This window comes from Paenibacillus sp. J31R34, from assembly GCF_059383715.1.
Genome location: NZ_JBXENU010000001.1, coordinates 57,672 through 115,342, shown reverse-complemented (window position 1 = coordinate 115,342; position 57,671 = coordinate 57,672). Strand labels below are relative to the sequence as shown.

Sequence of the window (57,671 nt, the reverse complement as noted above, 5' to 3'; positions counted from 1 at the left end):
GCCCCATCTTGTGCTTGGGATTGCGCTCCGCCTTCTCGATCTCCTGCGGGGCCACATAGGCTTGCACTTCGCGGTAGACCTCGTCGAAACTGCGCTTGAAGTAACGCTCTTGCAAAATGCGGCGGGTCTTCTCATCGATCTCCTCCAGCGAGTTGAACTGGCGGTAGAGATCGTACAGCTTGTTTGCACGGGCCGGGAAAAAGACGCCTTTTTTCAAAACCTGCACGCGAGCGCCGATCTCAAACATGTCGCCCGCGGGCGCATAGGCCGTGTCCTGCACGTTCATCTCCTGCAGCAGATCCTTCACCGACTCGGACGTCTGCGCTTCCACCGTGCATTGGTTAATCGAGCCGGTCACGAGATAATCCGCCCCGAGCACGAGCGCCGCCACCGCCGCTTCCGGGGTTCCGATGCCGCCGGCCGCTCCGATGCGAATCTTCTTCTTGTATCCGTATTTGGCCATCATCTCATTGCGCAGGCGAACGATCGACGGAAGCAGCACGGAAGAGACACCCTGATCGGTATGTCCGCCGGAATCGGCCTCGACGGTGATGTCATCCGCCATCGGAACTTCGCGGAGCAGATTTGCTTCCTCGCGCGTGATCCGCTGTTCCAGCAACAGCTTGTCGACGATGCGCTCCGGTGCCGGGCTCAGAAACGCCTCAGCAACTTCCGGGCGCGAGACTTTGGCGAGGATGCGGTTTTCGACAATCACGCCGCCTTCTGCCGAGCGTTTCAGCCCTTTCGCTCGGTAGCGGACCAATGCGGAGTTCACCGCCATGTAGGCGCTTGCCTCCAGGTTCCGCACGCCGGTGCGTAGGAAGAGATCGACCGTCATCTCCTCCATCGATGGGCTGCCTTGGTTATGCAGCAGGTTCATGCCATACGCCTCACCGCGCGTCAACACCTGCTGAATCGTGCGGATCGCCTGTTCGATCTGCTCCAGCTTCATGCCGCCGGTCCCGTAAAAACCCAGCATACCCGCCTTGCCGACCTGAATGACCAGGCGCTCAGAAGCCACGCCGCGATACATCGAGCCCGTGACATAGGCGTACTTCAAGTTATAATCCTTCTTGAACTCCTCATCGCCCAGCGATTCTGCCGTGCTCGCCCTTCTCGACACACGCACGACCGGCTCGCTCACAGCTTCCCTCACCGGCACGACCTCCACCGGAGCGGGAGCAAGCGCCTCAACAGCGACTGCCACCTCCGCGACCGCGACCGACGCTTTCGTCACCTCAGTTACAGGCACAGTCACAGACGTCGCCAAAGCCACCGGCACCGCCTCCTCCACGTCATCCGCTTCCGGCTCGATCACGAGCGGTTCCGCTTTGCGGCGGATCGTGGTGACGAGCTTGGTCAGGACATTGCCCGGCCCGACCTCTTCGATCTCTATCTCGCCAAGGCCCATCAGATAGCGCACGCTGTCCGTCCACTTGACCGGAGACACGATCTGCTGCACCAAATTATCCTTCACCTGCCGTTGCTTGTACGGACGCGCATAAATGTTCGAGATGACCGGAATCTCCAGTTTTGAAAATTCAAACGATTCCAGATACGCTTCAAAACTCCGCTTGCTCTCCGCCATATACCGGGAATGGAAAGCCCCGCTCACATTGAGCGGAATGTACATGCGCACGCCCGCTTCCTCAAAAAACGGCTGCGCGCGCAGGATGTCCATCTTTGAGCCAGCGATGACGATCTGGCCCGGCGAATTGTAGTTGGCGATGTCGATCCCATCCAACCCGTTCTCCATCAGCACCCGGTCGATCTGCTCCATCGTAAACCCAATCACCGCCGCCATGCCCCCACCGCTCGCAAAGCTCATCAGTTCGCCACGCTTCTTGACTATCCGCAGACCGGTAGCAAAATCAAAAGCCCCTGCTGCAAACAGCGCATTGTACTCACCCAAGCTGTGCCCGGCCACATAATCCGGCTTGCATCCCGTCTCCAGCACCTTCTTTAGAAAACTCAGTGCGCTGACCACATACAGAGCCGGCTGCGTGTACTGCGTCTGGCCCAGCTGATTGTCCGGGTCCTCCAAGCACAGCCTTTTGATTGAATAGCCCAAGATCTCATCCGCTTGTGCCATCAGATCTGCAAACTCGTCAAACAGCGTACCACCCATGCCTTTGTGCTGAGAACCTTGTCCAGGAAACACGTATGCTTTCATAGGTTGTCCTCCCTTTCTGATGCGCGATGAAATGAGTTGCTCCAGTTGCTCGCAAACCTTGTTGAAGTTCTTGAGATCCTGCTGATACGGCGTGAGGACCGCATAGCTTTGCGAGAGCGAATCCTGTTTAAAATTCCGCTTGGCCAGATTAGCCAGCGTTCCCGAAGGACCCAAGTCCACGTACAGGCAATCGTCTCCCCGCTCCAGCGCCTGCATCGCTTCGGAAAAGCGAATCGGCTGTCGCGCCACCTCCCAGAAATACTCGCTCCTCAGCGCTGTCTCCCGCCGCCCGGTCACCCCGGAATAAAATCGTACCCGAGGCTGGCGATACGTTAGCCCGCGCAGCCGCGCCACATAGGAAGCGGCAGCCGGATCAATCCATGAGGAATGGTATGCAAAGGAGGCCGGCAGAATCTGATAGGTGATGCCTTTCTCCCGCAGCGCCTCCCCGATGCTCGGCAGCATCGCCGCCGGGCCGGCCACCACAAAATGCGCTTCCGAATTGATCGACGCCATCTCCGTGTTCTGACGCAAGAGCAGCATCCTGTCATAGAGGCTCGGCTCCTGCAGAATCCCGATCATCCCGCCGGGGAGACACGTAGCCTCAAATGCCTTGGCCTGCTCCACCACCAGCTTTAGCGTGACCTCCACATCGAGCACACCTGCCACAGCCGCCGCCGCGAACTCGCCCATGCTGCTGCCAAGGACCGCATCTGGCTTGACCCCGCGGGCCATCACCGCCTGCGCCAGCGCATATTCCACCATGAAGATCGCGGGGTGGGTCAGCAGCGTCCGTTCAAACGGCTCGTCTCGGCGCTTGTCCTCCGCATACAGACGCGCCAGCACCGACTCCCCGACGAGCGGCGTCACCATCTCGTCCAACTTGTTCATCCACTTGCGAAACTCAGATACCTCCTCATAGAGCCCTCGACCCATCTGGTAAAACTGAGAACCCTGCCCGGAGAAAAGAAACACTATCGGCTTGCCCATCCATGTCCCTCCTGAACGCGACTCGTCTGCCTTGATTTATTTAAAATTGAACAATTGCCCCTGATTCTTGCGCATCCGAAACCGGACAAAATGCTCTATTTGCTCAATCTGAAAATAGATGTTGTGCTCCAGCACATCCCGAAACGCCATGCCCGGCTCCTTGCCATAAGAATGACCCGGATACACACGCACATGAGGGGGAGTGGACTTGCGAATCCTCTGAAAACTGTCATGCATCTGCTCCGGGGAACCTCCGGCCCCATCGCAGACGCCGCAGCCTTCAATAAACACCGTATCCCCCGTGATCAGATCGTCTGCGAGCCGAAAACAAGCCCCGCCGGCCGTGTGCCCTGGCGTCAGCATGCAACTGATCGGCGTCTCTCCCAGCCAGATCGTCTCCCCTTCCTCAAACGGATGCAGATTCCGACATGCGAACCCGTAGGCATCGATCTCCTTGACCGACATGTACGCCCGCGCCGCCGGGTAGAGCTGGAGCAGCGGCTCCACCTTGTTGACATGATCGTGATGCGAATGTGTCAGCAGGATGCAAGCCAACTCCGCCTCCAATGAGTGAAGCATCCCGTCGAGCAACTCCAAGTCCCAAGCCGGGTCCACCACAGCCGCCTGCCGGGTGGCTTTGTCTACGAGTATGTACGCATAATTTTTCATGAACAAAAACTCAACCTTCAATGGGTACAGCTCATAGCTCCGCTTCATCCTTCCTCCCCTCTCTTCAAATCCTAAAAAGCAAGCACAAAAAAGTAGAGGAACGATCTCCTCTACTTTTTTGTGCTTGCTTTGGCTATTTTGTATAACTTCTTCCACCTTGCACAACAGATCCTGCACGGCCTCCAAGTTCAAACGGCAGTCCTTGGGATAGGCGATCGCAAAGACGCGCTCCCCCACGCCCCAGCCCGCAACTCGGAAGCGCAGAAAATGAGAGTAAGCCGCCAGCATGGCTTGCCGAGCCGGTCGGATCTGCTCGACATCCAACCCCATCGGCAGCACAAGCTCCGCCCCCAACTCGTCACAATGAGAGATGCTAACCTGCAGATTGAGAGCAGCAGGGTGTACGATCAGCGGCTGGTGAAGAATCCCCCGATCGATCCAGACGTTCTTCCTGCACAGAGGCCGCCGCCGATTGCGCACAGCAAACGCTCAACCAAGCACTGTACGGCTCACGTCAAGTCCCTGCACGAAGCTCTCCGGAGGACACACTTCCCCCATGCTTCTTCCTCTCAATGCGATTCAATATGATACCCTAAGTTCCTTCAACGTGCCTAAACATCGATTAAATTAGCTTAGGGATTTTCTTAGATTCAACCAAATATCCGATCAACGAACTTACGAATTGAACAACATAACCCATTACACGAATACAGCTTAATACTACCCTCATTCAACTTTGTTCGTCAAGGATTACTTACCAGAAACCTATTTATTCTATCCCCAGGTCTTGGTATGGTATGGTATGGTATGGTAAAATAAGACATGGTATAATGTTGTAAAATATACTATTTTTTGCTTGGATATTTATTCAACATAATACACAAGTTGGGGGATGTCTATTTTGAATTGGTACGTACTATTCGTAGAAACCGGTCAAGAAGAAGTGGTGCAAAAGTTCCTGAACCTGTACTTTGATGAAACTTCCCTCCACTCTGTCGTACCGAAACGCAGAGTCCCCGAGAAGAAGGCAGGCGCTGTCAAGCACGTGCTGAAGAAAATATTCCCCGGCTACGTGTTGATCAAGACCCGCATGACCGATGAAGTTTTTCACACCTTGAAAAAAGTCCCCAAGTGCTACAAACTGCTCAGCCAAGGCACGCTCTACTCCAAAGATGAAGGAACCTATTACTCCAAAATTGACGAACGCGAGATGTCGCTGATCTTGCAGCTGATCGGAGACGGAGAGATCGTTGGCTATTCGGGCATCTACATAGAAAATTCACGTGTCTCCGTAACCTCCGGCCCGCTGCAGGGCATGGAAGGCATCATCACCAAAATAGACCGTCGCAAAAAGCGGGCGAAGATCCACCTCAACTTCATGGGTGCCGAGAAGCTCATCGACGTAGGTGTGGAGATCCTCTCCCCATGCATCCCGCAGCTACAAAAGGTCACGTAAAAAACATCCCCGTTCCGTTTAGGAACTAGGATGTTCAGGCTGTCGAGAAAGTCTCGACAGCCCTCTTTATAAGTATTTAATTTAATACGACACCGCGTTACTATGGTGTAATAATGATAACTTATACGAACGGAAGGTATCGCCCTATGCTGCGTTCTAATCGAGATAAACAACAAAATTACGAGTTCGTATCCATTGAAGGCTTAGTGCCTGCTGTAAGTGCAAACGAATCTCGCCTATCGCTGGTTTTTAGGTCTGGGATTAACCGAATATGGTCGGCGGTCGTGTACTGGTTTCCGATTCGACCCATGTCGTTTAGATCCCCAAAACAAAGAGAAACCCGAGGCGTCTTGGAACAAGACGTAGGGTTTCTCGACAATCTCAAAGATCAAACCGCCCTATAAGGCGATTTGATCTTTGATGGACTGCAATATTTTTTTCTCCAGACGCGACACCTGTACTTGTGAAATGCCTAAACGACTCGCTACTTCTGACTGCGTCTTATCCCGGTAATAACGTAAATATACGATGAGCCGCTCCCGCTCGCTGAGGCCTTCAATGGCCTCGGTCAGCGCAAGCTTGTCGAACCAGCGCTCCTGGGAATCATCAGCAATTTGATCCATCAGCGTAATGGGATCGCCGTCATTTTCAAATACCGTCTCATGAATCGAAGTTGGCGGCTTATTCGCTTCCTGCGCAAATACGACATCCTCCGGCGTAATACCCAGTCGTTCTGCCACTTCGCTAATGGTCGGCAGCCTTCCCAGCACCTTGGACAGCTCGTCTTTCATTTTGCGCACCTTATTGGCCGTTTCCTTGAGCGAGCGGCTAACCTTAAGCGTACCGTCATCGCGCAAAAACCGCTGAATTTCACCGATAATCATCGGCACGGCATAGGTAGAAAATTTCACATCATAGGAAAGGTCGAATTTGTCAACCGACTTGAGCAGGCCGATACAGCCGATCTGAAACAGATCATCTGGCTCATAGCCGCGGTTGATGAAACGTTGAACGACTGACCATACCAAACGAATATTGCATCCTACAAGCGTGTCCCTTGCCAACGTGTCGCCAGACTGGCTTAATGCAATAAGCCGCTTTACTTCCGCATCATCCAAATACGGCTGAGCCGTTTGTTTCAACCCGGAATCCATGAGGTTCAACCCCTATGCGCTAGTTGTATAGCGCTTTTTTCGATTCAATTCGTTTCAGCATGCTGACGCGCGTACCGCCGCCAAGCTCGCTGACAACCTCGAATCGGTCCATAAAATTTTCCATAATCGTAAAGCCCATGCCCGAGCGCTCAAGCTCCGGCTTGGAAGTGTAAAGCGGCTGGCGAGCCAAGTCCAAATCTTCAATACCGCGTCCATGGTCAATAACCGTCAAGGAAACCGCGTCTCCTTCAATATAACCCTCTATCGTCACTTTGCCGGCTGCGTCGCTATCATAGCCGTGAATAATCGCATTGGTTACCGCTTCCGAGATTGCTGTCTTTAAATCATTCAGCTCCCCCAGGGTCGGATCGAGCTGGGAGACGAAGGCTGACACCGCTACGCGGGCAAAAGCCTCGTTCTCTGAGCGGGCGCTGAAGGTTAACGTCATTTCATTGCGTCCATTCACGATACCACCTCCAGACTTGAAATCGCCATCCGTTCATTATCATGAATCTCCAAAATTTTGAACAAGCCCGACATTTCAAACAGCCGGTGAACGCTTGGACTAACGGCGCATACAACCATTTTCCCGCCTCTTGCCTTAACCTGCTTATACCTGCCCAGAATGACGCCAAGCCCCGAGCTGTCCATGAATTGCAAATCCTTCAAGCTGAGAATGATGTGGTCGCTGCTTCCGCGTAAAATCGCATCCTCCATCTTGACCTTTACGACGTCGGCTGTATGATGATCCAGCTCTCCGCGCAGACGTACAATAAGCACATTGCGATAATGCTCCAGTTCAGCTTGCAAATTCATAATTGCTGTTCATCTCCTTTAAGCTGTGCATTTGGATAGAACTAGCATTTCTCCAGCGGGACACACGTTTCCTGCACGGCGACAAAACTAGAAGCAGAGCCCTAAGAGGTGACAAAATATTCAGCCTAAGCTCGCTATTTTCCGGCAAAACCTTGCTCCGATAACCCGATTTAAGCGAACAATCCGCCAAACGAGCGCTTCAGCATTTTCCACCAGCCAGCCCGTTCAATCGTCTGCGGCGCATCAACTGGGAATTCCTTAAGCAGTTTATCTCCCTGATACACGAGCAGCTGGCCGATCGGCGCACCAATTGCAATAGGAGCTTTAAGCGAGCCGTCGATTTTCAGCTCGTAGCGGATATCGCTTGTGTTTGCCCCTTTTTTGAGCAGTATGCTGTAAGCATGGGGAGCGACCAGCTCAAGCTCGGACACAACGCCCTTCTCTACATGCACCTTGCCCATGGCATCGCCCTCTTTAAAAATCGGATGCGTCGTATATTGGGCAAACGCATAATCAAACATTTGCGACACTTCCGTGTTGCGCGTCTTCGTATTCGGCTCACCCATCACGACCGCAATGACGCGAAGCCCATCCCGTCTTGCCGTTGCCGACAAACAAAACTTGGCTTCATTCGTAAATCCGGTTTTCAGGCCGTCTGCCCCGCTATAGAACCGTACAAGCTTATTCGTGTTGACGAGCCAGAATGGCTTCTCTGACGTTTTGCGCAAATAATCCTGATACATGCCGGTATACTTCGTAATATCCGTATGCCCCAGCAGTTCACGGGACATAACCGCAATGTCATGGGCCGACGAATAATGATCCTTTGAAGGCAAGCCATTGCAATTGGCAAAATGGGTTTCCTTCAGCCCGAGCTGCTTCGCCTTCTCGTTCATCATTGCCACGAATTGCTCCTCAGTGCCTCCGAGCTTTTCTGCCATCGCAACAGAGGCGTCATTGCCGGAAGCCAGAGCGATTCCTTTAATCATGTCATCCACGCTCATTTCCTCTCCAGGCTCCAGAAAAATTTGTGAGCCGCCCATGGAGGAAGCATATTCGCTCGTCTGTACCTTGTCGGTCAGCTTGAGCTTGCCGTCAGCCAGTGCTTCCATAATAAGCAGCATGGTCATAATTTTAGTGATGCTTGCCGGAGGCAGCTGATCGTGGCTGTTTTTCTCATAAATAATCGTTCCGCTGTCCGCGTCCATAAGAATGGCAGACCGGGCTGATGGCGCCAGATGAGGCTCCACGCTTCCGGTCTGCTCCGCTGCTGGCAGCGATGGGAAGGGCGGTATCTCCGCTGCTTCTTCGGCGAATACAGCAGTTGGCAAAGAGACAGCGAGCGCAAAGATGCATAAGCAAAGTTTATTCCGTAATTTTTTCAAGAACAGATTCCCTCCTATGAAGCTGCGGCAGCCCGGATTTCGCAAAAAGGTTCGGTTCACGGGAAGTCGCCGCAATTCGGCTATATTTAAATATAAGAATTTATAAGTTTCACACTTATAAATGGGCTTATATTCCACCTGCGAAACGGCAGCTTTGCCGCCAAAGGACGGCTTCAACCGTTTACGCTTGTCTTCCACAGTGTCGCCTGTTTTTATGTAAATTATTCCAAAGTTCCTATATTCACAAAAAAAACCGCCCTCACAGAAGCTTTCGCTTCCGCAAGCACGGTTTTTGAATTTTTTTCACGTTATCACTTGCTTAATAAATCTAATTACCCCTTTGTAATTTGTAATGCGACTCTCGCCCTCGCTCAAGCATCATATGACCGTTCTTATCATACGTTTCATGCCATTTGCTCTGTTTATTTATGGCTGGAAACGGTCCGTCGCTCTTCCTGCGCACGCACGATTAAAACGTCTAGCGATTGGCTTAGCCGCAGTACCTCCCGGTTCAGAAAAGTTTGCTTGATGAGCGCCGTTTCAACCATTTTATCGCGCAACTTCTCCATCTCCAAGAGCAATTGGTTGTCCATTTCACTCCACTCCATTTTTCTATAATTACGGACATTATACGACGATGGCGTTTTAAAATACTGTCACAATGAGTCGAGCCAAATATTACAATTGTGTTACAAATACGCGGACAAAATAACACGACTATTTTACTTTTTTTATCTATTTTAGCAATAATCTGTTCTTCAAATGAGTGGGACCAAACCTTTTACGAGGTCTAAAAACTCAGATTTCACGCGCTCTGCCGTCTCCATAACCTCTTCGTGATTAAGCGGTTGATCCAGAATGCCCGCAGCCATATTCGTAATACAAGAAATGCCAAGAACTTCAATCCCCGCATGTCTTGCGGTAATCACTTCCGCAACGGTCGACATTCCGACAGCATCTGCCCCCAAAACGCGCAGCATGCGAATTTCCGCTGGTGTTTCATACGTTGGTCCGAGCAGTCCGGCATATACCCCTTCAGCCAGTGCAAGCCCTTGGCTTGCCGCAAGTTCACGGGCAATACCGCGCAGACGCTTGCTGTAAGCCTCCGACATATCAGGAAAACGAACACCCAGCTCGTTATCATTAGGGCCAATTAGCGGGTTTTTGCCTGTCATGTTCAGGTGGTCGGAAATCAGCATCAGATTGCCGGATTCAAAAGCAAGGTTGACACCGCCAGCTGCATTGGTCACAAGCAGCGTCGATACGCCAAGCGCCTTCATTACGCGCACCGGAAATGCCGTCAGCTCAGGGCCGTAGCCCTCATACATATGGAAGCGGCCCCGCATCAATAGCACTGGCCGGCCTGACAGGGTACCGATAAGCAGCTCGCCTGCATGACCTTCCACTGTGGACACTGGGAAATGGGGAATATCGTTGTACGCAATCGTCACTGGATTTTCCAAATGATCGCCGAGAACGCCAAGTCCAGAACCCATAATAAGGCCGACCTCTGGCAACAAGTTCGTACGTCCGGCAATGTAAGCTGCCGCTTCTTTAATTTGTGCTGCTGTAATTACGCTCATAGTGATATCCTCCAAGTCGTTAGTTCGTTCATTAATTCGCATATTAGTTCGTGCGTACATTTAATTAAGCTTCAAGCAAGTCGAGAAAGCTTGTGCCGTTTGGCGGAGCTTGTACATTAAAGTTGTCAGCAATCGTCGCTCCCAAATCCGAGAAGGTTGCTCTTGTTTCGAGCTGCCTTGGCTGCTTGAAAGCCGGGCTGTAAAGCAGCAGCGGCACATACTCCCGCGTGTGGTCCGTACCCGGATGAACGGGATCATTGCCGTGATCAGCAGTAATGACTAGCAAATCGCGCGGGCCAATGGTTTGGACAAGCTCAGGCAAGGCGCGGTCAAACTCTTCGAGTGCAGCGGCGTAGCCTTCTGGATCTCTGCGATGCCCGTACAAGGAATCGAAATCAACGAGATTCGTAAACAGCAATCCCTTGAACGGCTCCTTCAAAGCAGCAATCGTACGGGCGATGCCATCGGCGTTGCTCTTCGTCGGCGTAGAAGCATTAATGCCCTCACCGTCAAAAATATCATTGATTTTACCGATGGAGATCGTGTCGAGTCCCCCATCCTGAAGCGCATTTAGCACCGTAGGCTCTGGCGGCTTGACTGCATAATCATGGCGGTTAGGCGTCCGCTTGAACGCACCTGGCTCCCCTTCATACGGTCTTGCAATGACCCGGCCTACTGTATAACGCTCATCCATCGTCAGCTCGCGCGCAATTTCGCAAGCACGGTACAGCTCGTCTAGCGGGATGATGCCTTCATGCGCTGCAATTTGAAAAACGCTGTCAGCAGAAGTGTAGACGATCCATGCCCCCGTCTCCATTTGCTCAGCGCCCAGCTCGTCCAAAATTTCCGTACCGCTTGCCGGCTTATTGCCAATGACCTTGCGCCCAGTGCGCTCCTCGAATAAAGTGATCAGCTCATCCGGAAAGCCATCCGGAAACGTCTGAAATGGAACCGTCAGCTTCAGCCCCATCAGCTCCCAATGCCCGGTCATCGTATCCTTGCCGACCGATACCTCCTGCATTTTTCCATAATAGGCGCCAGAAGGGCCGTCTGCGGGCTTCCAATCACCCAGTGGCGCAATACGGTCAAGACCAAGCTGGCGCAAATTCGGCAGGCTTGTCCCCTTCACTCTTTCCACGATATGACCAAGCGTGTGCGACCCGAGGTCACCGAACGCCTCTGCATCCGGCTGTTCGCCAATTCCAACGCTGTCAAGCACAATAACGGCAATACGATCAAATTTACTCATGTAGTCCCAACCCTTCTAATGTTAGATCTGGTGAAAAACAATAGGCTTATGTGAAAGGTTTGACTTTCCACCAGCATTCGGTGCGCATCCGCTCTGCCTGACCTAGTCTTAAGCAACCGGCGATCTCGCTATCTTTCAAGCGCGTGGATGCGCGCTGTTGTATACGTCTTTCATTTTCACCTTTGTCAGCTTGGAGTATTTCTGGGTTGTAGCAACGTCGGCGTGGCCAAGCAAAGCTTGTACGGTACGCACATCTGCGCCGTTTTCCAGCAAATGAGCGGCAAACGAATGGCGCAGCGTATGCGGCGTTATATCTGCTTCAATGCCCGCCTCTTTTGCATACTTTTTGACCGTTTTCCAGAAGCCCTGCCGCGTCATCCGAGTTCCCAAATGATTTAAAAACAGCGCATCCTCCTGCTTGCCGTGCCGCAGCAGCCCAATTCGCCCATGATCCAAATAGTCCTTCAGCGCCTCGGCAGCTTTTCTCCCAAATGGAACGATGCGCTCCTTGCGGTTGCTGCCTACACACTGGATAAAACCGAGCTGCTGATTGACACTTGACACATCGAGTGAAATGAGCTCCGACACGCGCATGCCTGTCGCATACAGCAGCTCCAGCATCGCCTTATCCCGCTTCCCTGCTGTCGTTACGCATTGCGGCGTGTCCAGCAGCAGACTTGTATGCTCCATCGATAAAATTTGCGGCGGCTTCGTTTCCTGCTTCGGCGATTCAATATAGATGGAAGGGTCGCGATCGATGAAACCTTCAACGAGCAAGTAATGAAAGAAGGCGCGTATCGACACGATGTGCCGCGATAAAGTGGACGGCTTGCGCCCTTCCTCCTTCAACTGCAGCAAATAATGCGCCAAATGATGCTTTTGAATGGCCGCTGCTTCCTCGATTTTCTGGCTTTCCATATAATCCAGCAGATACAGCAAATCCCGCCCGTACGACTCCAATGTATTTTTCGACAAGGAGCGTTCTACGCTTAAAAAACGAATAAAAGAGTCCACCAAAGATTTCATCCTGTTTCCTTTCATGCTTCCAGCCTCTGCACGCGATTCATGCGTACTTCGGTATTTCCACACCCAGGATCATAAATCCTGCTTGGCAAGCTTTTTATCCCGCCCCGCTATTCGCCGTACCAATAGAAAAAACGCAGCCTATCCGCTATATTACCATTTTCCCACTCATATGTACTATGCCAAATAGCCTTTACAGCCTCGCCCTGCGGAACTTCATAAGGATTGCTTGGCGACACGACATCAACGAGCCAATCATAGCCGCCAGTTGCAACTACGAACAAGCCGATGAATAGCAGCATAAATACGAAGCGGCTGAACCATTTGCGTGCAGACAATACCATTTGCCCCTCGCCCCTCTCTAGACATGCAGGCAGGTTTGTCCCGCCCACTTTACCATATGATGAGAGAGGGGCTTATATGCGGAAGGAAAGGGTCTAGTGCGCCGATTTGCGGCGGTGTTTATGCCCATTCAAAAGCAGCCAGGTATCCTTAACCATCTTAGCATCATTTGCTTACGACAGCAGTGTTTGGATCGGTGTAAATGGCAAGTCCAGTGCAGCAGCAACCTGCTCATAAGTTAATTTGCCGCTATGCGTATTGACGCCTTTCTGCAGAGGCTCGCTCAGCTTTATTGCCGCCAGCCCATCATTTGCGAGCAGCAGCGCATATGGCATCGTAACATTCGTCAGCGCAAAGGTCGAGGTGCGTGGTACAGCACCTGGAATATTCGCTACCGCATAATGGATGACGCCATGCTTGATGTAAATCGGATCCTTATGCGTAGTAGCTCGGTCAACCGTAGCTATGGAGCCGCCTTGGTCTACGGCGACATCGACGATGACTGCGCCTTTTTTCATCGTTTTGACCATATCCTCCGTCACCAGATGAGGCGCTTTGGCCCCCGGGATCAGTACGGCACCAATGAGCAGGTCCGCCTTCGCCACCGCCTCGGAAATATGATACGTACTCGACATCACGGTCTGAATACGACCGCCAAATACATCATCGAGGTAGCGCATTCGATCAAGACTCCGCTCAAGCAGCACGACGGTTGCTCCCATGCCGAGCGCAACCTTCGCAGCATTCGTTCCGACGATGCCGCCCCCGATAATGACGACCTCGGCTGGTGCTACCCCAGGTACACCGCCTAGCAGAACGCCACGTCCCCCGTTAAACGCCTCTAAAAACTGTGCGCCAACTTGTACGGCCATTCGCCCTGCAACCTCGCTCATCGGCGTCAGCAGCGGCAGGCTCCCATTCTGAAGCTGAATCGTTTCATAGGCAATGGCTGTTACCTCGCTGTCCATTAAAGCTTTCGCCAGCTCCGGCGCAGCTGCAAGATGCAAATAAGTGAACAAAAGCTGCCCTTTGCGGAAATAACCGTATTCCTCTGAGAGAGGTTCCTTTACTTTCATAATCATTTCTGCGCGTTCCCATACTCGAGCAGCCGAGTCTACAATTACGGCACCCTCGCTTGCATAGTCGCCGTCCTGAAAGCCGCTGCCATCTCCTGCCCCTGTCTGTACAAGCACTTGATGTCCGGCCGCCTTAAGCATGGTGACGCCTGCTGGCGTCAATGCCACCCGGTATTCACTCGTTTTTATTTCTTTGGGAACGCCAATGATCATGAAAAAACCTCCTAAAGAAAATATTGGGGATATAGCCATATTGTACGTCAACTGATTGTCCTAAGCGATACATTTTCCAACTGCTGCAAAAAATATGTACATGGGGACGAATACCCAGTCCACACCTGCCCCTCCTCCATACACTACACAAGTAGTCTCATGTCTGCCTATAACATGAAGGAGGAGCCCATCATGCCTCGATTGGATAACCTGATCGCTTCCTGTTCTGCCTATAAACCATCTAAACATACAGAACGCCAGCTCATCAGCTTTACTACGCACAGCTCTTATAAACGCTGCTTGCGCCTGCTTGAATCGCGCGGCATTCATCCATTCAAAACGATGCCCGGCTGCAAAATGATTGGCTTTCTGCTGGATCGGCGCAGCTCGTGGAAAAATATTGTTCGGCATCCTGATGTCAAGGTGATGGAGCGGGATGTGAAGATCCGCAAGCATGATACCACTCCCCGTATGACAACCCGTACTATAAAACCAAATCTTCCCATTATAAAAACGACCCTAGACGCGAATAAGGTGCCTTGGAATATTAAAAGAGTACAGGCGCCGCTTGCTTGGAAGCGCACACTCGGCAGGCCTGTCAAGCTTGCCATTATTGATACCGGCATTGCCAAGCATCCCGATCTGCGCATAGCAGGCGGTGTCAATACGATGGGGGGCATAAGCTATTACGATGATAATGGTCATGGTACGCATGTTGCTGGCATTGCCGCAGGCAGAGGCTTAACAGGCTTGTACGGCGTAGCTCCCAATGTAAAGCTGTATGCCGTAAAGGCACTCGACCGTTACGGTTCTGGCTACGTGTCGGATATTGTAGATGCCATTGAATGGTGCATCCGCAACAAAATGAACGTTATTAATATGAGCTTTGGCATCGTCAGCGGCCAGCATAGTGATTTGCTGCGCCAGGCGATCAAGCGGGCAGCGAAGCAGGGAATCGTCATTTCAGCCTCAGCCGGCAACGAGGGGCCAAATACGACGACGATCGACGAGCCAGCTTCCTTTCCAGAGACGATCGCAGTCGCTGCTACCAATCGGCTGAATCAAATTGCCGATTACAGCAATCGAGGAATGGGCATTGATGTTGCCGCGCCGGGAACAGAAATTCTCTCAACTTGGCTGAATGGCAAATATGCCATCATGTCAGGAACGAGCATGTCCTCTCCCCATGTGGCTGGCGGTGCTGCTTTATTGCTCTCTGTAAGGCCAAAGCTAAGCTCCGCCCGCGTAACAACTGTTTTCCGAAAATGGTCCGTACCTCTGAAGGGTTATTTGCCCATTGCTCAGGGCTCCGGCTTGCTGCGGCTCGGACGCATTGGCAATCTAAAAACCTGATGCAGTGGGTATCCGCTATATAGCCCAAACCGTCTAGCCATACGAAACGCCAAAACGGCTTCGCCGTCCAGAAGCACTGGGCAGCAAAGCCGTTTATGATTCATCTTTTTTCGCATTCGCATTCTTCTCATTGCATTTACGACAAATGCCCTGGAAGTCCAAACGATGGTCGAGAACCGAAAAACCAAATTCCTCTTCCAATCGCTCCTCAAGTGGCAGCAGCCAATCGTCCTTGATCTCATCCATCGATCCGCATTGCACACAAATAAGATGATGATGATGATGCTTGCTGCTGTCCGTTCTCAGATCGTATCTGGCAACCCCGTCGCCAAAATTAAGCTTCTCCACTACATGCATTTCGCTTAATAACTCAAGTGTCCGATACACGGTTGCAAGGCCAATTTCGGGTGCCTTGTCCTTCACAAGCATGAACACATCTTCAGCGCTCAAGTGATCTTCCTCATTCTCAAGCAATACACGTACTGTTGCTTCACGCTGCGGGGTTAATTTGTAGCCCTGCGACTGCAACTGTTGTTTAATCTTATCAATCCGGGCTTCCATGATTTCCCCCCTACCACACATGTCTGCGCCAACATCAGAAAACGTTTGCTTTCATTATAGATTCAAACCCTTGTGAAAGTCAAACATTTTGGCATAGAATGGGCATCAGATTGCCGCGGCAGAAGCGTCTAAAATCGGTGCTGCCCAGCTCATTAATAGTGGAGAGACGTAAGCTTCAAGCAAAGCGGCACCAATTAAAACCATCAGCATCATCAACGCTGTCGTCGTAAAGCTGAGCATTTGCGGGGCAAGCGTGCCATTTTGCCGCAGCAACCTATTTTTCACCACATAAATCGAAAAAGAAAGCGCAGAAGCACTCGCCATCAAAATGGCCGGCACAATAATTAAATTAGGCGGCGCAATCGAGACGAGCGAAAACAGCACGCCCTTCCATGAATATTGCGTAATAAGCGTTCCGAGCGCAAAGCCGACGAGCACGCCTTTTAGAAAATCCATGGCTAGCACCAGCGGTATTCCGACAACGGTAATTCCAAGAAACCACAGCACCAGCAGCCATTTTCCATGAAAAAAAACGCGCTCCCAAAACATAGCCTCGCTACCCGCTGCCGTCCCGCCATGCATGAGCTGCACATATTGGCCCATGTCCGTTGCCAAGTCCTGCTGCTGCTCAAAGGTCAGTGCATTCACCATCAACGCGCCAAAAATAACGCCCACGACAAACAGCACGCCCACAAATACATACAGCGTCAGCTGGCTCCCTGCGGGCCCCTTCCCCATTCGCGAACGCATAGCCTTCCCCCTCTTGTCCCATGTGCTAAAGTGTATGTTCCTTCAAGCACACCTATGACGGAAGAGAAGGCGCTGATATCGTTCTCCTTTCTAAACAGGCAGTTTGCCCGTTAGCAAATACAGCTTCCATACATAGACAGCCATAATTGTCTTGGCATCACTAATGCGACCTTCGGAGATGAAGGCTTCCGCTTCCGCAAGCGTAATCGCCATCACTTCCAGAAACTCATCCTCATCCTTCTGCTGCTTGCCGGAAACGATCTGATCCGTGAAATAAACGTACAGCTTCTCATCCGCAAAACCCGGCGACGTATAAAAAGCGCTCACAAGCTGCAGCGTATCCGCTTTGTAGCCTGTCTCCTCCTCCAGCTCGCGCTTCGCCGCCTCAAGTGGATCTTCACCAGCATCCAGCTTGCCAGCCGGAAGCTCGATCTGGAATTTCTCAAGAGGCTTGCGGTACTGCTCCACGACGAGCAGCTTGCCATTTAATAGAGCGATAACGGCCGCAGCGCCCGGATGCTTGACGATTTCCCTTGTCGCCGTACTGCCATCCGGCAAGGCGACCGTGTCTACCTGCAGCGAAATGATTTTGCCAGAGAAAATCGGTTCGGTGTGGGTAGTTTCTTCTTTCCAGCGATTAATTTCCTGATTCATGAATGAATATTCCCCTTTGCGTGTAAGAATATGGTAACATGCATAACTTGTCCGATATCCGCATACCTATCCTTATCCAAATATTTTTAATAGGGAAGGAGCATAGGTAACGATGAAAACCTATACAAGCGTCAGCCATCTTCGCCTTGTCGGCAAAGCATGGGAGATTCGCCATCAACTGCGCATGATGTCCTGCAAGGCTGCGAGCGGAGCTTCTGAGCCATTAGCAAGCTTTTTAAAAGAACGCCAATAGCCAGCAGCTTGCCCTCTTGACTAAATGGAAAACAAGCGATACGCCCGGGAAAATGCTCTTTTCCTGACCTATCGCTTGTTTGGTTTCTCTGCTGTTCTGCTATTATGTCGCAGTCCCTATTAAGCTTTTGCAGCCTGCTTCATAATCTCAACGACCAATTCCGTCGTTTTAACTAGATCGGCTACTTTAATTTGCTCCTGCGTCGTATGGATATGCTCATAGCCAACTGCCAAGTTTACCGTCGGCACGCCTAGTCCGTTGAATACATTGGCATCGCTGCCCCCGCCAGAGTGGAAGGTTTTTGGCGTCAAGCCAATCGCTTTAATCGCCGTTTGTGCAAGCTGCACGACAGCATCGCTCTCATCGTACGAATACGACGGGTATATGACCTCGCTGTTGAAAACGCCCTTGGCGCCAAACTCCGCTGCCGCACTTTCTACTGCCTCGCGCATAGCGCCAAGCTGGGCATCCAGCTTATGCTGAACAATACTGCGTGCTTCCGCATTCAGCTTCACATAGTCCACTACGATATTCGTAGCGCCGCCGCCTTCAAAAGAGCCAATATTCGCTGTCGTTTCCTTGTCGATGCGGCCGAGCGGCATTCTTGAAATCGCTTTTCCCGCCACTTGGATCGCACTGATGCCCGCCTCTGGATTAACGCCAGCATGAGCCGACTTGCCATGAAACTCAATCGTTACTCTCGCTTGTGTTGGAGCAGCAACCGCAATTTCGCCTACCGAGCCGTTGGAATCGAGCGCGTAGCCGAATTTCGCCTTCAGCTTGGACGCATCCAGCGCGCGAGCTCCGAGCAGTCCCGATTCCTCGCCTACTGTTATCACAAATTGAATGGGGCCATGAGGAATCGATTGCTCCTTCAGCACGCGAATCGCTTCAAACATGGCCGCAAGACCCGCTTTGTCATCCGCTCCAAGAATCGTAGTACCATCGCTGCGTATGTACCCATCGGCATCCAGTTGCGGCTTAATGCCTTTACCAGGCGTTACTGTATCCATATGGGAGGTGAAAAAGATAGTCGGAGCGTTTTCCACACCGGCTGCCTCAAGAAAGGCAAATAGATTATTCGCGCCATGACCTGTTTTGGCTGCCGCATCATCCTCTTCCAGCGATAGTCCCAGCTCCCCGAATTTCTTTTTTAACTCCACGCTTATGAGCTGCTCATGCTTCGTTTCACTATCAATTTTCACCAATTGTACAAATTCATCTACTAACCGTTGCTCATTAATCATTAACGTTTCCTCCGTTCGTCATTTTCGACTATAATAGGGCTTATAGAAATGTTTAGAAAGGAGATCTGCCTTGTGAATCCTTCCAAGTATGTTCGAATTGTTGCCATCGTTGTTATTGCCGCCATGCTGTTATCCAGCTTGGTAGCCGGCATCGGGATGCTGTTCTCTTATTAGAGCAGCATCCGGCGCAAAACCAAATACATCGCAGAAATGCGGCAGCAGTTGCTGCGCCGCTTCGCTTACCGACAGCTCGCGGCCCGTCAGCGCATTAAATGAAGTGACCCCGAACTGTTCAATGCCGCACGGCACGATGCCGCTAAAGCCACTCTCCGCTATGCCCGCTTCTATATTCAGCGCAAATCCATGACTCGTCACAAATCCGCCGCGCCTCCGCGCCCGATTAAATTTCACACCGATAGCCGCAATTTTCTCATCCCCTACCCACACTCCGGTGTATTCGGGCTTTCTGCCTGATTCGATACCATAATCCTTCAGCCAATTGATGATGACCTGCTCGACGTTGCGCAAATAAGCATGCAGATCGAGACCCACCGCATCGAGATATAGCAGCGGATAGCCGACAAGCTGCCCAGGCCCATGATAGGTAATATCCCCACCACGGTCAATTTCAAATACAGAAATGCCCCGCTCCGCAAGCTCCGCCTCACCAAGCAGCAAATGCTCGGGATGACGGTCTGAGCCAAGCGTGTAGGTCGGCGGATGTTGAAGAAGGAGAAGCGTCTCTGGACGCTCCTCCTGGTCAACCTGCTTTACCATCGATTTTTGCAGCTCCCACGCCTCCGCATAGCCAAGCATGGAAATATAACGGGCTTCTAGCGGTTTCTTCCCATTAGATACATGAGTAGAGTCAGTCATAGCGGCGTCCCTCATTTCTAATACAATTTCGTATCGTTGTTGAAGCTCTCCAAGTTTTCCTTTACCTTCTGCATAAATCGGCCGCAAATAATACCGTCCAAAATACGGTGATCCAGCGACAAACAGAGGTTTGCCATCGATCGAATGGCGAGCATGTCATTAATGACAACCGGACGCTTCACGATCGATTCAAACGTCATAATGGCCGCTTGAGGGTAGTTAATAATCGGATGCGTAATAATCGAGCCGAAGGAGCCCGTATTGTTGACGGTAAACGTACCGCCCTGCATGTCAGCAAGCGTTAGGCGCCCTTCGCGTCCACGACGAGCAAGGTCGTCGATTTCTTTCGCCAGACCGGCGATCGTTTTGTGATCGGCGTTTTTGATGACGGGGGTTGCAACCGATTCCTCGGTACCTACCGCAAGCGAAATGTTAATGTCGCGCTTCACGATGATTTTATCGACCGCCCACATGGCGTTCATAATTGGGAACTCCTTGATTGCATTAACGACTGCTTTCAACACGAAAGCAAGATAAGTCAAATTAATGCCCTCACGCTTCATAAATTCATCCTTCACCTTGTTGCGCAGCACGACGAGATTCGTGACATCAACCTCAATCATCATCCAGCCATGCGGAATTTCGGTGACGCTCTGTTTCATATTACGTGCAATTGCGCCGCGAATCGGCGTAACCTCAATATAGTCTTCACCCCGCCCAGGCACCCCGGAAACTGGGGAATCATATTGCTGAATCGTTGGCAAGCGCGGTGTTTCTGTCAAATGCAAGCCAGACGAACGAACCTGCTCATTAATCGGCTCTCGCCCGGCTTGCGGATTTCCTTTATTAGCGGAATTGCCTTCCGCTCCGCCCGACTGGGCGAAGGTGAGCACGTCTTTACGGGTAATACGCCCGCCCAGACCAGTACCTGGAACATCGCTCAAACGAATATTATGCTCGGCTGCCAGCTTCTGAACAGCTGGAGAGAAGCGATTGCGCATCGACATATCACCTTCCGCCTCCTGTGCACCGCTTTGCGAGGCTGTGGATGATCCCGCGCCTTGCCCTGCTGCGCTATAACCCGATGGGGCCCCGCCAGCAGCCTGCGTTTCTACTGCGCCTTCCGTTTCGATTAGGCAAACAGGCGTCCCAACAGGAACGGTTTCCCCGTTGCCAACCAAAATTTTAACCATCGTACCCGATACCGTAGAAGGCAGCTCCGCGCTTACCTTGTCCGTAATAAGCTCACAAATAGGCTCATACATGTCAATGTGGTCACCAGGCTGCTTAAGCCACTTATCGATTGTTGCCGATACGAGCGATTCCGCCAGCTGCGGAATAACAATCTCCGTCACCGATTTCATCAATTATCCATCTCCCTAAAGGCTTGTGCTACGTGGACTGGCTTTCGTCCAAATTAACGCATTGCGGCGAAATGTCTCCTTCGGGCAAGCTTTAATACAAAGCCAAATTGCGCATAGCCTCTTTCACTTTTTCTTTATTCAGCAGGAAAAACTTCTCGCCAGGCGGATTAATAGGCATCGCCGGAACGTCCGGGCCGCACAAACGCATAATAGGAGCGTCCAGCTCATACAGCAGCTGTTCTGCAATAATCGCCGATACTTCGGCGCCTACGCCGCCCGTCTTGTTATCCTCGTGAATAATTAAAACCTTGCCCGTCTTGCGAACCGACTCCAAAATAGCCTCTTGATCAAGCGGCTGCAGCGTACGCAAATCTAGAATATGAGTGCTGATGCCTTCTTGGGCTAGCTCCTGCGCTGCCTGTTCAACGAACAGAAGCGGCATGCTGTAGCTGATGACGGTAATATCATCGCCTTCACGCAATACATTCGCTTTGCCAATCGGCACAATATAATCGTCGTCCGGTACTTCGCCCGTAATCAGCTTGTAGCATTTTTTGTTTTCAAAAAAGAGAACCGGGTCCGGGTCGCGCACAGCCGCTTTAAGCAGCCCTTTGGCATCGTATGCCCGATACGGTGCTACAATTTTCAAGCCAGGCGTTCCGAAAAACACCGACTCCGGACACTGGGAGTGATACAGCCCGCCAAATACCCCGCCGCCAATTGGGGCGCGAATGACAATCGGACAGCTCCAGTCATTGTTGGAGCGGTAACGAATTTTAGCCGCTTCGCTAATAATTTGATTCGTTGCCGGAAACATAAAGTCCGAATATTGCATTTCTGCAATGGGCTTCATTCCGTACATGGCCGCACCAATAGCTACACCAGCAATAGCCGATTCCGCAAGGGGCGTATCCATGACGCGCTGCTCTCCGAACTGGTCAATCAAACCTTTTGTCGTTGTAAAAACGCCGCCCTTGACGCCAACGTCCTCGCCAAGCACGAACACGTCTTCATCACGCTCAAGCTCTTCCTTCATGCCAAGTCTGATCGCTTCAATATATTCGATAACTGCCACTAGATGTCCCCTCCTTGCCCAGCATCTCCTGCATACACATGGTCAAGCACCGATTCCGGCGATGGGAATGCCGCTTTGTCGCCGTATTCAGTCGCTTCGTCGATTTGCTTCTTAATGCCAGCAAGCAGTTCGGCATCCTTCTCCTCCGTGAGGAGTCCACAGTCCATCAAATACTGCCTGTATTTCGGAAGTCCATCCTTCGCACGGTTCTCATCGACCTCTTCCTTTGTCCGATAAGCCAGATCATTATCCGACGTCGAATGCGGAGACAAGCGATAAACCATCGCCTCAATAAGCGTTGGCCCCTCGCCAGCAATCGCACGCTCACGCGCTTCCTTTACAGTGCGGAACACTTCCAGCGCATCATTGCCGTCAATTTGCACGCCTGTGAAGCCATAGCCAAGCGCCCGATCCGCAACGCGGCCTGCAAGCTGCTTGTGAACGGGAACAGAAATCGCATATTGATTATTTTCACACATAAAAATGACCGGAAGCTTATGAACGCCAGCAAAATTGCAGCCTTCATGGAAATCGCCCTGATTGCTTGAGCCTTCTCCAAAGGTTACAAAGCTTATCAGCTTCTGCTTCTTCATCTTCGCAGCGAGTGCAATGCCTACTGCATGCGGAACCTGGGTCGTTACAGGACTTGAGCCTGTGACAATACGCAGTCTTTTGCTGCCAAAATGCCCAGGCATCTGCCTGCCGCCGCTATTCGGATCTTCCGCTTTCGCAAATACAGACAGCATCAGCTCTTTCACCGTCATTCCGACGGACAACACAAAACCGTAATCCCGATAATAAGGCAAGTAATAATCGACTGAGCGATCAAGAGCAAATGCCGCAGCAACCTGTGCGACCTCTTGACCCACACCCGATACGTGGAAGTTGATTTTCCCTGCCCGCTGCAGCAGCAAATTGCGCTCATCAAACTTGCGCGCCAGCTGCATCATGGCATACATTTCGACAGCTTGCTCATCCGACAAGCCAACTGCGGCATGACGGGATTGCTGCTCAATTGAACCGGATTTCCCCATGAGAATTCGGCCTCCTTTAAAAATGCAAGAGTGTTTAAGCTACGCGCTTATACTCGGCTTATACTTCACTGCGAAACGTGCTTTTGCCGCCTAAGTACGAGGGCTACCGTTTGCGCCTAACCAAAATTAAAACCAGGTACTAATACTTGATATTACCCATTATAACCTCTTTTTGCGGAAAAAGAAAACCCATGCTTTAAGCAAGCATGGGCAGCTGCTACATCGCAGTCGCCTTTCCGTCTATCGCCAGCATGGCCTCGCCGAGCGCTTCGGACAGCGTCGGATGCGGATGAATCAATTGCCCGACTTCCCAAGGCGTTGCATTGAGGAAACCAGCAAGCGCAGCTTCCGAAATAAGATCGGTCGCATGCGGACCTATCATATGAACACCCAAAATATCGCCGGTCGCCCGGTCGGCTATCACTTTCACGAAGCCGTCCGCATCTCCAAGTACGAGCGCTTTAGCAATCGCTTGAAATGGGACTTTACTCGTCTTAATGTCATGGCCTTTCGTTCTCGCGCCATCCTCCGTCAATCCGTATGAGGCAATTTCCGGACGCGAGTATACGCAGCGGGTTATGAGATGCGGCTCTATCGCCGTATGCCCTTGGCCGCCAATATGCTCCACCGCCGCAATTCCTTCATGTGCTGCTGCATGCGCAAGCTGAACTCCGCCGATGCAATCGCCGATTGCATAAATATGCGGCTCACTCGTCTGGCCAAATTCATTGATTTGAATAAAACCGTCCTTCGTGCGAATATCGGTATTTTCAAGCCCAATTGCTTCCACATTTGCTTGACGGCCAACGGCCAGCAGCAGCTTGCTTGCACTTAGCAGCACATCGCCATCCGCAGTTGCAGCAGGTATGGAAACTTCACCATCTCCCACGCTTAGCTCAGCCGTGTTCAATTGCATACTTGTTAGTATACGAACGCCGCGGCGCTTAAGCAGCCGCGTAAGCTCAGCCGACACCTCAGCATCCTCGCCAGGAAGCAGCCTCGCTCCCGCTTCAACAAGCGTCACCTGTACGCCAAAGTCCTGCAGCATCGATGCCCATTCCACACCGATTACGCCGCCGCCTACGATCAGAATCGATACCGGAAGCTCTTCTAAAACAAGCGCATCATCGCTTGTGAGAATATACTCGCCATCTGGCGTTAAGCCAGGCAAAGAACGAGGTCTAGAGCCTGTTGCAATAATCAGGTTTTTGGAAACGACCTGCTCCATTTCTCCATCGGCAAGCTCGACAGCGAGCGATCCGCTGCGAGGCGAGAAAATCGATGGCCCAATGACGCGCCCTCTGCCTTTTATGACTTGAATGTTATGCTTTTTCATCAAATATTGCAGCCCTTTATGAAGCTGTTCCACCGTCTGTTCCTTACGGCTCTGCACTTTATCAAATTGCAGCGAGATCGCTCCTTCAGCTACTGCAATGCCATAGGCATCTGACTCCAGCAAAGTGGCGTATACTTCCGCGCTTCTAAGCAGCGATTTGCTAGGAATACAACCTTTATGCAGGCATGTTCCGCCAAGGTTGTCCGCTTCGACAATCGCTACGCTTTTCCCCATTTGGGCCGCGCGAATTGCCGCCGTATACCCTCCTGGGCCGCCGCCCAGCACAGCTACATCTACTTCTACCGCCATCTATTTTAACCTCCACCTGTATTCCATATGTATGCTATATTTATGAGCGTCGTTTGTTTGCATCATTATTATTGTAACCTTTTTAGCAGCGGTTTTCATCGTAAACTTTTCTGAAATAGACACTTTTCGCTGAAAAGGGTATCATATTAGCACAAGCCCATCTCACTATCATTAAGGAGTTACTCAATTATGAAGCTAGTTACAGCAAGGCTGATTGCTATTTTGCTGCTTGTCATTCCAGGCATACTTGCCTGTATCGGATTTTTAAAAATGAAAAATGCCGTCTACAACTACTTTGTCTCCTTCGGCTATGATGACATGCAGCCTAACTTTGAATGGCTGCCCTTCCTGCTGGGCCTGCTGCTGTTTGCCATTGGTGTCGGCTTTATCGGAGGCTGGACTTTTTTCCGCGACCGCAAGCGCAATTATGTCGCTCCTCGTTTCCGTCCGAAGCGTCCCAAGCCGCCAAAGCCAACCGCTTAGTCACTTATTCGCTCACATGATCGCTGCCTTGCATCAAGCTCCTGCCGAAATGCCACACTTCATTTAAGTGGCTCGTGGGGGCTTTTTCTTTTTTTAGAGTATCGGGATCTTCCATGCCACAATATGTAAACTCGAATGAAAAAAGCATCTGGATTGTAAAAATCTATAATAATTTTTCTTTTTGCTGAAACGTATATTATTTTTGTTTCCATTATTTCCGATATAACCATTAGGCAATCATCATAATGAATAAAAGGGGGAGCTTGCCATTTCTGCTATATCATCTGCCTCATCAGCAGTACGCTCAACGTCTGCTGCTGCTTCGAGGGAAGGCGCCGTATCCGCTTCGCCACGCGAAAAAGAAATTCAGGCGCTCATGAAGCAAAAAACTAGATTAAACGAAGAAATGCAATCCGTCAAAACGAATGAAAAGCTCGACACAAAGACAAAAATGGAACGTGTCAAAGCATTAACTGCTTCTATTTCTCAAATAGACGCCCAAATCTCACAGATTCGCTCAGAAGAAATTCAGGAAAAGACCAAGATCGGTGCCTCAAAGGACGATCAGCCTAAACAAAACAACTCGGACAATCCCGAGAAAAATTTGGACAAGGCTGTTAAAAACAGCATGACCTATGATAATCTCGGCAAGCTCGCCGGCGTTCGGGAGAAGTTGCAAGGCTCCAACGTCACCATGGAAAGCGGCATCCGGTTCGATCGTATGGTCATTGAATCAAACCCTTACACTGACGCTGGGAAATACGCAATGCTGGAAAATGCCGAGCAAACCGTCTTCAAGCTGAAGCGTGAAATGATGGCGAAAACAACCAGCCAAATTCATGCGGTCGATCAAAAAATGGGCGAGCTTGTCAATGACATCAACACTACGGATGACAGCTCTTCAGAAAGTGATGAGAAAGCCGCTCGCGGCAAAGTACTCACAGGTGAAGTCGCAAATAGTGACAAGGTAAGAGAACGCAACAACAGGCAGACAGAGGAAGAGCCTGAGGCTTCTGTTCAGAAACCGAACGTACAGTCAGCGGCAGCAGCGCAATCCATTGACATTCGGATATAACAATGTAGACGCAACTAAATTCCATGATATTAATGGATCATTCCGCTTCTTTATTGGTTCACTGTAACCAATAAAGAAGCGTTTTTTTGGATAGGATCATTTCCCCCTCGATTTGTAACGCTTTGCGTTTCTCCATTGGATAGCGCCGTGCATTCACGGAATACAAAATGCTTACATCCCAAACATTTATTTGTATCCAGATGGAGCAAGGCATAGCCAACTGCTACACCAGTATGATTAAAGAAGTGATGAGTACCCATGCGCTCATATAAACCTGTTTTTTTCATCATCTGCAGTGGCTGTGGTTGGGCTCCTGACAGCAGCACGATTCCCCCGGATTTCTGGAATGCCTTGACTAACGTAGTCAAATTGGCTGCTCCTGTCGTATCCATAAAAGGCACCTTCCCAAGGCGCAGCAGCAAAATTTCAGACCTCTGTTTAGCCGTATCCTTCATAACCTGTTCAAACTTATTCATCGCCCCAAAAAACAGAGGCCCGTCAATCGTATATATACTAATCTGAGGACAATCATGTCCCTCGTATACCATATTTGCTCTGACTTTTTCATGTTTATGATTTGGATCTGGCAGCACCTTCTCGACCGTTAAAGATTGGCTCATCCGTTTCACAAATAAAAGCAGTGCCATTAATAATCCAACTTCTACTGCCGTTGTTAGATTCGTAAATACCGTAAGAATAAAAGTGATGACAAGTAAAAGGGAATCACTCGTTTTCGTCTTTAAAACATGGATAAATGCGCTTCGTTCACTCATATTCCATGCAACTACCATTAAGATGGGAGCCATGCTGGCAAGTGGGATATGGGACGCATAAGGCGCAAACAGTATAAGCACCAGCAGGACGACGATGCTGTGAATGATGCCGGAAATGGGCGAGGCTGCTCCGCTCTTAATATTAGCAGCTGTGCGTGCAATCGCTCCCGTTGCCGGTATTCCACCAAACAGCGGAGTGATCATATTGGAGATCCCCTGTCCAATAAGCTCGCGGTTGCTGTTGTGGCGATTGCCAGTCATGCCGTCAGCTACAACAGCGGACAGCAGCGATTCAATCCCACCCAACATGGCAATAATAAAAGCAGGCTTAAGCAAATTCACTATCCGCTCCCAAGTCATGTCGGGTATGCGAAAGTCAGGCAGTGTGCTCGGAATCGTTCCATAAGCAGAACCAATAGTTGCAACCTCTCCGTTAAAAAATAAAGCTGCGACGACGCTCGATACAACGAGCCCCAGCAATGCCCCAGGCAGCTTAGGCACAAATTTCGGTGCCAGCAGAATAATCACCAAACAAATACCAGCCGTCAGCAGACTGTAGCTATTTAAACTCGAAGCATGAAACCCAATCTCTTTCATATTAGACAAAAAATCTTCATGCCTTTCGATCCCTTTCAAACCTAAAAAGTTAGCGATTTGCCCACTGAAGATGATGACGGCAATTCCTGCGGTAAACCCAATTGTAACAGGCCGAGGTATAAATGCAATCAACGAGCCCAGCTTAAAAAGACCCATCACAACAAGCATAAATCCCGCCAGGAAACCAGCAAGCAATAAATTTTCATAGCCATATTGCAGTACAATAGCGAAAAGAATAGGAATAAAAGCACCCGTAGGGCCACCAATCTGAAATTTTGAACCTCCGAAAGTCGAGATAAGAATGCCCGCTATTATGGTCGTATAGAGGCCATATTCAGGCCTGACGCCTGAAGCAATAGCAAACGCCATTCCGAGTGGAATGGCGATAATACCGACAATGAGGCCCGAAACCATATCCTTGCGAAGCGCAGATAATTGATATCCATCAAATCTCCCTCTTCCCTTCATTCGCCATAACCTTCTTTTCTTCATATATTTGATTATTTGAATATAAGGAAAAGATACTCCTACGCTTCCTTTATGTCAAACACAATATTCAGTCGAGTTTTCGAATAAGTCCTTATAAAAAGCAAAAAAACAAGGTTTTCCTAAATCTTGCTCACGGATTCCCTTGTTTTTTCAATTATGGCTCTTTACGTATATCTTCCAGTAGGGTAATGGCATCAACGAGATGATTGTCAAAAATCTGTTTCGTTACCGACAATAAGTCCTTAATTAATGGATCACGCAAGGAATAAATGACGGAGGTGCCTTCTTTCACACTGTGGACAACGTTTTTATTGCGTAAAACAGCCAACTGCTGCGATACGGCTGAACCTTCCGATCCTAAAATGCTTTGCAGCTCGTTTACGTTCTTCTCCCCTTCGCTTAACACTTCAAGAATGCGAATCCGCATGGGATGGGCCAATGCCTTATAAAAATCGGCTTTAAACTGTTGAATGTGCTGATTCATAAACGTTAAACTTCCCCTTACTATTAAACTTTTGAATATATGAATATCATAGCACACATCCGGAAATGATTGAAAACGATCCGTACGCTTGTTGATTAATTTCTTAACGGGTATAATACTCCTTATATTCATACTTTTGAATATTTGATTTTAAATTCATTCACAAGAAAGGTAAGGATGCGAATGCCCGGATTTACAATTGATCATCCATCAAGAGAAAATTCGCTAATCCTTGATGAAAAACCGCATGAAATTAGCAAGCAAGTGGTCATTGACCTTGGAATGGCCTCTCTGCAATCTATAGGATCAGAGCATATTTGCAAAGTTTGCATTTCAAATAGCGGTTCGTGCTGCAGTGGCTGCCGCCATCTTTCAGATCGGGTTGGCTGCCAGAGTCGCAATACAAGCTGTACCGCATGGTTATGCGGGTTTATTAAATACGTCCTTTATGAAACGGGATATTTGCAGCAATGGAACGATTTTTGGGAGCAAGTGCCTGGACAGGACTTCCGCGTAGATTTCACGCCAGATTCGTTTTACATCCAAAAATCTTTAAATATTCCAAACATGCGGAGCTTAAGCGAAGCACTTGCTGCTGATTTGCAGGAACTGGCCCAAACGCATATCGCGATCGGTTTTATTTTAACACTTAGAGAGAAGCTGGATAAAAATATAGATCAATTCATGTTTTATCATGATGATACTGGAAAACAAGCCCGTATTAAAAAACGGATCCAATTTTTATCACTACCGTTTGAACGCTTCCATCTCGCATTAGACGATTTTATGAATAAGATAGATTATCATGCTAAGTGAAAAAAATCCAACTTTGAAAGTGACAAGCACGCGGAATGCTCATTATACTAGTTAAGCAAATTGAATTTCACTTAGAAGGGAGCAGCTCATGCAGGGTTCTACTAATACTTGTTTGTTGCAGGGCAACCTGCGTTCTATTCGAACCTGCATGGGCTTTTTCCCGCTATTAAACTCTGTAACAATAATTATTCAATTTGTGAATCAACCCCAATCATAATCCATTACTTTATTAAACTTTCCCGATTTACTATCTCTTTCATAGGCAGAAAATGGTTCGTCATCTACAAATGCTAAAAAAGAATCGTCAATATTAAGCGCCGCTCCAAGAGATACAACTTGGTAATTTTCCAGATTTCCATTGTATCCTTCAGGCTCATAGCCGCTAAAAAAGATCCACCCTAAATGATTCTCTTCATTCGGTTCATCTTTCAACATGAGATTGAAGCTTCTCTTTTCTAGAGCATCTCGGGTCATTACGATTTTTGTATCCATATAATAATGCCATTTGCTCGCTTCTGGGTCTTCCAGCTTCGTATCGCATATATGCTCATAAGTAAATTGAATTTCTTGCCCATAGCTCAGTTCAGTTATGTAAGATGGTATATTTCTGAGCAAGCCCTTGAAGTTGTCCTCATTTCGCTCCACAATTTCAACCCACATTCTTTCGCCAATAAATTGCTCGTGCTCCTCATCGGACAAAAAGATCAACTTCACAAATTCCCCAACCTGCAGCAGCTTTAACATTTGAGGGCTAGGCAAATAAAAAGTGTAAGGTGCTTCTTTGTTACGATCATATATGCTGTCCAGCGTCCAAGTCATGAATACCCTCCTTTGGTTCATTCGTAGTATTTAGCAGCCATTAGAATGGAAGCGAAAAGCTGCCAGGATGCATCTGCCGGTGCTTCTTTGTTTTGATTTTGATAAAACCCATCCATATCCTGCATCCAGCTTTCAATTGCATCAAAATAATCGGTTAATGCTCTATTCTCCCACTCTTCCGGTTTATGAGCGAGATTGTCTCTGAGTAAAGAAACAAATTGGATAAAATCCTCTTTTGTCTTTATATGATCTATCAAATCGTTTGGCCTCACCATTACAGCACAACCTCTCGCAGGCACAATTGTCCTAAATGTCCGCAATGTCATTATAACAATGGATGAATTGTACGACCACTAGCAAGATGGTTTTGAAAAATATAATACCGTTTGTTATTGGAATTTTAAAATCCAATAACAAATGGTATTGGCATGCTCAATTCGCAGCTTATCTGCCACCCTCGCAATGAGCTCGCTATTTGGTGCGTTCTATAAATTGTTATATTGCGGAAGCTCAAAATTCGTTAACCCTTCGTATAACGCTTTCTGTACCGAATACTTACGTGCTAGCTTATACGGTATCGAGTAATCCCCGAACATGCTCTCCAACACTATGTCATAATTGATGCGTTCCGCTTCTTCTCTTCTCCACGAAATGGACACACCCTCATTTTCTCCGCCAGCCACATCGTTGATGAGCACGTTTACGGTTATCTCGTATACTTCCGGATTCTCAAACAGAATCTTAGAGTACGCGACTAACGATCCACCTGCTTTCTTGACAAAATCTTTTTCATCCGCAAATATTCCCGGATTAACCGTAATCGCTAGGTATTCACCTTTATCATCGAAACTAGACACGAATTTACGGAAAGTCTCGTCCTCTACTGGAATAGCAAATGCAGCTCCTACGTTGCTCTTTAGTGCCTGTTTGACATTTCCCTCTGACACTTCAGCGGTCGCCCAATCAAATGGAGCAGCGGATGGACCCGCGCTTGGTGACGGCTCCGGAGGCTCCTCTGCTGACGGACTAGAAGACGGAAACATGTCTGATGCCTGCATAGAACTGGTACTCCCTTCTACCGGAACGTCTTTTTCGCTTGAGCATCCTGTTGTTAACATCGTAATTATAGTGAACCCTAGAAGAGCGATATTTACCTTTTTGATTGCTTAAACCCCCTACGACTTTCTTTTTAGCTAATACGTGTGTCGTAGATATATGTAACGAAATATGAAAAGAAAACGGCCACATTACGGGATAAATCCCGTAAGTGACCGCTGTTAGCGTCAGTATCTATTTATCGTGGAATCTACGTCTACGTTAACTATTCGGAACTGTGTGAGTTTATCGCAATCTTAACGAGATTGTTTATTGGAATAATCAAGCGGTACCGGCCGGAAATTCACCGATTCAGCAACCGATTGAGAGGCGAAAACCCAGCAACAACGTAGGTTTAAGACACCTTATGCTCAATCCGCAGTTTATCAGCAACCATCGCGATAAATTCCGAGTTCGTCGGCTTGGATTTGCTGATATTGATCGTGTAGCCAAACAAGTGCGAAATGCTGTCGATGTTGCCGCGCGTCCAAGCGACTTCGATAGCATGGCGAATCGCTCGTTCGACGCGGGATGGTGTCGTTTTGAATTTTTCGGCGATTGCTGGATATAACGTTTTTGTAATCGCACCCAAAATTTCGATATTGTTATACACCATTGTGATCGCTTCGCGTAAATACTGGTAGCCTTTAATATGAGCAGGCACACCGATTTCATGAATGATGCTTGTAATATTGGCATCCAGATTTTTGCCTTTAGCAAGCGGCACGACATTCGATTTCACTGTTGATGAATTCGAATTGTAAGAAGAAGATGCCGAGTATGAAGAATTTCCAAACAGCTGGCGAATCCGGTTAGCCAATATATCCATATCAAAAGGCTTGAGAATATAATAAGAAGCACCCAATTGAACTGCTTTTTGTGTGATATTTTCTTGACCGAAAGCGGTCAACATAATGATTTTAGGCATTGGAGAAATGTTCATTTCCCGCAAGCGCTCCAAAACGCCAAGTCCGTCCAAATGAGGCATAATAATATCAAGAATGAGTACATCCGGCATTTTTCGGGATTCTTCCAAGTGCCTCAGCACTTCTTCACCGTTATACGCTACGCCGCTCACATTCATATCACTTTGATCGGATATGTATTCCGATAACAAATTTGTAAATTCTCTGTTGTCATCTGCCAATAATACATCAATTTTTTGCAAGATATTATCCTCCCTCAAATGATAATCCAATTTTCACTCTTGAACCTTCCCCTAGTTGTCTTGTGTAACATTTTCGACACGTCGATATAAATTCCTTCTGTCGAAAATTATTTTTCTTTATTTTTTTTCGCAATACCGTTATACTGATTATTTATTTACAATTAGCGCTTCGTTTCGCTGAGTTTCGACAAAAGAAGGCCTTCCACAAAAATAAAACAACCGCCTGCAGCTTATAAGCTCCCTGCCGCTGGCGGTTGTTTTTATGCTGCTGTTTGACTGCCCTGCTGCAATGTAGATTTCAATAACACCCCTGCATCTTGAAGCATCCATTCAATAAAACATCCATAACCCGATGTGGGATCATTTACAAAAACATGGGTCACCGCACCAACCAGCTTGCCATTTTGAATAATTGGGCTGCCTGACATACCCTGTACTATGCCGCCCGTTTTATCAAGCAAACGCTTGTCCGTTATTTTGATAACCATTCCTTTAGTTGCCGGACTGTTCTGCTTCATAACATGGGAAATTTCAATATCAAATTTCTCAACCTTTTGCCCGTTTACTACGGTATAAATTTGAGCAGGACCTTCAGCTACCTCCTCAGCAAAAGCAACCGGCACAGCACTGCTGTTGTAGCTATGGGTAGGGTTTTCATTCATTTTTCCGAAAATGCCAAATGGTGTATTTCGTTCCACGTTGCCCAGCACTTTACTTTCCTTCACAAAATGGGCCCTTTTTTCGCCCGGTTCGCCATTTTGGCTTTTGTTAATCGACGTTACACTGGATTGAAGAATTTGACCATCGCCAACTTCAATAGCTGTTTGCGTGTCCATATCAGTAATGACATGTCCAAGTGCTCCGTAAACGCCCTGATCAGGAGCATAAAACGTCAGTGTGCCTACACCAGCAGCAGAGTCGCGTATATAAAGCCCTAGCCGCCACGTTCGATCCTCAGCATCATAAGAAGGATTCAAAACGGTTTTGCTTAATTGCCCGCTACGCTTATATACAATATCAAGCGCTTTCTTGTTGTTGCCGGCCTGACCAACGAGCTCTGCTACTTTCCTCACTTCGGTAACCTTTTGCCCATTGATCTTGACAATCAAATCCCCAAGACGCAATCCTGCAAGCTCACCTGGAGACTGTTTACTGCCATTCTGACTAGTCACTTGATGATGACCGACGACTAAAATCCCCGCTGACTTCACCTTAACCCCAATGGTTTGACCACCAGGAATGACCTTTAAATCAGGCACAACATTGACTTTCACCGTCTTGAAAGGAATTTTACCGAATAATTTCACTTTCATCCTCGTCTCGCCGCTTTGCTGCGAATGCAAGGATAGCGGTTCGTTCAAATTGACTGATAAAGACCGGGTCGATGAGCCATTCACTTGAAGCATACGCGGGTCCACCGTAACTTGAGCATGAACAGGAACTCCATATTGTAATCGTTTCGATTGGCCTGTGAACAAACGCAGTTCATTCGGAATTGAGGCTAAGTGCTGAAACGGTGTGGAGAAGCCTACCATGCAAATCAAAATCACGAGAACCAGACCGAACCATCTCTTCCTCTTGCTGGAGTTCAATGATTTCACGCTCCCTGTAATTCCATCGCATGACGATAAAGGTTTAATCGCCATTGGCGTACCTTTAACTTACCCCGCCCCCACCGTTTTATGACCACAAAAAACTTCCCTGAATGCCCTCCATTAGGCTCCTTTCTGTCGCAATGCCAAATCAAGCATTTCTTGTGCATGATGTCTCGTTTTCTCGGTGACTTCGACACCACCCAGCATACGCGCCAGCTCCTCTATCCGGGTACTGCTCATAATTTCTTTAATGGAGGTCGCTGTACGCTGATTAACAACTTGCTTGCGGATCTCATAATGGTGATCGGCCATACAAGCTACTTGCGGTAAATGCGTAATAGAGAAAATTTGGCAGCGACGCGATAGTTGGGAAAGCTTCTCTGCAATTGATTGTGCCGCACGTCCGCTTACACCGGTATCTACTTCGTCAAAAATGAGTACTGGTATTTGATCATGCTCAGCAAATATCGCTTTCAGGGCAAGCATAACGCGCGACATCTCGCCGCCTGAAGCAATTTTATTCAATGGTTTAAGCGGCTCTCCAGGGTTGGGAGCCAGCATAAACACTGCTTCGTCACAGCCATTGCTATTAAGCACTACAGCTGATTCCTTTTGATCATGCTGCTTGATTCTATCCATCTGAACAGAAAAAATCGTATTAGGCATTTGTAATTGACGCAGCTCACGTTCAATGGACTCCGCCAAACGTGTTGAAGCATGATTGCGCAGCTTCGACAGCTCCTCAGCAAGTTCAAGTGCCGATTTATACAGCGTTGCTTCGCTAGTACGCAGCTTTTCTAAATAGTCATCGCGGTTTTCGATCTTGTCGCGCTCCACGACGATGCTTTTATAATAAACGAGTATATCCTCAATGCTCTCGCCATATTTGCGTTTCAAACCATGAATGAGGTCTAGACGATCTTCGATAGTCGCAAGCTGCTCCGGATCTGATTCAATGGTATCTCTGTAATCTCTAAGTTGAAAAGCAGCATCCTCAGCTTGATAATAAGCCGATTGGAGCTGTTCAAGCAACGGCCCGACAATATTAGGATCATACGTCTGAATATCCGATAGCTTAATAATCGCTTTATTCAAAGCATCCAAGCCAGCATCGCCATACAATAAAGAATAAGCTTCTGTTACATTATCCATCCGTTTGCTGGCGTATTGCAGCTTGCGTTTCTCTTCTGCCAAGCTTTCGTCTTCTCCAACTTTCAGCTGGGCATTGGAAATTTCTTCGATTTGAAAACGGTACAAGTCCAGCATTTGCACATTATGGCGTGCTGAATCTTCAAGCTCTCGCAGCGCCGCTCTTGCCTGCTGCAGCTCTTTATATACCGCTTTATAAGTCTGCTTGCGCTCAATCAATAAATCACCTGCGAACATGTCAAGCCACTCCAGATGCCTCTCTGTACGCAGCAAAGATTGATGCTCATGCTGACCATGAATATTAACTAAGCATTCTCCAATTTCACGAAGCATCGTCATGGTGACCAGCTGTCCATTCACTCGGCTGCTGCTTTTGCCTTGGGAGGTGAGTTCACGACGAATGACGAGCATCTCGTCATGTGATGCCTCTACTCCTAGTCTCTCCAGCACATGCCATACAGGATGCATCCGCGGCAAATCAAACATCGCATCCATTTCCGCCTTCTGACAGCCATACCTGACCATATCTGCGGAGCCCCGTCCTCCAACAATTAAGCTAAGTGCGTCAATAATGATGGATTTACCCGCTCCCGTCTCCCCCGTCAAAACATGAAAGCCATGGTGGAACGAAACCGTCACCTGCTCAACTACAGCTAAATTTCGAATGGACAGCTCTCGCAACATAAACTGATGCCTCCTAAAATTGGTGTGTTAGTTCAATAGCTCCAGCAGCCTCTCTACAACTTCATTGCTCTGAGCTTTCGTGCGGCAAATAATCAAAATCGTATCGTCTCCGCAAATGGTTCCCATTACTTCCTGCCACTCCATATTGTCCAGCAGCGCGCAAATCGTATTGGCTGTGCCCGGCAAACACTTCATTACGACCAAATTGTCTGTGAAATCGATGTTTACGAAGTGATCGAGCAGTGCCCGCTTGAGCTTATGAATCGGATTGATCCGTTGTTTCTCCTGCGGCAACGAATATCTGTATCTGCCATCCTCTGCTGGAACCTTAATGAGCATAAGCTCCTTAATATCACGTGATACTGTAGCTTGCGTTACCTGCAATCCGGTATTGCGCAGTGCTTCAACTAGCTCCTCCTGCGTCTCCACAACCTGATTCGTAATAATTTCCTTAATTTTAAATTGACGTATTCCTTTCATAAATAAAGCGCCTCCCAAACATGCTATTCTACAACTGAAAAACAACTTTTCTAATGGAGCGTTCCTTCACATTAATAAACAGGATGCCCTGGCATTTCGGCAGCAACAGCGCGTACACAAGCAGCCTGTCCCTTATTCCGCTTCCCGTCCAATCCATCGGCATACGATCCCTTGCAGTCTTCACGATGTATAACTCTCCGTCAAGTTCTGCAATATAATCAATATACAAGCGGCTGTCCAGCTCTTGACCATCCAAGTCAATCTGAACGGGGATCCGGTGCTTGCCTGAAACGACGTGATATCCACTCTGCTCAAGAAACAGAACGTTCTCATCATTCGGATCAAGCGGAACACCTTTACCGAGCTTCAAGCGGTTAAAGGAGGCTGGCTCATGCAGCCAGCGATGAAACAATCGAAACAACCACAGGATTAACAAGGCGGAGGCAACTAGCATAATTAACCAGTCACCGTATTTGTCCATATGCAACCCTCCATCCAAAACATCCTTATATGTATTGGTTCGTGATGGACGAGGCATATTCCTGTCAATGTTTATAAAGCGAACGCATGTTTGGTTGAGTCCAGTGTATCAAAAAAGACCCAACTCTGTAAAGTAAAAAATAGGGGAACGCCTGATCGCCTTAGCGATGCAGGCATTCCCCTCGCAGCTTGTTACTGTTTTTCGGCGGAAAAGGTACCGCTCGCCTGCTTGACGAGCTCCATAATTGCCGCATCATCGGGAACCTGCTGATTAGGCTGGTTATCCCAAATCCAGTAAGCTAAAAATTCAATATTGCCCTCTCCGCCTGTAATAGGTGAAAAGGATAGATCGCGCAGCGTATAACCCATCTCAGCAGCAGCCTGCGTTACATTACGCAGTACCTCTGCATGTACCTTAGAGTCCCTTATCACGCCAGATTTCCCTACTTTATCGCGCCCTGCCTCAAATTGCGGCTTGATTAACGCCATCACGCCTGAGCCTGGATCAATTAATCCAGCAAGCGCAGGCAAAATGAGCTTCAAAGAGATAAAAGATACATCAATAGTGGCAAATGTAGGCTTGGGCCCTAGCAGCTCTTCAGGCTTTATATAACGGAAGTTAACACGCTCCATGACGTTCACACGTGGATCTTGGCGCAGCGACCAATCCAGCTGATTATAGCCCACGTCAATGGCGTAAACGTATTCCGCTCCATTTTGCAAAGCACAATCCGTAAAACCGCCAGTAGAAGCTCCAATATCCAGCATCGTACGTCCAGCGAGATCCAGCTCAAAGGCGCGAATGGCCTTCTCCAGCTTTAGGCCCCCACGACTCACATAGGCATGAATAGCGCCTTTTACTTTTATATCCGCCGTGCGGGCTACTTTCATTCCGCTCTTATCGATCGGTTCGTTGTCCACCAGAACAAGGCCTGCCATTAGCGCTTTCTTCGCCTTCTCCCTGCTTTCATAAAAACCACGCTCGACGAGCAGCACATCTATTCGTTCTTTAGGTGTCGTCATTCTTTTACCTAGCCTTCTAATGCTGTCCGGTTACGCGCATTTTACTGCGAGGATGCATATTTTTGAGCTCAGCCGCTATCCGTTCGCCCGTCAGGCCCACTTCAGCTCGCTGCTCTTTAATGGAACCATGTTCAATAAATTGGTCTGGAATACCGACAATGCGGATTGGCAGGCCATAAATGCCGCGCAGTGAATAAAACTCAAGAATCGCACTGCCTAGACCGCCAAGTTCTGCTCCTTCTTCCAGCACAATGATGTTTTTGCCTTCATTCGCAAGAGACAACAGCATTTGCTCATCCATAGGCTTAATAAAGCGAGCATTTATAATACGGACATTCATGCCATCACGCTTCAGCAGATCAGCCGCTTCTTCCGCCACTTGCAGCATGGGTCCGATAGCAATAATAACTGCCGAATCACCTTCGCGCACAGTTTCCCATGAACCGATTGGCAGCGGCAGCAGCTCAGCATCAATGGTTACGCCAAGACCGTTGATCCGCGGATAACGGACCGCAATCGGACCCTCATTATAATCAACCGCCGTCTTCATCATCCGGCGCAGCTCATTTTCATCCTTTGGCATCATAATGACGAGATTTGGCACATGACGCAAAAATGGAATATCATACACACCATGATGGGTTTCCCCATCGGGACCAACAAAGCCAGCACGGTCGATAGCAAAAATAACATTCAGGTTTTGGCGGCAAATATCATGCACAACCTGATCATACGCTCTTTGAAGAAACGTGGAATAAACGGCAAATACCGGCTTCATTCCTTCAATTGCCAGTGCCGCAGACATCGTCGCCGCATGCTGCTCAGCAATGCCAACATCGATCATGCGCCCTGGAAAACGAGCTGCGAATTCCATTAGCCCTGATCCGCCCGGCATAGCAGGCGTAACGGCAATAATGCGCTCATCCTTCTCGGCCAGCTCAATTAGTACATCGCCAAATACCTGCGTATACATTGGCGAGCCGACGGCCTTGACAACCTGACCCGACTCGATCTTGTAAGGAGAGATGCCATGCCATTTGTGTGAATCTGCTTCCGCTGGCGAGTAGCCTTTGCCTTTAACCGTCACCACATGCACAAGAACAGGTCCTGGCACGGAGTCTGCCTGGCGGAAAATATCCAAAAGCTGCTCCATATCATGCCCGTCTACTGGTCCCAAATAAGTGAGACCAAATTGCTCAAAAAGTATACCGGTTACAAGCAAATATTTCAGGCTGTCTTTAAACTTTTCCGCCGTCTTGGCCAGCTTGCCGCCGACAGCAGGAATTTTATTCAAGAAATGCTGCAGTTCTTCCTTCGCCTTCTGATAATGGCGATCAGAACGGATTTTCCCTAGATATTGATGCATCGCACCGACATTCGGCGCAATGGACATCTCATTGTCGTTCAGTACCACAATCATTTTTTTCTTCTCATGACCGATATGATTAAGCGCCTCAAAGGCCATCCCGCCAGTCAAAGCACCGTCGCCAATGACGGCAACAACCCGATTGTCCTCGCCTTTAAAGTCTCGCGCCATCGCCATACCGATTGCTGCAGACAGTGATGTGCTGCTATGTCCAGCTTCCCAAACATCATGCACGCTTTCATCGCGTTTCACAAACCCGCACATGCCTTTATATTGACGCAATGAATCGAAGCGATCCATGCGCCCTGTTAAAATTTTATGCACATAAGATTGATGACCTACATCAAATACAAATTTATCCTTTGGGCTGTCAAATAAATAATGAAGAACGAGCGTCAGCTCCACAACTCCTAGATTGGAAGCAAGGTGACCACCCGTAACGGAAAGCTTCTCAATGAGAAACTGGCGCACTTCACCTGCAAGCTGCTCCAGCTCTTTCTTGGAAAACCCTTTTAAATCCTGAGGACCGTTTATATGTTCAAGCAGCACAGTACTTCCTCGCTTTCGCGAACAGCAGCCATCACTGTTCAATAGACGTCAAAATATTTAAACTATTATAACATATGCTTTATTTTTTTCCCAATCCTTAAGACATTAGAGCGGATTAATGATCCCTCTGCACCAGATAATCAGCGATTTGCAGCAGTCTGTCAGGTGCTGCAAGTCCCGCACTCAGCACCGCTGACTTCGCGTCCTGCGTCAAACGCTCTACTTGAGCCTTGCTCTCTTCAAGCCCCATCAGAAAAGGATATGTTACTTTTTGTTGTTCGACATCGCTGTTCGTCTTCTTGCCAAGCTTGCTCTCATCACCGATCAAATCTAGAATGTCATCTTGAATTTGAAAAGCTAGCCCAATATTGCGGCCATACTGCTCCAGCAGTTTGATCTGCTCTTCCGTTGCACCGCCAATACGTGCGCCAGCTGTAACAGAGAACACAACCAGATCGCCGGTTTTGTGCAAATGAATATATTCAAGCTCTGCAAGCGACGTGATGCCCTGCTCACCCAGCATATCTGCTACTTGCCCACCGACCATACCTCTGGCTCCGGCAAGCATCGCCAAATCTTCCACAATATCGAGTGCAACCTGCGCACTGACACCGCCAGCTTTAGCCGCTTTAGGAATTAAATGAAACGCATGGGTCAGCAGCGCATCACCAGCCAAAATCGCCATAGCCTCTCCGTAAACCTTATGGTTCGTCAGTTTGCCGCGGCGATAATCATCATTATCCATCGCTGGCAAATCATCATGAATTAAGGAATACGTATGTATGCATTCGATCGCGCAAGCTACAGGCAAAGCTTTGCTCACCGTATCTTCATCACCGCTAATAGCCTCAGCTACAGCAAGCACAAGAGCTGGCCGCAAGCGTTTTCCACCTGCTTCCAGGGAATACATCATGGATTCACGGAGCTTATCCGGAACCTCCCACTGCGAAGGCAGCACTTCGGTTAGCGACTGCTCTACGATGGCGGCGCATTGCGCCAAATAAGTTTTTATCAAAACCGTGTCGCTCAAGCGTTATTCTCCTTTGTCTTCGCTCGGTGGAGCAAACGTTTTTTTCTGAAAGCCCTGCTCTGTTTCAATGAGCGTCTCGATCTTCTGCTCCACCTGCTCCAGCTTGCCGCTGCATAGCTTTGACAGACGCATGCCCTCTTGAAATAGATCAATCGCTGTCTCCAGCGGAACATCACCGTTTTCAAGCTTTTCTACAATCGTGTCAAGCTGCTCCATCGCCTGCTCAAAGCTAAGCTCCGTTGCTTCTTTCTTTGCCACTGCTGCCCTCTCCCTCCAACGACGATACCTCACAGGTCATCTGACCATCGGCTAGTTTCACCTGTACGGTATCCCCTACCTTCACATCTGCTACTGACTTGACCAAGCGCTGCTCCGACTCTTCATAAACTAATCCGTATCCCCTTGCCATCACCTTAAGCGGACTAAGCGCATCAAGCTGACGTATGGAGCTATGGAGCCTAAGCTGCTTCTCTTGCAGCGTTTGCTGGATGATCTGTTCCAGCCGTTTCGAAGTTCCTTTAAGCCTGCTTGCGGCAAAATGCACGCGCTGCCCCGGATGATGCCCGACAAGCGTCGCATGCAATCGCTCCAGCCTGCTTCGCCCGCGCTGCGCTGCATTAAGTGTTCGCTGGCGCAAGCGTTCCTCCAGCAAATCAAGGCGCTGCGCCTGCTCCAGCAAATATTTGCGAGGATAAAGGAAAAAAGGCGAACGGCGCACACGTGCAAGCTGCTCCTTGCGGCTGCGTATAAGCTGGCGCAGCGATTGCTCCAGCTGCTGGCGCTGCCTGCTTAAATGCTTCTCCAGCTCGGCTGCATGCGGTACAGCCAGCTCAGCTGCTGCAGTAGGCGTCGCTGCCCGCAAATCTGCAACGAAATCAGCAATCGTGTAATCGGTCTCATGGCCGACTGCGCTGATGATTGGAATAGCGGATGCAGCTATGCTGCGCGCTACCTGCTCCTCATTAAACGCCCAAAGCTCTTCAAGCGAGCCGCCGCCGCGTCCTACAATTAATACGTCGATTTCGCCAAAACGATTCATTGCTTCTATCGCATGTGAAATGGAAGGTGCTGCTTGCGCTCCTTGCACCAGCACCGGATAAACATAAATACGAGCAGCGGGATAGCGGCGCTGCAGCGTAATCATCATATCGCGAACCGCTGCCCCTGTCGGCGAAGTAATCAGCCCGATCGCTCTAGGAAAGCGTGGAATCGGGCGCTTACGCTCAGTGGCAAACAGCCCTTCTTCCTCCAGCTTGCTCTTGAGCTGCTCAAAAGCGAGATACAAGCTTCCAATACCATCTGGCTGCATGGCGGCCACATAAAACTGATAGTTGCCATCCCGCTCATAGACAGAAATGTTTCCGCGCGCCATCACTTTAGCGCCTTCACGAGGAATAAAAGGCAGCCGCTGGTTATGCGAAGCAAACATGACGCATTTCAACCGACTGTCTTTATCCTTAAGCGTAAAATACATATGACCGCTGGAATGATGCGTAAAATTAGAAATCTCTCCGCGCAGCCACACATCGCCAAGCACAGCGTCCGAATCCATTTTCATCCGGATATATCGGTTAATGTCCTTTATCGAATAAACCCGCGGCTGTTCTTTCATCGCCTTACTCTCCGATTCCGTTTGCGCGCTTAGCTGCCTTAATGGTGTTCTGGATCAGCATCGTAATCGTCATTGGACCCACGCCGCCTGGCACAGGTGTAATATAACCAGCAGTTTCCAGGCAATCCTCGTAATCCACATCGCCCGCCAGCTTGCCATCAGCCAGACGGTTAATGCCCACATCAATAACGACTGCGCCTGGCTTCACGAACTTGCTGTCAATCGCTTTCGCTTTGCCGATGGCTACGACAAGAATATCCGCCTGCTTGGCGATCTCTTCCATATTCGCTGTTTTGGAATGACAGATCGTCACCGTAGCATGCTCTCTAAGCAGCAGCATTGCGACAGGCTTGCCGACAATATTGCTTCGTCCTATGACAACTGCATGCTTGCCTGCAATATCAACACCACTGCGTTTAATTAGTTCAATAACGCCTGCCGGCGTACATGGCAGCAAGCTATCATCGCCTATTACCAGATTACCCACACTTTCAGGATGGAAACCGTCGACGTCCTTTTCCACACGAATTGCATCAATAACGGCCTTCTCGTTAATATGCTTAGGCAGCGGCAGCTGCACTAAAATACCATTAATGCTATCCTGCTCATTAAGCTTGGTGATCAGCGCCAAAACTTCCTCTTCCGTTGCCGATTCGGCCAAACGGTGAACCTCGGAATATAATCCAAGCTGCTGGCAGGCCTTTTCCTTGGAACCGACGTATACTTTAGAAGCGGGATCTTCACCAACCAATACAACTGCAAGACCCGGAACAACACCCTTTTCTTTAAGCGAAGCCGTATCTGCCCCAATTTCCTCACGAATAAGATCCGAAATCTGTTTGCCTAAAATGATATGTGCGCTCATAATGTGTCGCTCCCCTTCTTGCCAACCGGCCTTTCGCGCCGGCGGTTTCCTAGTTTGTATGATCAGGCTCGGCTTTCAGCTGATCAAGTCCGCTAATCAGCTTGCCTAACACGCCATTTACGAACTTGCCCGACTCTTCCGTGCCGAAATGCTTCGCTAGCTCAATTGCCTCATTGATAACCGCTTTCGGCGGCACATCGTCGCTGAATACCATCTCAAAGCATGCCAGACGCAAAACCTGACGGTCTACCCGAGACAGCCTGTCAACCTGCCAACCGGTCAAATGATCCTGCAGCATGTCGTCAATCGCCGCTTTCCGCTCCGCGACGCCCATGACGAGCTGTCTTACAAAATCATCATCCGCATTGCCAATATCTCCTGGCTCTGCGCCGATCTCATTAGCGGAATGAGCCTCTTCAAGAAGCATGTCCACCGCTTCATCAGCAGTGACTTCATTCATTTCCATTTGGTACAAACTTGATACTGCAATTTCTCTCGCTAATCTACGTTTCATGGGACCTCCACAGCAGTTGCACTGCTTACTGAAATTTATTATTGCTAGCGTAAACGGCTGAAGCCGTCCTTTGGCGGCAAAGCTTCCGTTTCGCGGGTGAAATATAAGCCCATTTATAAGTGTGAAGCTTATAAATTCTTATATTTTAAGAAAAACGCTTGGCGGCGTCCGTTCTATTAGACGCCATCGTTTTGGCGAAACGTATAGAGAAAGGATGAGAACATTCATATCCTTTCCTATACGTCAAAGTGAAACGGCTTTCGCCCTTAAGATAGCGGCAGAGCCTATTTCGCGTTAAAATAGAAGCCCAATATAAGCACATCACTTATAAAGTCTTAGAATTTCAAAAAAACCTATGATCTCCTCCCTGCCTCGAACAACCGGCAATCCGGCTTCCGGAGAACGGAGGAGACCACAGGATTATCTAAACGGGCGAAATCTTTCCATTAGTACGCTCCAAACTTGCTGCCATGGAGCGACCGGATCCTGCCGCAAATCTTTCTTTTTGCCTATCCAATAACCGACTGAAATAAGAAGCATAAAAATCAGCATATCCCAAAAACCAGCAAACAAATACACGAAGCCGAAAAAGAGTCCTGCTGCTGCGCCAATTGTTCGCTTTCCGTAATGAACCCAAAATTCCCTCCACATCCGCTAGCCCACCTCTATTCCACGCGACTCTTGTACATGCCTGTCTGAATGACATTCGCCACGAATACCGTCACATTCGAAACCGGTATGCCTGTAATATCCTCAATATGGCTTTTGACAGCAAGCTGAATCTCTTCCGTGAGTGTTGGGATAGAGCTTTCTCCATCAACAAACACGCGAAGCACAATGTCAAGGCCAGAGTCGGAAGTACGAATGCGCGCACGCAAATCTTTAACCCCACGGCGTTTGGAAGCTGCTTTAAGGGCTAGATTTTCAATCGTTTCAATGGAAATGCGAATGTCGCCAAAATCTGTCCGTTGATCAATTGAAGGCGGAGCGGCAGAGCCGCGATGCAAGGAAACAATAAAAAATCTCAAGCTGAGCAAAAACAAGACAATCCCAACAATAATAACGGAAATCTGAAGCGATGGTTGCTCAAAAAGACGGTCTAAAGCCGTTAAAAGCGTTCGCTTCGAAATCCAATTAAAGCCAATACATGCGATCATAATGGAAGCGGCACCGATTACGATGCTATAAATAAACAATAGCAACTTGTCCACAATTCTAAACAATGCAAATGCCTCCTCCGGGCAGACCGAATGAAAACCCCCTTGCGCCGAGCGGCATGCCGATCACGAGGGGGTTATAGTCAATTCTCTTCCATGCAGTTATTACTTGACGCGCAGCAGTTGGTCTTCCTCTACCGGCTTCTCAGCAGCTTTGAAATGAACATCGTGAATATGTACGTTCACTTCAATAACATGCAGTCCTGTCATCGTTTCAATCGAACGTTTCACATTGCGCTGAATTTCCGAAGCGATTTCTGGAATGCGGTTGCCGTATTCCACAATAATGGATACATCAATCGCCGCCTCACGCTGTCCAACATCAACTTTAACGCCTTTAGACAAATTTTTACGGCCAAGCATCTCTGCGATTCCGCCTGCGAAACCGCCGCTCATGCCAGCTACACCAGGCACCTCAACTGTAGCCAGTCCAGCAATGACTTCAATAACCTCGGGTGCGATCTGAATAACGCCAATGTCCGTTTTCTCATACTCCGTTGCTGTTGTACTCATGATAGCTTTACACCTCCCTAAAGTTGCGCGTCCCGCCCTGCATCGAACGGGTAAAGCTTCCGCATCTTATTTCTATACTATATCATTCGCCATGAAATATGACAAACCATTACAGATTGTCCGCAGCTTTTGCTTCATCCTGCTCTGGATGGTAAACATCATATTCCTCGAGGAACTTGATATCAAAATTCCCTTCAATAAACTTTGGATGCTCCAGCAGTTTTTGATGGAAAGGAATCGTCGTTTTTATGCCTTCAATCGCGAATTCTGACAAAGCTCGCTTCATGCGGGCAATCGCTTCCTCACGCGTTCTTCCCCAAACGATCAGCTTGGCGATCATGGAATCGTAATGCGGCGAAATCGTATAACCCGGATAAACCGCGCTGTCGACCCGCACGCCTGTGCCGCCTGGAGCTAGATAGAACGGAATATGTCCAGGAGACGGCATAAAATTACGCTCCGGATCCTCTGCATTAATCCGGCATTCGATCGACCAGCCATTAATCGCAAGATCCTCTTGCTTAAAGGAAAGAGGATTGCCTTCCGCTACGGAAATCATCTCTTTAATCAGATCGACATTCGTTATCATTTCTGTAACGGGATGCTCAACCTGAATACGAGTATTCATTTCCATAAAATAAAACTGGCCGTCCGGCCCTAGCAAAAACTCAAGCGTTCCTGCGCCTGAATATTGAACGGAAAGCGCTGCGCGAACAGCCGCTTGTCCCATCGCTTCACGAAGCTCGGGAGACAGAACTGGACATGGCGCCTCTTCTACCAATTTCTGGCGGCGTCGCTGAACCGAGCAATCGCGTTCAAAAAGATGTACAGCGTTGCCATGCTTGTCCGCCATAATTTGAACTTCGACATGCTTCATACCTGTCAAATATTTTTCTAAATAGACGCCTGCATTGCCGAAATTTTTCTGTGCTTCCTGCTGCGCCGTCGTAATTTGCGAAACGAGCGTTTCCTCGCTGTCAGCAATACGGATACCTTTGCCGCCTCCGCCTGCAGTCGCCTTAATGATAACGGGATAGCCAATTTGACGTGCGACTACAACCGCTTCTTCCATGGTCTCGATCAAGCCCTCAGAGCCTGGAATAACCGGAACGTTAGCCTGCTGCATCGTTTGCTTGGCTACCGCCTTGTCGCCCATTTTGCTAATCGCTTCAGGTGATGGGCCGATAAACGTAATGTTGCAGGATTCGCAGATCTCAGCAAAATTCGCATTTTCAGCTAAAAAGCCATAGCCTGGGTGAATTGCATCGCATTCCGTAATGGTCGCTACGCTCATCAGGTTCGTTAAATTCAAATAGCTGTCCTTCGACAAAGTAGGCCCGATGCAATAAGCTTCATCTGCAAGGCGCACATGCAGCGAATCGCGATCCGCCTCCGAATAAACGGCTACGCTTGTAATGCCTAGTTCGCGGCAAGCGCGAATAATACGCACGGCGATTTCGCCGCGGTTGGCAATAAGAATTTTTTGGAAATTCACATTGTTACTCCTTTCAAATGGCTAGTCCTCCCAGAAGGAGCAATGCTGTTATTCCGGCTTCACCAGAAATAGCGGCTGCCCGTATTCCACCAATTGGCCATTCGTTACAAGTACTTCGACGATTTCACCGCGTACTTCCGCTTCCAGCTCGTTCATCAGCTTCATCGCTTCCAAAATGCAAACGACGCTTTTCTCGGATATGCGATCGCCTGGTTTTACGAATACCGCAGCATCAGGGCTTGGCGAGCTGTAAAACGTACCAACCATTGGGGAAGTAATTTGGTGCAAATTCTCACTTGCAGCACGCGCTGCAGGTGCCTCAGAAGCTGTAGACTGCGAAGCTGGCTGAGTAGCTGGCGCCTGTGTGTAAACATGAACAGGCTGCTGTGAATATGTATGCGATAGCGGGGCTGCTTGCACATTGACGACTTCCGTTTTCCCGGGCTTGCGAATTAGCAGGCGAGTCCCTTCGTTTTCGATTTCCAGCTCATGAACGGAGGTTTGATCGACCAGCTTGATCAATTCTTTAATCTCGCTCAATTTGAACATGAATTTTTCACTCCTTAAAGTTTTGCGGTAGCAAAACCGCTTCGTAGGCATCCGCTTCGTATTGCGGCAGTAAAACCGCATAGTAAGCTTAGCTTGCATTGTTCACTTTTATAATTGGCACAATAACGTTTAACATTATATCATAAACGCTCAGGAACACGAATTATTTTTTACAAATGCATAAAATACCCCTTAAACAGCTGCCTGCCCCCCTTTACAAAAAACGTCCTGATTACTCTTTATCCTCAGTCACAATTAAGCAGCGTATCAAGCGTAAACGGCAGTCACCGTCCTCTGGAAGCAAAGCTACCGTTTCGCGGGTGAAATATAAGCCGATTATTAGGGGGTAACTTATACTTGCTTAAATTTAAATAATAGCGGCAGCCCAGGTGATACAAAAACCTGAACTCCGCTATTTTTTGATCAAATGGAAAATAAAGAAGGAAACTGCTGGATAATTCCGTTCGTCATTACGTCTGCCATTTCAGCCGCCTGCGGTTCAATTAAATCATTCAAGGCAACGTTTTGCTCATAGTTTTTAGCAAGCCGGGCTGCCACTTCGCCAGTAAGCAGCCTTAGATGCTCATCAAGCATCTTTTTCCATTCCATTTTGGACCAATAAGGATTTATCCGGCTTAGGAAATCGGCAATGTCTTCTGCGTTCATATACCAGCGTTTTTGGGCATCCGCTGCTGCCGAGCTATTTCCAGCCTGGAGCGCCTTGACGAGCTCGGCTGCGATAACAAGATGCTCCCGCAGCAATTCGGCAAACCTTGCCGCAATAGCCTTTCCATAAAAAGGTTCAAGCACCGCTGCAAAGTCGGTAGGGTTCCTCAGCAGTCTAGCAGTCGTTGCTTGCTCGTCGGCAAGACGGTCAACAATGCTGTTCACCGTCAATCTCGTCCAGTACACATGCTGCACCCATAATGCCCTAAGCTTGCGGTTCAATTCTATACTGGACGCTGTCCAGCATGCAGGATGAGCCGGTTTGACCATTTGATGGGGATGAGCGGGATAATAGCGATACATAGCGTATGGTTTGCTCCTTTATCCTTTTTTGCATTATATAGGCGAAACCCTATTACTGTGCATCATTGGACATGGGAAAAATCCCGAAAACGCCAGCATAGCTGACGTCCGGGATTTTATGCTCTTGCAAGGCCTCATTAAGGTACAAACTGCACGGATACCTGATCGGCATTGATTTCCATTTTTTTCATGACGAGATCAACAATATCGGCTGCTTGATTTTTCTCAAGCTTCTCGCTGGCTACGACGACTTTATAAACGTTGTTTTCTTCATCCACGATTGCGGATTCATAGTTTTGCATCAGCTGTTCTTCCAGCTCTGTCAGCTTTACATTTTTTTCTTCGAGCAAGGAAAGCTGTTTAGCCGCTTCAGTAGATTTTTCTTTATCTACTTGTGTATTTGCGATATCCGCCATCAGCTTATCCAGCTCCTCGTTATTATCCTGCGTCCGCTTCTGCTGAATATCTGCGAATACGCTCGTTGCCGCTCCCCCTTGCTCATACTGCTCCAGCACCTCTTTATCAGCCTCGCTCACCCCATTGTCTGCACCTTGCTGCACCTCATCCACGACGATGCCGCTGCCCGCAGCTTCCGTCGCTCCCTGTCCCACCGTCTTCTCCAGCTGCGTGTTGTCTGTCAGCAATTCTGGCGAGCTTGCGTCCTGCGTAAACAAATAATAGGCGGACAGTACCACCATCAAGCTGAGCATCGATACGAGCCAAATCGTTTGTCTTTTCGTGTTCATGTGAACACCCTCCTCAAAATGGTATAAAAGCTGGATTATTGCTTCCTCGGTGCAACAGAAATGCGAGTTGCCGCGACATTTATGCCTTTTTCGACCGCATCTATAATTAAACGTCTGACGGTTACATTTTCCGCACCCTTGGCGACGATAAGGACGCCGCGAATGCGTGGGTTGATCGTCTTTTTGATAATCGGCTTCTGATCGCCGGACACCTCGACGAGTACAACCTCGCCATCCTTGTTAATCGCCGTAATATGCCGTTTGCCCCCGTTTTTGTCATTCTCGTCTGTCACCGACTGCGTCTCCTTCTCATTGCGTTCAACGACGATTTCCTCTGTTGAATCAATAGTGACCAGAACATCCACCTCGCCAACACCAACGATTTTCTCCAAAATTTCCTTAAGCCTCGCCTCCAGCGGCTGCTCCACCGTTTCGAATGAGGCTCCTTCCCGCGAGCCTGGGCTGGTCCAGGCCGTGTCATCTACTGACTGCAGATTTTGCCCCTGCCCCTGTAAGGAAGGCTCAACTTTGTTAAAGGTGAGGAAAGAATTAATCAGCATCAGCAGCGCTCCAACACAGCCGATAATGAGCAGGAGGCGCAGCATTTTCACTCGCTTCGGTCCCCCAGGGCCTCCGCCCGCCATCGCTTCCAGCTTCTCCAGCCACTTCGCCACCTGTCATTACCCACTCCTTTCGCTTTACTTTTGTCCGCGAATGCTTGCCGGTTGGCGAATAATGATAGCCTCGGGCGATAAGCCCCAGCCCTCGGCGAGCACAGCTCTCGTCTGCTTATCAAGCTCTGCGTTCACGGGCTGCCATAACTGTTCACCAGCCGTACTCTGTTCACTTGATGTTTGATACGGCCCAGACTCGACTATCTCAGGCACCATGACCTCCACACTTACTGGCTCCACTGCTTCGATCTGTCTATTATCCTGCTGCACATCCTGAGTCGGATTCGCGCCCAAATTGGTAGGGGACCCTCTCGGCGGAGCAGCCTCTTCTTCAGGAAGCATCTGCGGAAACGTAACTGTCACCGTATCCATTTCAACCATCTCTACATCTCCTTCCTTGATCCATTTCAGTTTGACTTCAACCGAGCTTGCCGTCTGACCGGTATAGCGGATGATTGCGGATTCCATCGCTTTGGAGAGCGTACTGCCGGTAAGGTTAGCCGCCTGCTGCTGCTGCTTGCGTTTAAGCTCCTCCGACTGACGCTGAATGTCGGCAAGCGTTGGCATCTTCACTTGCTTCTGCGCCGTGCTCATCTCCCATTGCTGGATGCCTGCGCTCAGTCCTGCCGTTACGTCGCCTTGCACCAGGCGAAGCAGCGGAGACAGCAGCGTCAGCAGCACGAGAAGACCGATAACTAGTCTGGCATAGCGCAGCATCGCCTTGTTGGGCAGCAGCAGCTCGGTGCATACAGCGAGCATAATGACGGCGATAATGTCACGCAGCCAATCGCCCAGCCAAGCTACCATGCGATTCGCCCCCTTTTTTCAAACAGCCGATCTACCGGACCATCATTGCTGCGTTTCCTGCTGTCAGCACGATTGTGACGGCGAGGAAAAACATCAAGCTTACAGCGGCAAGTGCGGCAAACACATAAATCAGCGTCTTGCCAATCGTTTGCAGGCAGGCTACAATCGGCGAATCTCCAAGGGGCTGCATGACAGCAGCGCATACGTTGTAAATAAGCGCCAGCGTCAAAATTTTGATCGCGGGAAAAGCACTTATAAACAGCAGCATAATGACGCCTGCAAGCCCGATTGCATTTTTCGCCAGCATGGAAGCCGATATGACGGTATCCGCCGCATCCGAGAACATGCGACCGACGACAGGAACGAAGTTGCCCGTGACGAACTTCGCCGTTCGCATCGTCACACCATCGGTTACCGCTCCCGTCGCCCCCTGCACAGAAACGACACCGAGGAAAATCGTAACTAGCGCACCCAGAATTGTAATGCTGATGCTGCGCAGCAGATTAGCCAGCTGGGTCACCTTGAAGCGCTCGGTCATGGCGCTGACGATGTGTAAGATGGCCGAGAAGAACAAGAGCGGAAATACGAGCGTATAAACAAGCGTGCCTACAACATGAATCATAAAAATAATGAGCGGGTGCAGCACCGACACCGTCACGACATTGCCCATCGACGCCAGCAGCGCGAGCAGCAGCGGAAGCATCGCCAGCATGAATTGAATCATGCTTTCAATCGCGTCCTTGGCATAGCCGATCGCTACATTAAAGCTGTTGACCGTGATGATAAGGATGACCATAAAGGTAATGGAGTAAGCTACCTTGCTGACTGCATTGCGCTCGAAGGCGTTTTGCAGCGTTTCCAGCATCATGCTGAACACGGTCAGCGTGACGATTGTGACTAGCAGCTTGCCATTGTACAGCACCTCATGCAGAAAATAAGACAGCAGCCCTTTCAGCACCGTTTCCAGCTTGAGCCCTTCTCCGCCCGGCAGTAGCATCTGGGCAAAGCTAGGCAGCTTCTGCTCAGGGAAAAAACCGCCATATTCGTTTTTGAGCTGATTCCAGTATTTCTCCACCGCATCCGTATCCATATCGTTCAGCCCGCTGCCGGTCAACTGCCCGAGTGCGGCTTGCGCCTGGGCCTGCTGGGTTTGCTGCTGCATAGACTGCGATTGCTGACTTTGCGGAGTCTGCTGCGACTGAGGAGAAGACGCCACCTGTGAAGCTAGCTGCTGATAGGAAGTCTGCTCCGACTGCCAGTCTGACGTTGACGTACCTTGCGCTGCTGCCTCGGAGCTTGGCACAAGCAGCAAAAAGTACAAAACTGCTGTAAGCACCGTGAGCCAAATGGCGTTCGTCGGATAGGAGCTGCCAGCAAGCTTTATTCTCAACTGGCTCCTCCCCCTGTCGGCAGCAGGTTGATAACTGTTTCGATAATGACGCTGATAATCGGCACCGCCATGACGAGAATTAATATTTTTCCAGCGAATTCGATTTTCGACGCAATGCTTTCCTGTCCGGCATCTCTGACAATTTGAGCGCCAAATTCAGCAATGTAGGCGATACCTATTATTTTCAGCACCGTCTTCAAATAAATAGAGGGTATGCCGGAGCGATTCGCCAAATCAGAAAGCACCGCAATAACGGAATCGATTTTGCCAAGCAGGAACAGAAAAATAAAGAGGCCGGTAAATGCCGCAAGCAGGAAAGCGAACAGCGGCTTTTGCTCTCGAACGACAAGGATGAGGACTGTTGCAATCAGCCCAAGACCGACGATTTGAATGATTTCCACTTCGCTTCACCTACTTGCGGCTTCTCTTCAAGCTAGCTATTGGAACAGAAAAATCGTTTTAATTTCCTGAAACAGCTCGTTCAGCATGCGTACGACCATAAACAACACGACAACAAAGCCGATTAATGTCACCCAATGCGCCATATCTTCCTTCCCCATCTGCTTAAGCACCGTATGAATCATCGCAATGATAATTCCGATACCGGCTATTTGGAAAATGGCGCTCACATCCATATTCATTTCCGCGGCACCCCATTAAACCATCAAAATAACGAGCAGCACGGCGATTAAAACGCCGAGGCTTTTCCACATCGTCTCATACCTCGCCTGATCTTCCCGTGCCGAATCTTCCTCCGCCTTCAGTTGAATGAGCGCCAGCTTCAAATGCTTAAGCTGATCCTCACGATCGCTTATACCGAGCGTCGAGCCAAGACGGATCAACACCGCCTGCTCGCTTGCCCGCATGGCCGTTGCTCCCCAAATCTCTCGAACAGCCCGTTCCCAGCTTTCTCGAAAGGAAAGCCCTTCGTCGCTCGCAAGCCCTTCGGAGGCAAGCATCAGCATCCGGTTAAGTGGATCTGGAACAAATGCTGCGGTTCGGGATAGCGCCTCCGGCAGCGGTGTATGCCCGTAGCCAATTTCGGTTTCGAGCCTCTGCAGCGCATGAGCGGTCTGGCGAAGCTGCCGGGGCCTTGCAGCAAAACGCGCCGCCTGCTGGAAGCCTAGCATCGTTCCGGCGAACAAAATCAGCAGCGCGCCAAGCAGCTTCAGCACATGGCATCGCCTCGCATCAGCCCGGAAAACAGCGGCGCAGCATCTTTGGCTAATCGCGGCACTGCTGTTGTTGGCTCGCGCGCCGCCCAGCCTCTTATGCAAGCCTCCGCCGTAAGCACCCGGTGCATAATGCCCGAAGGCGTTCGGCGCAGCTCAACAATAAGGGAGAACGCCCCTTCCTCTAGCAGCGAGCGCAATACAGGCCGTCCTCTAGCATCCTCAGCATCATACGCATGAGCTGTCGCTATGACGCTGACTCCGGCATGGCTGGCTTCCCGAATCGCCTCGCCATCCTCAGGCCTTCCAATTTCATCCGCAATAATGACATCCGGCGACATCGAGCGCAGCAGCATCATCATTCCTTCCGCCTTGGGACAAGCATCCATGACGTCGGAGCGCGGTCCAATATCAAAGGTGGGAATACCTCGCACACAAGCGGCTATTTCGGAGCGCTCGTCCACGATTGCAACCTTCTTGCCCGGCCAGCTTGCCGCATCCCCGCCTCCCCATAAACCGTAGCTGACGGATCTTGCAATATCGCGAACGAGCGTCGTCTTGCCCTGCTGGGGCGGGGCGAGCACCAACGTGGAGCGAATCGTTTTGCGCGATCGGTCGAGCAGCTTCGGCATGAGCGGAGTTGCTGAGCCGGGAACCTCCCTGGCAATCCGAATATTAAAGGCACCTATTTCACGAATGCCGCGAACGCTGCCGTTATCGAGAACGGTACGCCCTGCAAGTCCAACCCGATGTCCGCCTGCGACTGTAATGAAGCCCCGCCTGAGCTCCTCCTCCATCGCATACAAGGAATAATTGGTCATCCGCTCCAGCAGCTTGCGGCAAAGGTCAGCAGTAGGCTTATACGCTCCGCCTGCTTGGGTTAAGAGTGTGCCATCGTTTGCAGCGAAACGCGATTGGCCTGCCATGCCAATTTCCAGCGGGCGCCCTTCGCGAATCCGTATCTCTTCCAGCTGCTCCTGAACCTCCGCAGGCAGCCGTTCCAATATCGCTTTCAGCTCTAGCGGCAGCAAATGCGTAATGCGGCTAAGCATGCGTTCATCACTCCCGGATGTTTGTCCTTAGTCCTTTAATATGTATGCTTGGCCAGCTAAAATATGTCCAACTGGATCGAAATTGCTAGATTAGATTTATTTAACTAGGAGTACCGCGACTCCTATTACGAGGTCAGCAGCAAAATATAGAAATGGCCCTAGTACTCGGAACGGCGCCAATTCTCGTTATTTTTTCAAAATACCAATCATTAGACATAGAATGCCAGCCGCTACCCAGAGAAATTTGCTATAGGACAGCTTGTCTGCGAGCCCTACCAAACCAATCGTCGTAGTCGCAATCAAAATAAGCGGCCCTACAAGCGCCAAAGAGGAATTGACGACCAGCGCCTTGTCGATCTGATTGAGTTTAAGCATAATAATTGCCGCGCAAATTTCGATGGTTCCCGAGGCAAGGCGCAAGGAGGCCATTGCCAGCACGATTTTATTCAGCATAAAAATCCACCTCCACCCTTGTCCAGCCGACCTGTTTCTAGCTTATGCAGCAGACCTCTGCGTTCATAACCACTGTAGCCCGGGACACATGCCCAGAAGGATGTGCATATATTGCAGGCATAAGGCTAGGAGAAGTTAAGGTAAGAAAGGCGGATAATGACATGCAGGTTGAGGTCATATCAAGCGTGAATGAAGCCAGCCAGGCGCGCTTTCATCATAAAACAGCCATCGTTGTTGATGTATTGCGGGCTGGCAGCACGATTGTGACGGCGCTTGCGGCCGGGGCCGAAGCCATCGTTCCGGTGGAAACGGTCATGGAGGCCAAAGCAGCACAGATGGCGGGGGATTTATTAGGGGGAGAACGATTTTGCCGAAAAATATCCGGCTTTGACCTTGGCAATTCGCCTGACGAATATGAAGCCCCTGCGGTACGCGCCCGCCGTATTATATTAACTACAACGAACGGAACACGCGCGCTGCAAAAGTCCGCCCGTGCCGATTACGTATTGACAGCAGCGCTAATGAACGCCGCTGCCTGTGCCCGTGCGGCGCTAGCGCTGCGGCGCGATGTCGTCATTTTATGCGCGGGCTATAATGATGCGTTTGCTGCCGAGGATGGCTTTGGCGCCGGGCTGCTGCTTGAACGGATGACGCAGGCAGGCATGAACGCTTTGGAACTGGATGACTTCGCACTCGCTATGCTGGGCTTCTATCGCAGCCGCAGTGCTTTCGCACTCGAAACACTCGCCTCTGGCGCAACTGGCAAGCGGCTGCTTAAGCTTGGTCTCCAGCGGGACATTGAGGCATGCGCAGAAGTCGATATTTTTAAAGATGTTCCCATACTGCAAGGAGAGAAGCTTGTGCTGCTGACGCGCTGATTGCACCATAAAAAAAAGGCAGACTACGGCGAGAAAATCACCCGCTAGTCTGCCCTATTCTCGCTGTATACTGCTACTCCAGCACAAGCGACTTATTGATATATTTATTTTCTATTATTTTGCAATTCATACGTTCGATCGTTGACTCGTCTTTAGGGATTGGCGCGAATCTATAGAGCAACAGCCATCTGAGGCACGCAATAGCTTCAAAGATTAGTAATTCTTCCTTATCAAATTCACTTTGTGACAAATACGTTTTTTGGAATACCGCGGCTAGTTGCTCCCCATTGTATAAATAAATTAAAAAGCTCGTCCAGGCAAAATCATATCTGGTATCCCCTAGTTGTCCATTGGTCCAGTCAATTATCGTGTACTTCCCTTGATTTTCTACTACGTTGCCTAAGTTGAAGTCACCGTGGATAAATGTATTTTGCTGCAAATCCGAGCCATTAATTAGCTCTATTAAATCCGCTTGGATATCTGGATGCTCTTCAATTTGCGGGTAAAAATAACTAATAAAATCGTATTTTCTATGAAGCCGAGGATCTAATTTCTGGTCGGATACTTTATGGATGTCCAACAATAAATGAGCCAAATTCTCTACATGCTGATTTTTTACTTGGGAAAGCGGGCTGCCATCATAGCTGGTTAACAGCGCTTTATGCCCAGAAGCGGTATAACCCCATCCGTAAGCAGTAGAAACAGAAATGCCTATATTTCGAAGCACTTGCAGCAGAATATATTGAAAATGCACATCTGGATCGGAATCCTTGTTCCATATTTTTAGAACGAAGCTGTCCGCAACAGACGAAAATTTCCACACATTAGCCTCCAGTCCACCCGGCATGCTGCTGCAGGCTAGTTCTTGTTTCAGCAGCTCATTCATGAAGCTCGTGCTGTCAGCCCAAATCATCTCACTTAAGCATTCCAATCCAATCACCCCTTCCTTTAGATTAATCATATCTGATCCTAGCTGATCGTACTACTCTATATGTCCCCCAAGACGCAAAAAAAGGCAAAGAGCGTTTGCTCCTTGCCTTTTCCCCTATGTCTCTTGCGTTTATGCAAGTCGTCTAACGGCGATCCTGCGGCCCGCCAACGAAAGCTTGCTCAGCTGTATCCAAACCATATGCCGTATGCAGCGCACGAACCACTTCTTGCAGTGGTTCAGCATCGATAACGCAGGAAAGTCTGATTTCAGACGTGCTGACCATCTTAATGCTGATGCCCAGACCCGAAATCGCTGCGAACATCGTAGCAGCAACGCCTGGATTGCTGACCATGCCAGCGCCGACGATTGAAACTTTAACCAAATTGTCTTCGGAAGTTACTTTGCTGTAAGGGAGCTCTCCGTGCAGATTTTCAATGACTGCAACCGCTTTGTCTTTATCATCGAGCGAAAGCGTGAAGGAGAAGTCGGCTGTGCCGTCCTGTACGCCGCTTTGCACAATAATATCTACATCCACGCCATTGTTTGCAAGCGCGCCAAATACTGTCGCGAGCACGCCTGGCAAATCTGGAACGCCCAGAATGCTGATTCTAGCTACATTTTTATCGAATGCAATACCGCGAACGACAGCGCCTTGTTCCATCGTTACTTCCTCCTTTA

63 protein-coding genes (2 of these 63 cut by a window edge) are annotated in these 57,671 nt (G+C 49.2%); 8 read left to right on the top strand and 55 right to left on the bottom strand.

The annotated features are described in order from the left end of the window. Both fabD and AC50YG_RS00610 read right to left on the bottom strand, forming a co-directional pair. Positions 1–3,163 carry the 5' portion of an ACP S-malonyltransferase gene (gene fabD / locus AC50YG_RS00615; protein ID WP_494824016.1) on the bottom strand. It extends 236 nt beyond the left edge of the window, so the window shows 3,163 of its 3,399 coding nt (coding positions 1–3,163); its start codon is at positions 3,161–3,163; the stop codon falls past the left edge of the window. Between the two features lie 36 nt (positions 3,164–3,199). Then, positions 3,200–3,880, bottom strand: coding sequence for an MBL fold metallo-hydrolase (locus AC50YG_RS00610; RefSeq protein WP_494824013.1), 681 nt, complete (start codon positions 3,878–3,880; stop codon positions 3,200–3,202). 853 nt (positions 3,881–4,733) lie between these two features. On the opposite strand from AC50YG_RS00610, the gene loaP reads away from it, so the two are divergent. Further along, the gene (loaP, locus tag AC50YG_RS00605) at positions 4,734–5,288 is read left to right on the top strand and encodes an antiterminator LoaP (protein ID WP_494824012.1); all 555 of its coding nucleotides are present in this window, start codon (positions 4,734–4,736) and stop codon (positions 5,286–5,288) included. Between the two features lie 398 nt (positions 5,289–5,686). Here loaP and sigF read toward each other — a convergent pair whose 3' ends face one another. The 10 genes from sigF to ald all read right to left on the bottom strand — a co-directional run bounded on the left by sigF (position 5,687) and on the right by ald (position 14,129). After that, positions 5,687–6,442 carry an RNA polymerase sporulation sigma factor SigF gene (sigF, locus tag AC50YG_RS00600; protein WP_046231980.1) on the bottom strand — a complete coding sequence of 252 codons (756 nt, stop codon included), beginning with the start codon at positions 6,440–6,442 and terminating at the stop codon, positions 5,687–5,689. A 19-nt stretch (positions 6,443–6,461) separates the two neighbouring features. After that, positions 6,462–6,890, bottom strand: a complete 429-nt coding sequence (spoIIAB, locus tag AC50YG_RS00595; RefSeq protein WP_473758000.1) for an anti-sigma F factor — start codon at positions 6,888–6,890, stop codon at positions 6,462–6,464. Positions 6,891–6,904: 14 nt separating this feature from the next. Next, the gene (gene spoIIAA / locus AC50YG_RS00590; RefSeq protein WP_056028909.1) at positions 6,905–7,258 is read right to left on the bottom strand and encodes an anti-sigma F factor antagonist; all 354 of its coding nucleotides are present in this window, start codon (positions 7,256–7,258) and stop codon (positions 6,905–6,907) included. Positions 7,259–7,428: 170 nt separating this feature from the next. Beyond that, entirely contained in the window at positions 7,429–8,643 is a 1,215-nt protein-coding gene (locus AC50YG_RS00585) for a D-alanyl-D-alanine carboxypeptidase family protein (RefSeq protein ID WP_494824010.1), read from the bottom strand. A gap of 422 nt (positions 8,644–9,065) precedes the next feature. Then, on the bottom strand, positions 9,066–9,236 hold the full coding sequence (locus AC50YG_RS00580; RefSeq protein WP_338551801.1) for an aspartyl-phosphate phosphatase Spo0E family protein: 171 nt from the start codon (positions 9,234–9,236) through the stop codon (positions 9,066–9,068). 165 nt (positions 9,237–9,401) lie between these two features. Then, a complete protein-coding gene (locus AC50YG_RS00575; RefSeq protein ID WP_341278230.1) occupies positions 9,402–10,226 on the bottom strand; it encodes a purine-nucleoside phosphorylase in 825 nt (274 codons plus the stop codon). A 64-nt stretch (positions 10,227–10,290) separates the two neighbouring features. Further along, entirely contained in the window at positions 10,291–11,475 is a 1,185-nt protein-coding gene (gene deoB / locus AC50YG_RS00570) for a phosphopentomutase (RefSeq protein ID WP_494824007.1), read from the bottom strand. Positions 11,476–11,610: 135 nt separating this feature from the next. Then, a complete protein-coding gene (xerD, locus tag AC50YG_RS00565) occupies positions 11,611–12,501 on the bottom strand; it encodes a site-specific tyrosine recombinase XerD (RefSeq protein ID WP_494825243.1) in 891 nt (296 codons plus the stop codon). 107 nt (positions 12,502–12,608) lie between these two features. Beyond that, positions 12,609–12,842 carry a DUF4227 family protein gene (locus AC50YG_RS00560; protein ID WP_494824005.1) on the bottom strand — a complete coding sequence of 78 codons (234 nt, stop codon included), beginning with the start codon at positions 12,840–12,842 and terminating at the stop codon, positions 12,609–12,611. Positions 12,843–13,013: 171 nt separating this feature from the next. After that, a complete protein-coding gene (gene ald / locus AC50YG_RS00555; protein WP_494824003.1) occupies positions 13,014–14,129 on the bottom strand; it encodes an alanine dehydrogenase in 1,116 nt (371 codons plus the stop codon). A gap of 192 nt (positions 14,130–14,321) precedes the next feature. On the opposite strand from ald, the gene AC50YG_RS00550 reads away from it, so the two are divergent. Continuing rightward, a complete protein-coding gene (locus AC50YG_RS00550; RefSeq protein WP_494824001.1) occupies positions 14,322–15,482 on the top strand; it encodes a S8 family peptidase in 1,161 nt (386 codons plus the stop codon). Between the two features lie 93 nt (positions 15,483–15,575). On the opposite strand, the gene fur is transcribed toward AC50YG_RS00550, so the two are convergent. From fur to AC50YG_RS00535, 3 genes are all read right to left on the bottom strand, one after another. Continuing rightward, positions 15,576–16,043 (bottom strand): ferric iron uptake transcriptional regulator, encoded by a 468-nt coding sequence (gene fur / locus AC50YG_RS00545; protein WP_046231973.1) that lies wholly within the window; start codon positions 16,041–16,043, stop codon positions 15,576–15,578. A gap of 105 nt (positions 16,044–16,148) precedes the next feature. Then, a complete protein-coding gene (gene spoIIM / locus AC50YG_RS00540) occupies positions 16,149–16,793 on the bottom strand; it encodes a stage II sporulation protein M (protein WP_494824000.1) in 645 nt (214 codons plus the stop codon). Positions 16,794–16,883: 90 nt separating this feature from the next. Beyond that, positions 16,884–17,447: an NUDIX domain-containing protein gene (locus tag AC50YG_RS00535; protein WP_494823998.1), complete on the bottom strand. Its 564-nt coding sequence runs from the start codon at positions 17,445–17,447 to the stop codon at positions 16,884–16,886. Between the two features lie 112 nt (positions 17,448–17,559). On the opposite strand from AC50YG_RS00535, the gene mciZ reads away from it, so the two are divergent. Further along, on the top strand, positions 17,560–17,700 hold the full coding sequence (gene mciZ, locus AC50YG_RS00530; RefSeq protein WP_341278237.1) for a Z-ring formation inhibitor MciZ: 141 nt from the start codon (positions 17,560–17,562) through the stop codon (positions 17,698–17,700). Between the two features lie 119 nt (positions 17,701–17,819). On the opposite strand, the gene AC50YG_RS00525 is transcribed toward mciZ, so the two are convergent. Beyond that, positions 17,820–18,947: a M20/M25/M40 family metallo-hydrolase gene (locus AC50YG_RS00525; RefSeq protein ID WP_494823996.1), complete on the bottom strand. Its 1,128-nt coding sequence runs from the start codon at positions 18,945–18,947 to the stop codon at positions 17,820–17,822. Between the two features lie 48 nt (positions 18,948–18,995). On the opposite strand from AC50YG_RS00525, the gene prli42 reads away from it, so the two are divergent. Further along, a complete protein-coding gene (gene prli42 / locus AC50YG_RS00520) occupies positions 18,996–19,121 on the top strand; it encodes a stressosome-associated protein Prli42 (RefSeq protein ID WP_150131586.1) in 126 nt (41 codons plus the stop codon). On the opposite strand, the gene lipB is transcribed toward prli42, so the two are convergent. The 5 genes from lipB to lpdA all read right to left on the bottom strand — a co-directional run bounded on the left by lipB (position 19,077) and on the right by lpdA (position 24,941). Beyond that, the gene (lipB, locus tag AC50YG_RS00515; RefSeq protein ID WP_494823994.1) at positions 19,077–19,823 is read right to left on the bottom strand and encodes a lipoyl(octanoyl) transferase LipB; all 747 of its coding nucleotides are present in this window, start codon (positions 19,821–19,823) and stop codon (positions 19,077–19,079) included. The genes prli42 and lipB overlap by 45 nt on opposite strands. A gap of 17 nt (positions 19,824–19,840) precedes the next feature. Beyond that, entirely contained in the window at positions 19,841–21,187 is a 1,347-nt protein-coding gene (locus AC50YG_RS00510; RefSeq protein ID WP_494823992.1) for a dihydrolipoamide acetyltransferase family protein, read from the bottom strand. 91 nt (positions 21,188–21,278) lie between these two features. Further along, on the bottom strand, positions 21,279–22,262 hold the full coding sequence (locus tag AC50YG_RS00505) for an alpha-ketoacid dehydrogenase subunit beta (protein WP_046231967.1): 984 nt from the start codon (positions 22,260–22,262) through the stop codon (positions 21,279–21,281). Beyond that, complete coding sequence (locus AC50YG_RS00500; protein WP_494823989.1) at positions 22,262–23,296, bottom strand: thiamine pyrophosphate-dependent dehydrogenase E1 component subunit alpha; 1,035 nt, start codon at positions 23,294–23,296, stop codon at positions 22,262–22,264. The genes AC50YG_RS00505 and AC50YG_RS00500 overlap by 1 nt, the downstream gene beginning before the upstream one ends. A 217-nt stretch (positions 23,297–23,513) precedes the next feature. Next, the gene (lpdA, locus tag AC50YG_RS00495; RefSeq protein ID WP_473757606.1) at positions 23,514–24,941 is read right to left on the bottom strand and encodes a dihydrolipoyl dehydrogenase; all 1,428 of its coding nucleotides are present in this window, start codon (positions 24,939–24,941) and stop codon (positions 23,514–23,516) included. Positions 24,942–25,130: 189 nt separating this feature from the next. Between lpdA and AC50YG_RS00490 the strand changes: the two genes are divergently transcribed. Together AC50YG_RS00490 and AC50YG_RS00485 are read left to right on the top strand one after the other, a co-directional pair. After that, complete coding sequence (locus AC50YG_RS00490) at positions 25,131–25,424, top strand: DUF2627 family protein (RefSeq protein ID WP_338551817.1); 294 nt, start codon at positions 25,131–25,133, stop codon at positions 25,422–25,424. A gap of 268 nt (positions 25,425–25,692) precedes the next feature. After that, positions 25,693–26,499, top strand: coding sequence for a FlxA-like family protein (locus AC50YG_RS00485; protein ID WP_494825242.1), 807 nt, complete (start codon positions 25,693–25,695; stop codon positions 26,497–26,499). A 50-nt stretch (positions 26,500–26,549) separates the two neighbouring features. Here AC50YG_RS00485 and AC50YG_RS00480 read toward each other — a convergent pair whose 3' ends face one another. Together AC50YG_RS00480 and AC50YG_RS00475 are read right to left on the bottom strand one after the other, a co-directional pair. Then, a complete protein-coding gene (locus AC50YG_RS00480; RefSeq protein ID WP_494823986.1) occupies positions 26,550–28,337 on the bottom strand; it encodes a SulP family inorganic anion transporter in 1,788 nt (595 codons plus the stop codon). A gap of 175 nt (positions 28,338–28,512) precedes the next feature. Beyond that, positions 28,513–28,842 (bottom strand): ArsR/SmtB family transcription factor, encoded by a 330-nt coding sequence (locus AC50YG_RS00475; RefSeq protein WP_338551820.1) that lies wholly within the window; start codon positions 28,840–28,842, stop codon positions 28,513–28,515. 183 nt (positions 28,843–29,025) lie between these two features. On the opposite strand from AC50YG_RS00475, the gene AC50YG_RS00470 reads away from it, so the two are divergent. Continuing rightward, positions 29,026–29,658 carry a hypothetical protein gene (locus tag AC50YG_RS00470; RefSeq protein ID WP_494823984.1) on the top strand — a complete coding sequence of 211 codons (633 nt, stop codon included), beginning with the start codon at positions 29,026–29,028 and terminating at the stop codon, positions 29,656–29,658. Positions 29,659–29,859: 201 nt separating this feature from the next. Here the strand turns inward: AC50YG_RS00470 and AC50YG_RS00465 are convergent, their stop codons facing one another. From AC50YG_RS00465 to AC50YG_RS00320, 30 genes are all read right to left on the bottom strand, one after another. Then, positions 29,860–30,477, bottom strand: coding sequence for an immunity protein Imm33 domain-containing protein (locus tag AC50YG_RS00465; RefSeq protein ID WP_494823982.1), 618 nt, complete (start codon positions 30,475–30,477; stop codon positions 29,860–29,862). Positions 30,478–30,494: 17 nt separating this feature from the next. Continuing rightward, positions 30,495–30,752 (bottom strand): DUF7660 family protein, encoded by a 258-nt coding sequence (locus tag AC50YG_RS00460; protein WP_473757611.1) that lies wholly within the window; start codon positions 30,750–30,752, stop codon positions 30,495–30,497. Positions 30,753–30,962: 210 nt separating this feature from the next. Continuing rightward, positions 30,963–31,535, bottom strand: a complete 573-nt coding sequence (locus tag AC50YG_RS00455) for a hypothetical protein (protein WP_494823980.1) — start codon at positions 31,533–31,535, stop codon at positions 30,963–30,965. Between the two features lie 392 nt (positions 31,536–31,927). Continuing rightward, a complete protein-coding gene (spo0A, locus tag AC50YG_RS00450) occupies positions 31,928–32,740 on the bottom strand; it encodes a sporulation transcription factor Spo0A (protein WP_341278250.1) in 813 nt (270 codons plus the stop codon). 260 nt (positions 32,741–33,000) lie between these two features. Then, the gene (gene spoIVB, locus AC50YG_RS00445; RefSeq protein ID WP_473757614.1) at positions 33,001–34,332 is read right to left on the bottom strand and encodes a SpoIVB peptidase; all 1,332 of its coding nucleotides are present in this window, start codon (positions 34,330–34,332) and stop codon (positions 33,001–33,003) included. A gap of 123 nt (positions 34,333–34,455) precedes the next feature. Beyond that, positions 34,456–36,168, bottom strand: coding sequence for a DNA repair protein RecN (gene recN / locus AC50YG_RS00440; RefSeq protein WP_494823979.1), 1,713 nt, complete (start codon positions 36,166–36,168; stop codon positions 34,456–34,458). Positions 36,169–36,195: 27 nt separating this feature from the next. Next, a complete protein-coding gene (gene ahrC, locus AC50YG_RS00435) occupies positions 36,196–36,648 on the bottom strand; it encodes a transcriptional regulator AhrC/ArgR (protein ID WP_046231955.1) in 453 nt (150 codons plus the stop codon). A gap of 28 nt (positions 36,649–36,676) precedes the next feature. Next, complete coding sequence (locus tag AC50YG_RS00430) at positions 36,677–37,129, bottom strand: hypothetical protein (protein WP_473757616.1); 453 nt, start codon at positions 37,127–37,129, stop codon at positions 36,677–36,679. A 191-nt stretch (positions 37,130–37,320) separates the two neighbouring features. Continuing rightward, positions 37,321–38,151, bottom strand: a complete 831-nt coding sequence (locus AC50YG_RS00425) for a TlyA family RNA methyltransferase (RefSeq protein ID WP_473757617.1) — start codon at positions 38,149–38,151, stop codon at positions 37,321–37,323. 16 nt (positions 38,152–38,167) lie between these two features. Further along, on the bottom strand, positions 38,168–40,066 hold the full coding sequence (gene dxs, locus AC50YG_RS00420) for a 1-deoxy-D-xylulose-5-phosphate synthase (protein ID WP_473757618.1): 1,899 nt from the start codon (positions 40,064–40,066) through the stop codon (positions 38,168–38,170). A 115-nt stretch (positions 40,067–40,181) separates the two neighbouring features. Next, the gene (locus AC50YG_RS00415) at positions 40,182–41,096 is read right to left on the bottom strand and encodes a polyprenyl synthetase family protein (RefSeq protein WP_494823978.1); all 915 of its coding nucleotides are present in this window, start codon (positions 41,094–41,096) and stop codon (positions 40,182–40,184) included. Positions 41,097–41,099: 3 nt separating this feature from the next. After that, positions 41,100–41,354 (bottom strand): exodeoxyribonuclease VII small subunit, encoded by a 255-nt coding sequence (gene xseB, locus AC50YG_RS00410; protein ID WP_074904853.1) that lies wholly within the window; start codon positions 41,352–41,354, stop codon positions 41,100–41,102. Then, positions 41,326–42,708 (bottom strand): exodeoxyribonuclease VII large subunit, encoded by a 1,383-nt coding sequence (gene xseA / locus AC50YG_RS00405; protein WP_494823977.1) that lies wholly within the window; start codon positions 42,706–42,708, stop codon positions 41,326–41,328. Before xseA ends, xseB begins: the two co-directional genes overlap by 29 nt. 4 nt (positions 42,709–42,712) lie before the next feature. Then, complete coding sequence (folD, locus tag AC50YG_RS00400) at positions 42,713–43,573, bottom strand: bifunctional methylenetetrahydrofolate dehydrogenase/methenyltetrahydrofolate cyclohydrolase FolD (RefSeq protein WP_473757621.1); 861 nt, start codon at positions 43,571–43,573, stop codon at positions 42,713–42,715. A 49-nt stretch (positions 43,574–43,622) separates the two neighbouring features. Then, entirely contained in the window at positions 43,623–44,087 is a 465-nt protein-coding gene (gene nusB / locus AC50YG_RS00395; RefSeq protein ID WP_341278259.1) for a transcription antitermination factor NusB, read from the bottom strand. Positions 44,088–44,507: 420 nt separating this feature from the next. Continuing rightward, the gene (locus AC50YG_RS00390) at positions 44,508–44,738 is read right to left on the bottom strand and encodes a DUF2273 domain-containing protein (RefSeq protein ID WP_494823976.1); all 231 of its coding nucleotides are present in this window, start codon (positions 44,736–44,738) and stop codon (positions 44,508–44,510) included. Positions 44,739–44,752: 14 nt separating this feature from the next. Next, on the bottom strand, positions 44,753–45,310 hold the full coding sequence (amaP, locus tag AC50YG_RS00385; protein WP_494823975.1) for an alkaline shock response membrane anchor protein AmaP: 558 nt from the start codon (positions 45,308–45,310) through the stop codon (positions 44,753–44,755). A gap of 99 nt (positions 45,311–45,409) precedes the next feature. After that, complete coding sequence (locus tag AC50YG_RS00380) at positions 45,410–45,817, bottom strand: Asp23/Gls24 family envelope stress response protein (RefSeq protein ID WP_046231945.1); 408 nt, start codon at positions 45,815–45,817, stop codon at positions 45,410–45,412. A 109-nt stretch (positions 45,818–45,926) separates the two neighbouring features. Next, the gene (gene accC / locus AC50YG_RS00375; protein WP_473757624.1) at positions 45,927–47,312 is read right to left on the bottom strand and encodes an acetyl-CoA carboxylase biotin carboxylase subunit; all 1,386 of its coding nucleotides are present in this window, start codon (positions 47,310–47,312) and stop codon (positions 45,927–45,929) included. A gap of 48 nt (positions 47,313–47,360) precedes the next feature. Next, the gene (accB, locus tag AC50YG_RS00370) at positions 47,361–47,861 is read right to left on the bottom strand and encodes an acetyl-CoA carboxylase biotin carboxyl carrier protein (protein WP_494823974.1); all 501 of its coding nucleotides are present in this window, start codon (positions 47,859–47,861) and stop codon (positions 47,361–47,363) included. 423 nt (positions 47,862–48,284) lie between these two features. After that, a complete protein-coding gene (locus AC50YG_RS00365; RefSeq protein WP_494823972.1) occupies positions 48,285–48,890 on the bottom strand; it encodes an acetylglutamate kinase in 606 nt (201 codons plus the stop codon). Between the two features lie 137 nt (positions 48,891–49,027). Then, positions 49,028–49,636, bottom strand: coding sequence for a SpoIIIAH-like family protein (locus tag AC50YG_RS00360; protein ID WP_494823969.1), 609 nt, complete (start codon positions 49,634–49,636; stop codon positions 49,028–49,030). 35 nt (positions 49,637–49,671) lie between these two features. Further along, positions 49,672–50,310, bottom strand: a complete 639-nt coding sequence (spoIIIAG, locus tag AC50YG_RS00355) for a stage III sporulation protein AG (RefSeq protein ID WP_494823967.1) — start codon at positions 50,308–50,310, stop codon at positions 49,672–49,674. Positions 50,311–50,334: 24 nt separating this feature from the next. Beyond that, on the bottom strand, positions 50,335–51,117 hold the full coding sequence (gene spoIIIAF, locus AC50YG_RS00350; RefSeq protein WP_494823965.1) for a stage III sporulation protein AF: 783 nt from the start codon (positions 51,115–51,117) through the stop codon (positions 50,335–50,337). A gap of 31 nt (positions 51,118–51,148) precedes the next feature. After that, a complete protein-coding gene (gene spoIIIAE, locus AC50YG_RS00345; RefSeq protein ID WP_494823963.1) occupies positions 51,149–52,507 on the bottom strand; it encodes a stage III sporulation protein AE in 1,359 nt (452 codons plus the stop codon). After that, complete coding sequence (spoIIIAD, locus tag AC50YG_RS00340; protein WP_046231941.1) at positions 52,504–52,908, bottom strand: stage III sporulation protein AD; 405 nt, start codon at positions 52,906–52,908, stop codon at positions 52,504–52,506. The genes spoIIIAE and spoIIIAD overlap by 4 nt, the downstream gene beginning before the upstream one ends. A 36-nt stretch (positions 52,909–52,944) precedes the next feature. Continuing rightward, positions 52,945–53,148, bottom strand: coding sequence for a stage III sporulation protein AC (gene spoIIIAC, locus AC50YG_RS00335; protein ID WP_046231940.1), 204 nt, complete (start codon positions 53,146–53,148; stop codon positions 52,945–52,947). Between the two features lie 15 nt (positions 53,149–53,163). Beyond that, the gene (spoIIIAB, locus tag AC50YG_RS00330) at positions 53,164–53,682 is read right to left on the bottom strand and encodes a stage III sporulation protein SpoIIIAB (RefSeq protein ID WP_473757631.1); all 519 of its coding nucleotides are present in this window, start codon (positions 53,680–53,682) and stop codon (positions 53,164–53,166) included. Next, positions 53,676–54,731 (bottom strand): stage III sporulation protein AA, encoded by a 1,056-nt coding sequence (spoIIIAA, locus tag AC50YG_RS00325; protein WP_341278269.1) that lies wholly within the window; start codon positions 54,729–54,731, stop codon positions 53,676–53,678. The genes spoIIIAB and spoIIIAA overlap by 7 nt, the downstream gene beginning before the upstream one ends. Before the next feature lie 186 nt (positions 54,732–54,917). Next, entirely contained in the window at positions 54,918–55,184 is a 267-nt protein-coding gene (locus AC50YG_RS00320; protein WP_341278270.1) for a YqhV family protein, read from the bottom strand. Between the two features lie 161 nt (positions 55,185–55,345). Between AC50YG_RS00320 and AC50YG_RS00315 the strand changes: the two genes are divergently transcribed. Next, positions 55,346–56,062 (top strand): 2-phosphosulfolactate phosphatase, encoded by a 717-nt coding sequence (locus AC50YG_RS00315; protein WP_494823958.1) that lies wholly within the window; start codon positions 55,346–55,348, stop codon positions 56,060–56,062. A gap of 73 nt (positions 56,063–56,135) precedes the next feature. Here AC50YG_RS00315 and AC50YG_RS00310 read toward each other — a convergent pair whose 3' ends face one another. After that, a complete protein-coding gene (locus tag AC50YG_RS00310) occupies positions 56,136–57,023 on the bottom strand; it encodes an aminoglycoside phosphotransferase family protein (RefSeq protein ID WP_494823957.1) in 888 nt (295 codons plus the stop codon). 112 nt (positions 57,024–57,135) lie between these two features. After that, positions 57,136–57,671 carry the 3' portion of an aspartate kinase gene (locus AC50YG_RS00305; RefSeq protein ID WP_473757636.1) on the bottom strand. 718 nt of this gene lie beyond the right edge of the window, so only the last 536 of its 1,254 coding nucleotides appear in the window; its start codon lies beyond the right edge, outside the window — the gene reads right to left on this strand; its stop codon occupies positions 57,136–57,138.

Coding starts and splice junctions, on each gene's coding strand:
- AC50YG_RS00310 (WP_494823957.1), bottom strand. CDS start 57,023: ATGATTAATCTAAAGGAAGGGGTGATTGGATTGGAATGCTTAAGTGAG.
- AC50YG_RS00525 (WP_494823996.1), bottom strand. CDS start 18,947: ATGATTAATGAGCAACGGTTAGTAGATGAATTTGTACAATTGGTGAAA.
- AC50YG_RS00430 (WP_473757616.1), bottom strand. CDS start 37,129: ATGGACAAATACGGTGACTGGTTAATTATGCTAGTTGCCTCCGCCTTG.
- AC50YG_RS00360 (WP_494823969.1), bottom strand. CDS start 49,636: ATGAACACGAAAAGACAAACGATTTGGCTCGTATCGATGCTCAGCTTG.
- AC50YG_RS00455 (WP_494823980.1), bottom strand. CDS start 31,535: ATGCAGGCATCAGACATGTTTCCGTCTTCTAGTCCGTCAGCAGAGGAG.
- deoB (WP_494824007.1), bottom strand. CDS start 11,475: ATGAGTAAATTTGATCGTATTGCCGTTATTGTGCTTGACAGCGTTGGA.
- nusB (WP_341278259.1), bottom strand. CDS start 44,087: ATGAAACGTAGATTAGCGAGAGAAATTGCAGTATCAAGTTTGTACCAA.
- spoIIAB (WP_473758000.1), bottom strand. CDS start 6,890: ATGACGTTAACCTTCAGCGCCCGCTCAGAGAACGAGGCTTTTGCCCGC.
- sigF (WP_046231980.1), bottom strand. CDS start 6,442: ATGGATTCCGGGTTGAAACAAACGGCTCAGCCGTATTTGGATGATGCG.
- AC50YG_RS00610 (WP_494824013.1), bottom strand. CDS start 3,880: ATGAAGCGGAGCTATGAGCTGTACCCATTGAAGGTTGAGTTTTTGTTC.
- recN (WP_494823979.1), bottom strand. CDS start 36,168: ATGTTGCGAGAGCTGTCCATTCGAAATTTAGCTGTAGTTGAGCAGGTG.
- AC50YG_RS00320 (WP_341278270.1), bottom strand. CDS start 55,184: ATGCTGAATAAAATCGTGCTGGCAATGGCCTCCTTGCGCCTTGCCTCG.
- lpdA (WP_473757606.1), bottom strand. CDS start 24,941: ATGGCGGTAGAAGTAGATGTAGCTGTGCTGGGCGGCGGCCCAGGAGGG.
- AC50YG_RS00500 (WP_494823989.1), bottom strand. CDS start 23,296: ATGGGGAAATCCGGTTCAATTGAGCAGCAATCCCGTCATGCCGCAGTT.
- AC50YG_RS00480 (WP_494823986.1), bottom strand. CDS start 28,337: ATGAAGGGAAGAGGGAGATTTGATGGATATCAATTATCTGCGCTTCGC.
- AC50YG_RS00390 (WP_494823976.1), bottom strand. CDS start 44,738: ATGTGGAGGGAATTTTGGGTTCATTACGGAAAGCGAACAATTGGCGCA.
- folD (WP_473757621.1), bottom strand. CDS start 43,573: ATGAGCGCACATATCATTTTAGGCAAACAGATTTCGGATCTTATTCGT.
- ald (WP_494824003.1), bottom strand. CDS start 14,129: ATGATCATTGGCGTTCCCAAAGAAATAAAAACGAGTGAATACCGGGTG.
- AC50YG_RS00580 (WP_338551801.1), bottom strand. CDS start 9,236: ATGGACAACCAATTGCTCTTGGAGATGGAGAAGTTGCGCGATAAAATG.
- mciZ (WP_341278237.1), top strand. CDS start 17,560: ATGAAAACCTATACAAGCGTCAGCCATCTTCGCCTTGTCGGCAAAGCA.
- AC50YG_RS00425 (WP_473757617.1), bottom strand. CDS start 38,151: ATGACGACACCTAAAGAACGAATAGATGTGCTGCTCGTCGAGCGTGGT.
- AC50YG_RS00550 (WP_494824001.1), top strand. CDS start 14,322: ATGCCTCGATTGGATAACCTGATCGCTTCCTGTTCTGCCTATAAACCA.
- fur (WP_046231973.1), bottom strand. CDS start 16,043: ATGGAAGCCCGGATTGATAAGATTAAACAACAGTTGCAGTCGCAGGGC.
- AC50YG_RS00465 (WP_494823982.1), bottom strand. CDS start 30,477: ATGACTTGGACGCTGGACAGCATATATGATCGTAACAAAGAAGCACCT.
- xseA (WP_494823977.1), bottom strand. CDS start 42,708: ATGAAAGAACAGCCGCGGGTTTATTCGATAAAGGACATTAACCGATAT.
- AC50YG_RS00535 (WP_494823998.1), bottom strand. CDS start 17,447: ATGAATCAGGAAATTAATCGCTGGAAAGAAGAAACTACCCACACCGAA.
- accB (WP_494823974.1), bottom strand. CDS start 47,861: ATGTTCAAATTGAGCGAGATTAAAGAATTGATCAAGCTGGTCGATCAA.
- prli42 (WP_150131586.1), top strand. CDS start 18,996: ATGTTTAGAAAGGAGATCTGCCTTGTGAATCCTTCCAAGTATGTTCGA.
- ahrC (WP_046231955.1), bottom strand. CDS start 36,648: ATGAAAGGAATACGTCAATTTAAAATTAAGGAAATTATTACGAATCAG.
- spoIIAA (WP_056028909.1), bottom strand. CDS start 7,258: ATGAATTTGCAAGCTGAACTGGAGCATTATCGCAATGTGCTTATTGTA.
- AC50YG_RS00490 (WP_338551817.1), top strand. CDS start 25,131: ATGAAGCTAGTTACAGCAAGGCTGATTGCTATTTTGCTGCTTGTCATT.
- AC50YG_RS00365 (WP_494823972.1), bottom strand. CDS start 48,890: ATGTATCGCTATTATCCCGCTCATCCCCATCAAATGGTCAAACCGGCT.
- xerD (WP_494825243.1), bottom strand. CDS start 12,501: ATGAAATCTTTGGTGGACTCTTTTATTCGTTTTTTAAGCGTAGAACGC.
- lipB (WP_494823994.1), bottom strand. CDS start 19,823: ATGACTGACTCTACTCATGTATCTAATGGGAAGAAACCGCTAGAAGCC.
- spoIIIAC (WP_046231940.1), bottom strand. CDS start 53,148: ATGAATATGGATGTGAGCGCCATTTTCCAAATAGCCGGTATCGGAATT.
- AC50YG_RS00475 (WP_338551820.1), bottom strand. CDS start 28,842: ATGAATCAGCACATTCAACAGTTTAAAGCCGATTTTTATAAGGCATTG.
- spoIIM (WP_494824000.1), bottom strand. CDS start 16,793: ATGCGTTCGCGAATGGGGAAGGGGCCCGCAGGGAGCCAGCTGACGCTG.
- AC50YG_RS00510 (WP_494823992.1), bottom strand. CDS start 21,187: ATGAAATCGGTGACGGAGATTGTTATTCCGCAGCTGGCGGAATCGCTC.
- AC50YG_RS00315 (WP_494823958.1), top strand. CDS start 55,346: ATGCAGGTTGAGGTCATATCAAGCGTGAATGAAGCCAGCCAGGCGCGC.
- AC50YG_RS00560 (WP_494824005.1), bottom strand. CDS start 12,842: ATGGTATTGTCTGCACGCAAATGGTTCAGCCGCTTCGTATTTATGCTG.
- AC50YG_RS00380 (WP_046231945.1), bottom strand. CDS start 45,817: ATGAGTACAACAGCAACGGAGTATGAGAAAACGGACATTGGCGTTATT.
- AC50YG_RS00470 (WP_494823984.1), top strand. CDS start 29,026: ATGCCCGGATTTACAATTGATCATCCATCAAGAGAAAATTCGCTAATC.
- spoIIIAF (WP_494823965.1), bottom strand. CDS start 51,117: ATGGTAGCTTGGCTGGGCGATTGGCTGCGTGACATTATCGCCGTCATT.
- AC50YG_RS00575 (WP_341278230.1), bottom strand. CDS start 10,226: ATGAGCGTAATTACAGCAGCACAAATTAAAGAAGCGGCAGCTTACATT.
- spoIIIAA (WP_341278269.1), bottom strand. CDS start 54,731: ATGCTTAGCCGCATTACGCATTTGCTGCCGCTAGAGCTGAAAGCGATA.
- AC50YG_RS00460 (WP_473757611.1), bottom strand. CDS start 30,752: ATGGTGAGGCCAAACGATTTGATAGATCATATAAAGACAAAAGAGGAT.